The organism is Clostridium sp. HBUAS56010 (genome assembly GCF_007115105.1).
Lineage (GTDB): Bacteria > Bacillota > Clostridia > Lachnospirales > Lachnospiraceae > Lacrimispora.
In genome coordinates this window covers 295931-353601 of record NZ_SULJ01000002.1, presented here as the reverse complement: position 1 = coordinate 353601, position 57671 = coordinate 295931, and the positions used below count along the sequence as shown (strand labels likewise).

At 42.8% G+C, this 57671-nt stretch carries 49 protein-coding genes (2 of these 49 running past the window's edge); 42 read left to right on the top strand and 7 right to left on the bottom strand.

Features of this window, described 5'->3' with window-relative positions:
* From FAY33_RS06295 to FAY33_RS06250, 10 genes are all read left to right on the top strand, one after another.
* Positions 1-1479 carry the 3' portion of an RNA degradosome polyphosphate kinase gene (locus tag FAY33_RS06295; protein WP_143319932.1) on the top strand. Its footprint begins 663 nt before the window's first position, so 1479 of the gene's 2142 nt are visible here — the last part of the coding sequence; its start codon lies off the left edge, out of view; the stop codon is at positions 1477-1479.
* Positions 1480-1627: 148 nt separating this feature from the next.
* Complete coding sequence (locus FAY33_RS06290; protein ID WP_143319931.1) at positions 1628-2335, top strand: response regulator transcription factor; 708 nt, start codon at positions 1628-1630, stop codon at positions 2333-2335.
* Entirely contained in the window at positions 2325-3461 is a 1137-nt protein-coding gene (locus tag FAY33_RS06285; protein WP_143319929.1) for a HAMP domain-containing sensor histidine kinase, read from the top strand. Before FAY33_RS06290 ends, FAY33_RS06285 begins: the two co-directional genes overlap by 11 nt.
* Before the next feature lie 4 nt (positions 3462-3465).
* Positions 3466-5937, top strand: coding sequence for a hypothetical protein (locus FAY33_RS06280; protein WP_143319927.1), 2472 nt, complete (start codon positions 3466-3468; stop codon positions 5935-5937).
* Positions 5937-6899, top strand: a complete 963-nt coding sequence (locus FAY33_RS06275; RefSeq protein ID WP_143319926.1) for an ABC transporter ATP-binding protein — start codon at positions 5937-5939, stop codon at positions 6897-6899. The genes FAY33_RS06280 and FAY33_RS06275 overlap by 1 nt, the downstream gene beginning before the upstream one ends.
* On the top strand, positions 6877-7791 hold the full coding sequence (locus FAY33_RS06270) for an ABC transporter permease subunit (RefSeq protein ID WP_143319924.1): 915 nt from the start codon (positions 6877-6879) through the stop codon (positions 7789-7791). Before FAY33_RS06275 ends, FAY33_RS06270 begins: the two co-directional genes overlap by 23 nt.
* 12 nt (positions 7792-7803) lie before the next feature.
* On the top strand, positions 7804-8631 hold the full coding sequence (locus tag FAY33_RS06265; protein WP_143319923.1) for a deoxyribonuclease IV: 828 nt from the start codon (positions 7804-7806) through the stop codon (positions 8629-8631).
* Positions 8632-8688: 57 nt separating this feature from the next.
* Positions 8689-9855 carry an SPFH domain-containing protein gene (locus FAY33_RS06260; RefSeq protein ID WP_143319922.1) on the top strand — a complete coding sequence of 389 codons (1167 nt, stop codon included), beginning with the start codon at positions 8689-8691 and terminating at the stop codon, positions 9853-9855.
* Positions 9852-10886, top strand: a complete 1035-nt coding sequence (locus tag FAY33_RS06255) for a TFIIB-type zinc ribbon-containing protein (protein ID WP_143319920.1) — start codon at positions 9852-9854, stop codon at positions 10884-10886. Before FAY33_RS06260 ends, FAY33_RS06255 begins: the two co-directional genes overlap by 4 nt.
* On the top strand, positions 10883-11740 hold the full coding sequence (locus FAY33_RS06250) for a TPM domain-containing protein (protein ID WP_143319918.1): 858 nt from the start codon (positions 10883-10885) through the stop codon (positions 11738-11740). The genes FAY33_RS06255 and FAY33_RS06250 overlap by 4 nt, the downstream gene beginning before the upstream one ends.
* 66 nt (positions 11741-11806) lie before the next feature.
* Here the strand turns inward: FAY33_RS06250 and FAY33_RS06245 are convergent, their stop codons facing one another.
* Entirely contained in the window at positions 11807-12580 is a 774-nt protein-coding gene (locus FAY33_RS06245; RefSeq protein ID WP_143319917.1) for a DNA/RNA nuclease SfsA, read from the bottom strand.
* Positions 12581-12777: 197 nt separating this feature from the next.
* On the opposite strand from FAY33_RS06245, the gene thrC reads away from it, so the two are divergent.
* A complete protein-coding gene (gene thrC / locus FAY33_RS06240) occupies positions 12778-14262 on the top strand; it encodes a threonine synthase (RefSeq protein ID WP_143320048.1) in 1485 nt (494 codons plus the stop codon).
* On the opposite strand, the gene FAY33_RS06235 is transcribed toward thrC, so the two are convergent.
* Entirely contained in the window at positions 14259-15620 is a 1362-nt protein-coding gene (locus tag FAY33_RS06235) for an MATE family efflux transporter (protein ID WP_143319915.1), read from the bottom strand. The genes thrC and FAY33_RS06235 overlap by 4 nt on opposite strands.
* A gap of 181 nt (positions 15621-15801) precedes the next feature.
* Here FAY33_RS06235 and fba point away from each other — a divergent pair, with 181 nt between their 5' ends.
* From fba to FAY33_RS06190, 9 genes are all read left to right on the top strand, one after another.
* A complete protein-coding gene (gene fba, locus FAY33_RS06230) occupies positions 15802-16665 on the top strand; it encodes a class II fructose-1,6-bisphosphate aldolase (RefSeq protein WP_143319914.1) in 864 nt (287 codons plus the stop codon).
* A gap of 202 nt (positions 16666-16867) precedes the next feature.
* On the top strand, positions 16868-18985 hold the full coding sequence (locus tag FAY33_RS06225) for a glutamine synthetase III (protein ID WP_143319912.1): 2118 nt from the start codon (positions 16868-16870) through the stop codon (positions 18983-18985).
* A gap of 178 nt (positions 18986-19163) precedes the next feature.
* A complete protein-coding gene (locus FAY33_RS06220; RefSeq protein ID WP_143319911.1) occupies positions 19164-20189 on the top strand; it encodes a M42 family metallopeptidase in 1026 nt (341 codons plus the stop codon).
* 107 nt (positions 20190-20296) lie between these two features.
* Positions 20297-21079 carry a glycosyltransferase family 2 protein gene (locus FAY33_RS06215; RefSeq protein ID WP_143319909.1) on the top strand — a complete coding sequence of 261 codons (783 nt, stop codon included), beginning with the start codon at positions 20297-20299 and terminating at the stop codon, positions 21077-21079.
* A gap of 16 nt (positions 21080-21095) precedes the next feature.
* A complete protein-coding gene (gene rfbF, locus FAY33_RS06210) occupies positions 21096-21872 on the top strand; it encodes a glucose-1-phosphate cytidylyltransferase (protein ID WP_143319908.1) in 777 nt (258 codons plus the stop codon).
* A 1-nt stretch (position 21873) separates the two neighbouring features.
* Entirely contained in the window at positions 21874-22953 is a 1080-nt protein-coding gene (gene rfbG, locus FAY33_RS06205; protein ID WP_143319906.1) for a CDP-glucose 4,6-dehydratase, read from the top strand.
* Positions 22954-22974: 21 nt separating this feature from the next.
* The gene (gene rfbH / locus FAY33_RS06200; RefSeq protein ID WP_143319905.1) at positions 22975-24315 is read left to right on the top strand and encodes a lipopolysaccharide biosynthesis protein RfbH; all 1341 of its coding nucleotides are present in this window, start codon (positions 22975-22977) and stop codon (positions 24313-24315) included.
* Positions 24316-24325: 10 nt separating this feature from the next.
* Complete coding sequence (locus FAY33_RS06195) at positions 24326-25165, top strand: LicD family protein (protein WP_143319904.1); 840 nt, start codon at positions 24326-24328, stop codon at positions 25163-25165.
* Between the two features lie 129 nt (positions 25166-25294).
* The gene (locus FAY33_RS06190) at positions 25295-25882 is read left to right on the top strand and encodes a hypothetical protein (RefSeq protein WP_143319902.1); all 588 of its coding nucleotides are present in this window, start codon (positions 25295-25297) and stop codon (positions 25880-25882) included.
* A 75-nt stretch (positions 25883-25957) separates the two neighbouring features.
* On the opposite strand, the gene FAY33_RS06185 is transcribed toward FAY33_RS06190, so the two are convergent.
* Positions 25958-26941 carry a zinc dependent phospholipase C family protein gene (locus FAY33_RS06185; RefSeq protein ID WP_143319901.1) on the bottom strand — a complete coding sequence of 328 codons (984 nt, stop codon included), beginning with the start codon at positions 26939-26941 and terminating at the stop codon, positions 25958-25960.
* 149 nt (positions 26942-27090) lie between these two features.
* On the opposite strand from FAY33_RS06185, the gene FAY33_RS06180 reads away from it, so the two are divergent.
* The 4 genes from FAY33_RS06180 to FAY33_RS06165 all read left to right on the top strand — a co-directional run bounded on the left by FAY33_RS06180 (position 27091) and on the right by FAY33_RS06165 (position 30983).
* On the top strand, positions 27091-28440 hold the full coding sequence (locus FAY33_RS06180; RefSeq protein WP_143319899.1) for a sodium:alanine symporter family protein: 1350 nt from the start codon (positions 27091-27093) through the stop codon (positions 28438-28440).
* A 53-nt stretch (positions 28441-28493) separates the two neighbouring features.
* Positions 28494-29459, top strand: coding sequence for a choloylglycine hydrolase family protein (locus FAY33_RS06175; RefSeq protein WP_143319898.1), 966 nt, complete (start codon positions 28494-28496; stop codon positions 29457-29459).
* Between the two features lie 251 nt (positions 29460-29710).
* Positions 29711-30229, top strand: coding sequence for a peptidylprolyl isomerase (locus tag FAY33_RS06170; protein ID WP_143319896.1), 519 nt, complete (start codon positions 29711-29713; stop codon positions 30227-30229).
* The gene (locus FAY33_RS06165) at positions 30195-30983 is read left to right on the top strand and encodes a GNAT family N-acetyltransferase (protein WP_185967512.1); all 789 of its coding nucleotides are present in this window, start codon (positions 30195-30197) and stop codon (positions 30981-30983) included. Before FAY33_RS06170 ends, FAY33_RS06165 begins: the two co-directional genes overlap by 35 nt.
* Here the strand turns inward: FAY33_RS06165 and FAY33_RS06160 are convergent.
* Positions 30919-31620 carry a hypothetical protein gene (locus tag FAY33_RS06160; RefSeq protein WP_143319893.1) on the bottom strand — a complete coding sequence of 234 codons (702 nt, stop codon included), beginning with the start codon at positions 31618-31620 and terminating at the stop codon, positions 30919-30921. The genes FAY33_RS06165 and FAY33_RS06160 overlap by 65 nt on opposite strands.
* A 170-nt stretch (positions 31621-31790) precedes the next feature.
* On the opposite strand from FAY33_RS06160, the gene FAY33_RS06155 reads away from it, so the two are divergent.
* The 10 genes from FAY33_RS06155 (at position 31791) to FAY33_RS06110 (ending at position 42656) form a co-directional block, all read left to right on the top strand.
* The gene (locus FAY33_RS06155) at positions 31791-32579 is read left to right on the top strand and encodes a YesL family protein (protein ID WP_143319892.1); all 789 of its coding nucleotides are present in this window, start codon (positions 31791-31793) and stop codon (positions 32577-32579) included.
* Between the two features lie 157 nt (positions 32580-32736).
* Positions 32737-33315, top strand: coding sequence for a (p)ppGpp synthetase (locus FAY33_RS06150; protein WP_143319891.1), 579 nt, complete (start codon positions 32737-32739; stop codon positions 33313-33315).
* Between the two features lie 140 nt (positions 33316-33455).
* Complete coding sequence (ispE, locus tag FAY33_RS06145) at positions 33456-34361, top strand: 4-(cytidine 5'-diphospho)-2-C-methyl-D-erythritol kinase (protein ID WP_143319889.1); 906 nt, start codon at positions 33456-33458, stop codon at positions 34359-34361.
* A complete protein-coding gene (locus tag FAY33_RS06140; RefSeq protein ID WP_143319888.1) occupies positions 34351-35025 on the top strand; it encodes a GntR family transcriptional regulator in 675 nt (224 codons plus the stop codon). The genes ispE and FAY33_RS06140 overlap by 11 nt, the downstream gene beginning before the upstream one ends.
* A 15-nt stretch (positions 35026-35040) precedes the next feature.
* Positions 35041-35232: a hypothetical protein gene (locus FAY33_RS06135; protein ID WP_143319887.1), complete on the top strand. Its 192-nt coding sequence runs from the start codon at positions 35041-35043 to the stop codon at positions 35230-35232.
* A gap of 185 nt (positions 35233-35417) precedes the next feature.
* Positions 35418-36065 (top strand): TetR family transcriptional regulator, encoded by a 648-nt coding sequence (locus FAY33_RS06130; protein WP_143319885.1) that lies wholly within the window; start codon positions 35418-35420, stop codon positions 36063-36065.
* Positions 36062-37213: an efflux RND transporter periplasmic adaptor subunit gene (locus FAY33_RS06125; RefSeq protein WP_143319884.1), complete on the top strand. Its 1152-nt coding sequence runs from the start codon at positions 36062-36064 to the stop codon at positions 37211-37213. The genes FAY33_RS06130 and FAY33_RS06125 overlap by 4 nt, the downstream gene beginning before the upstream one ends.
* A gap of 12 nt (positions 37214-37225) precedes the next feature.
* Entirely contained in the window at positions 37226-40285 is a 3060-nt protein-coding gene (locus FAY33_RS06120) for an efflux RND transporter permease subunit (RefSeq protein ID WP_143319882.1), read from the top strand.
* A gap of 12 nt (positions 40286-40297) precedes the next feature.
* Positions 40298-41446: a TolC family protein gene (locus tag FAY33_RS06115; RefSeq protein WP_143319881.1), complete on the top strand. Its 1149-nt coding sequence runs from the start codon at positions 40298-40300 to the stop codon at positions 41444-41446.
* Positions 41447-41450: 4 nt separating this feature from the next.
* Positions 41451-42656, top strand: coding sequence for a TolC family protein (locus tag FAY33_RS06110; RefSeq protein ID WP_143319879.1), 1206 nt, complete (start codon positions 41451-41453; stop codon positions 42654-42656).
* On the opposite strand, the gene spoIIR is transcribed toward FAY33_RS06110, so the two are convergent.
* A complete protein-coding gene (gene spoIIR, locus FAY33_RS06105) occupies positions 42637-43284 on the bottom strand; it encodes a stage II sporulation protein R (protein ID WP_143319878.1) in 648 nt (215 codons plus the stop codon). The genes FAY33_RS06110 and spoIIR overlap by 20 nt on opposite strands.
* A gap of 96 nt (positions 43285-43380) precedes the next feature.
* Here spoIIR and FAY33_RS06100 point away from each other — a divergent pair, with 96 nt between their 5' ends.
* The 3 genes from FAY33_RS06100 to FAY33_RS06090 are packed head-to-tail and all read left to right on the top strand — an operon-like array spanning position 43381 to position 45732.
* Positions 43381-44445 (top strand): D-alanine--D-alanine ligase family protein, encoded by a 1065-nt coding sequence (locus FAY33_RS06100; protein WP_143319877.1) that lies wholly within the window; start codon positions 43381-43383, stop codon positions 44443-44445.
* Between the two features lie 10 nt (positions 44446-44455).
* Positions 44456-45274 (top strand): glutamate racemase, encoded by an 819-nt coding sequence (murI, locus tag FAY33_RS06095; RefSeq protein WP_143319876.1) that lies wholly within the window; start codon positions 44456-44458, stop codon positions 45272-45274.
* A gap of 11 nt (positions 45275-45285) precedes the next feature.
* Positions 45286-45732 carry a DUF1934 domain-containing protein gene (locus FAY33_RS06090; protein WP_143319875.1) on the top strand — a complete coding sequence of 149 codons (447 nt, stop codon included), beginning with the start codon at positions 45286-45288 and terminating at the stop codon, positions 45730-45732.
* Positions 45733-45788: 56 nt separating this feature from the next.
* Here the strand turns inward: FAY33_RS06090 and FAY33_RS06085 are convergent, their stop codons facing one another.
* Complete coding sequence (locus tag FAY33_RS06085) at positions 45789-46406, bottom strand: superoxide dismutase (protein ID WP_143319874.1); 618 nt, start codon at positions 46404-46406, stop codon at positions 45789-45791.
* A 336-nt stretch (positions 46407-46742) separates the two neighbouring features.
* A complete protein-coding gene (locus tag FAY33_RS06080; protein WP_143319873.1) occupies positions 46743-47192 on the bottom strand; it encodes a hypothetical protein in 450 nt (149 codons plus the stop codon).
* A 207-nt stretch (positions 47193-47399) separates the two neighbouring features.
* Between FAY33_RS06080 and FAY33_RS06075 the strand changes: the two genes are divergently transcribed.
* The 5 genes from FAY33_RS06075 to fusA all read left to right on the top strand — a co-directional run.
* Positions 47400-51260, top strand: a complete 3861-nt coding sequence (locus FAY33_RS06075) for a DNA-directed RNA polymerase subunit beta (protein WP_143319872.1) — start codon at positions 47400-47402, stop codon at positions 51258-51260.
* A gap of 18 nt (positions 51261-51278) precedes the next feature.
* Positions 51279-54938 carry a DNA-directed RNA polymerase subunit beta' gene (gene rpoC, locus FAY33_RS06070; RefSeq protein ID WP_143319871.1) on the top strand — a complete coding sequence of 1220 codons (3660 nt, stop codon included), beginning with the start codon at positions 51279-51281 and terminating at the stop codon, positions 54936-54938.
* 205 nt (positions 54939-55143) lie between these two features.
* Positions 55144-55563 (top strand): 30S ribosomal protein S12, encoded by a 420-nt coding sequence (gene rpsL / locus FAY33_RS06065; protein WP_143319869.1) that lies wholly within the window; start codon positions 55144-55146, stop codon positions 55561-55563.
* Between the two features lie 177 nt (positions 55564-55740).
* The gene (gene rpsG, locus FAY33_RS06060) at positions 55741-56211 is read left to right on the top strand and encodes a 30S ribosomal protein S7 (protein ID WP_143319868.1); all 471 of its coding nucleotides are present in this window, start codon (positions 55741-55743) and stop codon (positions 56209-56211) included.
* A 15-nt stretch (positions 56212-56226) separates the two neighbouring features.
* Positions 56227-57671, top strand: partial view of an elongation factor G gene (fusA, locus tag FAY33_RS06055; RefSeq protein ID WP_143319866.1) — the 5' portion only. 676 nt of this gene lie beyond the right edge of the window; only the first 1445 of its 2121 coding nucleotides appear in the window; the start codon lies at positions 56227-56229; the stop codon falls past the right edge of the window.

Below are 57671 nucleotides of genomic sequence, written 5' to 3'. Positions count from 1 at the left end.
TTTTTAAATTATAACGTCATAGCAGCAGGTCCATTCCGTGTCATGAGAAATGCGGATTTAACGATTGATGAAGAAGAGGCAGTGGATTTACTGGAGGAGATTCAAAAGCAGTTGAAAAAGAGACAGTGGGGAGAAGCGATTCGCCTGGAAGTGGAAGATAAGACGGATAAACGGCTGTTAAAGATTCTCAAACGGGAACTGGACATCAGTTCGGAAGATATCTTTTTAATCAGTGGTCCTCTTGACCTCACTTTTTTAATGAAAATGTATCAGTTTTGCGGGTTCGACCATCTAAAAGCCCTTCCTTTTGTTCCTCAGCAGGTACCGGCTCTTATGAATGAAGATGATATTTTTACCAACATCAGAAAGGGAGATATCTTGCTTCATCATCCTTATGAAACCTTTGATCCTGTGGTAAACTTCGTAAAAGAAGCGGCAAAAGATCCGGAAGTTCTTGCTATCAAACAGACCTTATACCGGGTCAGTGGTAATTCTCCCATCATTGCCGCACTGGCAGAGGCCGCCGATAACCGGAAACAGGTGTCCGTTCTGGTTGAATTAAAGGCTCGTTTTGATGAAGAAAATAATATTAACTGGGCAAAAAAACTGGAGAAAGCAGGCTGCCATGTAATCTATGGTCTGGTAGGATTAAAGACTCATAGCAAGATTACCTTAGTGGTCCGGCGGGAGGAAGACGGAATACGGCGGTATGTACATCTGGGAACAGGAAATTATAATGATTCCACCGCAAAACTTTATACAGATTTTGGTCTTATGACGTGTAATCCCCAGATTGGAGAGGATGCCACGGCTGTATTTAACATGCTTTCTGGATATTCAGAGCCTTTGCAGTGGAATAAACTGGTGGTGGCACCGATCTGGCTCAGACCCCGGTTTTTAAAGATGATCCGAAGAGAAGGGAAACATGCAGCCGCAGGAAAACCGGCGCATATTATTGCAAAGATGAATTCACTTTGTGATAAAGAGATTATTGCCGCTCTTTATGAAGCTTCCTGCATGGGAGTAAAGATTGAACTGATTGTAAGAGGAATCTGCTGCTTAAAGGCATGTGTGACGGGACTGAGCGACAATATAAGCGTTCATTCCATTGTGGGCAATTTCTTAGAACACTCCCGGATTTTTTACTTTGAAAACGATGGAGGTCAGGAACTTTATCTGGGAAGCGCAGACTGGATGCCAAGGAATTTGGATAAACGGGTGGAGGTAATGTTTCCAATAGAAGAAGAGACATTAAAAGATCGGATTCTTTCCATTTTGAAGACTCAGTTAGAGGATAATGTAAAGAGCCATATTTTAAATCCCGATGGAACCTATGAAAAGCCAGATAGAAGAGGGCGTATGAAACGAAACAGCCAGGAGGAATTCTGTGCTGCAGCAGTGGAAGCGGTAAGTGAAGAACTAAAAAAATGGAGTCCAAATACCAGTCGTATTTTCCTTCCGGTGGAGAACCGTAACTAATGGAAGATTCCGTTTGTATTCCCTGTTTATCGCTTTTTTGTAAGAAAATAGTAAAGCAAAGATACCTTTCTTGTGGTAAAATGGATGCAGGCTTTTCTTCTTAAGTATAGAAGAAAAATGCGTACATAACGACAAGGGAGGTATTTTCATGTCCGAAACAATAAGCATCCTGGTTGTGGATGATGAGAAGGAAATTGCAGATCTGGTGGAGATCTATCTGGTCAGCGATGGATATAAAGTATACAAAGCCAATGATGCAGAAGAAGGGCTGCAGATCCTTGAGAAGAACCAGATCCATCTTGTGCTGTTAGACATCATGATGCCTGGAATGGACGGACTTACGATGTGTAAAAAGATCAGGGAAACCAATAACATCCCAATTATTATGCTCAGTGCAAAATCAACCGATCTGGATAAGATACTGGGACTGGGGACAGGAGCAGATGATTATGTGACAAAGCCCTTTAATCCGCTGGAACTGACGGCTCGTGTAAAATCACAGCTTCGCCGTTATACTCAGTTAAACCCCAACAGTTCCGCCAATGAAGCGGCAAAGAATGAGATTGCAATCCGGGGTCTGACCATTAATAAAGACAATCACAAAGTCACTGTCTATGGAGAAGAGATAAAACTGACTCCAATTGAATTTGACATCCTCTATCTTCTTGCTTCCAATCCGGGCAGAGTTTTCAGTACAGACGAAATATTTGAAAAGGTGTGGAATGAAAAGGTATATGAGGCTAATAACACGGTCATGGTACATATCAGGCGTCTGCGTGGAAAGATGAAAGAAGATACCAGACAGAATAAGATTATCACCACTGTCTGGGGGGTAGGATACAAAATTGAGAAGTGATATTAACCGCCGTTTCCATACCCGGGTGGTTGCCAATATTTTTTACAGTGCAGTGGTTACGGTATTAATAGAACTGTTCCTTGTGACCAACATCTCCCTGATCGCTTCTTATATGCGGAGCACGCAGAGAGACAATGCGTTTGTAGAGATGCTTACCACTTTTGATGCAGTCGTGATTTTAATTTATGTCATATTTGGAATTGGTATTTTTACCATTACCTTTCTTCTTTTACAAGAGAAGTCCATGCGGTATATCGCAAGGATTTCTGATGCCATGAGAAGTATTTCCGAAGGAGATTTAAATATTACGGTTGATATTGAAGGGGATGATGAATTCTCCATTATGGCTGCCAGCTTAAATAAGATGGTAGGAGATCTAAAGGAACTGATGGATAAGGAGAGGGAAGCGGAGCGGACAAAGAATGAATTAATTACTAATATTGCTCATGATTTAAGGACGCCTTTGACCTCCATCAATGGTTATCTGGAGCTTCTTTCCGGGGATACAAAGCTTGAACCGGAGATTCAGAAAAAGTACATAGGAATTGCATACGTGAAGACAAAGAGACTGGAAAAACTGATTGAAGATCTGTTTGGTTTTACAAAGTTAAACTACGGAAGAATGTCCATGCACGTCTCAAAGGTTGATGTGGTAAAACTTTTGAGCCAGCTTCTGGAGGAATTTTACCCCAGTTTTGTGGATAAGAATCTTTCCTATGAGCTTCAGAGCAATGTCCCGGTTCAGTTGGTTACGGCAGACGGCAATCTTTTGGCACGTCTGTTTGATAATCTGATTAATAATGCCATTAAATATGGTGCTGACGGGAAGAGGATTCTGGTGAAAGTTCATGGAAACGGGCAGCAGGTGGCTGTTTCGGTGATCAACTACGGCTATGTAATACCAGCCGATGAGCTGCCGCTTATCTTCAATAAGTTTTACCGGGTAGAGCAGTCCAGGTCCACCAATACAGGAGGCACAGGTCTTGGGCTGGCGATTGCAAAGAACATCGTGGATATGCACGGAGGAACCATTGATGTGACCAGTGATTTGTCTGGAACTGTATTTACCGTGAAGCTTCAGGTTGATTTTGATGTGAACAAAGAGAATTTTGGAAAGATAGGATGACAGGATGAAATTCAGAAAGATATCTCTGATTTATGCCATAGCATTCACCATCGCAGGCAGTCTCTCGCTGCCTGTTTTTGGTATGGATGATTCTGGTGCAGACTCTCCCACATATGAGTACAATGACACGTCTGGTACAGGAATGTCCATGGATGTGTCTTACGGATATGATGGAAATGCAAAAAATGGACGTTACATTCCTTTGGATGTAACTTTAAAAAGCCAGAACGGCGAGTCCTTTTCGGGAACGATAAGGATAGAAGCCATGGAAGCAGACTTTGATATTTATCATTATGAATATCCCGTATCCATGGATTCCGGGAAGATAATAGAAAAATCTATGGATATTCCCATTGGAAAGGCAGATGTGCTTTATGTAAAGCTGATTGACAGCAACGGATCAGAACGAATCAGCAAACGCTTAAAGATGAATGTTACTGCTGACACGGCTGAACTTTTTGTGGGAATTTTATCAGATGATCCAAGCCAGCTTTCTTACATGGACGGAGTAGGCGTTAATTACAGTTCCGTACGAATTAAGACGTTTCCATTGAAGACAGAAGACATTCCAGAACATGCAGTTGGTCTGGACCTTTTGGATGTGCTGCTAATTACGGATTATAATACCAGGGACTTCTCAAAAGAACAGATGTCTGCGATATGGGAATGGGTAAAAGGCGGGGGAACTCTTCTTTTTGGTACAGGAGCAAGGGCTGGAGATTCTCTTTACGCATTCCGGTCAGAACTTCTGGAAGAGAATTATGCTCCTCCCACAGAGCGGTCTGTTGACATGGGAGTAGAATATTCTACCAATGGCCCTGGTGATTCTTTCCTTAATCTGGTCTGTGCCGATGTATCGTTAAAAGGGGGAACCGGAGTGCTCTCCAACGACCAGTTTTCTGTTTTATCTTCTGTAGTAAAAGGAAAAGGGATGGTTGGGGTGGCTGCCTATGATTTTGTAGATATTTCCGAGTTCTGCCAATCTCACAGGTCCTATGTGGATAAGCTTTTTACCACACTTTTGGGAGAGACAAGACTGAGTCAGCTATCCTCTTATTTGTATAACGGTAATTCAGGACAGTATTGGTCTGTGCAGAACATGCTTAATACCGGGGATGTAGATAAGCTTCCTGATCTCCCTGTTTATATTGTCTTGATTCTGGGATATATCTTTTTGGCAGGACCCGGGATCTATCTGTATTTAAAAAAGAAGGAGCGGAGAGGGTACTATCGGTCTCTTGTTGTAGCGGTTTCCCTGACATTTACCGCCCTGGTGTATTTAATGGGAATTAAGACAAGATTTAAGGATACTTTTTTTACCTATGCCACTATTATGGATACCACAAAGGATTATGTGGATGAATACACTTATGTCAATATGAGAACACCATACAATAAAGCTTATGCGGTTTCCTTAGACCCTTCTTATGAGATTCAGCCGATAACCAGAAGCAACACCTATGATGCAACACCTGTTCCGAAGTTTACAGGAGCAGAAGAATCCAAGGTGCGGATCACCTATGGAAAAGAAGATACCAGATTTTCCATTCAAAATGTTGCTGCATTTACACCGGAATATTATTCTCTTAGGAAACGGGTTCAAAATAAAGATCATAAAGGCGTAATTGGAGATATCACTCTGTTTGAGGGAAAAGTCTATGGTACAGTTACCAATGAATATCCGTTTCCCGTAGAGAGAATCGGAATTCTGATGTACGGAAAGATGGTGCTTATCGACGGATTAAAGCCGGGAGAGAAGAAGGATCTGGAGGGAGTTTCTGTTGTCAATTATCCTATTAACAGCCCATTTCTTGTATCATCAAGAGTGACGGGAAGTTACTTATATCCAAAGCCGGATATTGATAATCCGGATTATATGCTGGCTCTTTACAGAACCAATATTTTAAACTTTTATCTGGATAAATATTCATCTTTTTATAATCAGGAGGCGAGAATTGTAGCCTTTGGAAAAAATGAATCAGGGAACCAGTTTGTAAAAAATGGCAATTATGAAACTTACGGAATGTCTATGTATACTTCAACCATTGAAGTGAACACCAGGAAAAATGGAAAAACTTCTCACTCAGCTCTGATGAAACCTCCTGCTGTCATAAGCGGACAGTATTATCCTGATGCAAATACAACCTATGCCGTAGATCCTGTGGCTTTGGAGTACTCATTGGGCAATGATCTGGAAGTGGAGAAGCTGATGTTTGAAAATCCCTCCAATGAGTTTATTAATAATGAGGGAATTGCCTACACCAATCTTTTTAAAGGAGATATTTATTTCTATAATCATAACACAGGCAATTATGATGTGATGGATTCCGACAAGATGGTTTATACTGCGAAAGAACTGTCTTCCTATCTTTCCCCTGGCAACACGCTGACTGTAAAATATGTCTGCAATAATGCAGGAGAGAGAAACTGGTATGTGACTCTGCCCATGCTGAGCGTTACAGGGAGGGATAAATAATGCTGGAGATCAAAAATTTATGTAAGAAATTTGGGAAATTCCATGCTTTAAATGGTTTGGATATTCACATTCCCAAAGGTTCCCTTTATGGATTTGTAGGTCCTAACGGGGCAGGTAAGACCACCACCATTAAGATTATGACCGGACTTCTTTTTGCAGACAGCGGCCAGGTATTGATTAACGGAACCGATGTAACCGGAGGAATCAATGATTTAAAACAGAGTATTGGTTATGTACCAGATTTTTTCGGTGTGTACGATAATTTAAGAGTGAATGAATATATGGAATTTTTTGCTTCCTGCTATGGTCTTGACGGGTTGAAGGCGAGAAACCGTTATATGACTCTTTTGGAGCAGGTTGGATTAGAAGACAAAGTGGATTTTTATGTGGATAGTCTGTCCAGAGGTATGAAACAGCGGCTTTGTCTGGCGAGAGCATTGATTCACGATCCCCATCTTTTGGTTCTTGACGAACCGGCTTCTGGTCTGGACCCCAGAACCAGATTTGAATTTAAGGAGATTTTGAAAGAATTAAAAGAGCAGGAGAAAACCATCTTTATCAGTTCCCATGTTCTTTCAGAATTGTCTGAGCTTTGTACGGATATTGGGGTCATAGATCAGGGGAAAATGGTTTTAACAGGAAGTATGGAGGAGATTCTTCGGCGGGTCAATGCCACCAATCCGCTGATTATCTCGGTTCTTGGCAATAAAGAAAGAGCTCTCACTATCTTAAAAGCCCAGCCCTGCGTTCAGACCATTGCAGTTAAGGATCAGGATATCCGGGTTAATTTTATGGGAGATGAACATGATGAAGCAATACTTCTTCAGCAGCTTGTGGATGCAGAAGTGTTAGTTCATGGCTTTTCCAGAGAACCTGGAAGTCTGGAGTCACTGTTTATGCAGATAACGGATCATGAAAAAGGAAAGGCGGTACTTGTACATGAAGTGGAATCCGGTATATAAACGGGAGATAACAGTCAGTTCCAGAAGTTTCCGCCTGGCGCTGATTTTGGTACTTTTTAATTCTATTTTGGCTCTTGTGGTGCTCCTTAATATGTATTCTGTGGTAGAACGGGTTAAGTTAACAGCAGAGATCCAGTATTCTTCCTTTATCAATATTTATGTGTTTGTGGCAGTGGTGGAATTTGTCATGCTTATGTTTATCATGCCGGCTCTGACTGCGGCAAGCATCAGCGGAGAAAGAGAACGCCAGACGCTTGATATTCTTTTAACAACAACCTTACATCCGCGGGATATTATATTGGGAAAGCTGATGTCTTCCTTTGGAACCATGTCCTTGATGGTCATATCCAGTTTTCCTCTTCTTTCCGTATCGTTTGTCTATGGCGGAGTCATGGCGTATGATATTTTCATTTTGTTTTTGTGTTATCTCTCTGTTGCTCTTTTATGTGGAAGTATGGGAATCTGTTTCTCTTCCATATTCAAACGATCCACCATTGCAACGGTTGTAAGTTATGCCGTTCTGGTGCTCATTGCAGCAGGAACTTATGCCATCAATGTATTTGCCCTGTCATTGACCCGTATGAATGTGAGCAATGCCTATGCCTCTTCCGTCAGTGGGGCGGCAGATCAGGCAAGTTCCGGAGGATTCTTATATCTTTTGTTATTAAATCCGGTAGCAACATTTTATGTTATGATTAACAGTCAGACAGGGGATAATCAGGTGATCAAAAGTTTAAATAACTGGTTTGGACCTCACCCATCCAATGTGATCATGGAAAACTGGGTGGTTTTAAGCATCGTCATTCAGCTTTTGCTGGCGGCTGTTTTTCTGGCGGTTGCAGTAAAAGCAGTGAATCCCATAAGACGGACTCGAATCAGAAAAACAAAATAACAGGAGGTTTTTATGCTGACAATCGGCTGCCATCTTTCTTCTTCCAAAGGTTATCTTTCCATGGGAAAAGAAGCGGTGAACATAGATGCCAATACGTTTCAGTTTTTTACCAGAAATCCAAGAGGAACCAAAGCCAAGGCGATGAATCCGGAGGATGTAGCCGCATTTCTTGTTTATGCCAGAGATCACGGCATAAATCAGATTCTTGCTCATGCGCCTTATACGTTAAATGGCTGCTCCAAGGATGAAGGGCTAAGAGAACTGGCGGAAGAAACCATGCGGGATGATTTAAGACGCATGGAATATACCCCGGGAAATTGTTATAATTTTCATCCGGGAAATCATGTGGGGCAGGGAGTGGAGACGGGAATCCAGTATATTTCCCATATGCTTAACCAGATTTTAACCCCGGATATAAGTACGACCGTTCTTTTGGAAACCATGTCAGGTAAGGGCACAGAGGTTGGAAAAGAATTTGAAGAATTAAGAGAAATTCTTGACCGGGTAACCCTTAACGATCAGATGGGAGTCTGTCTTGATACCTGTCATGTATGGGATGCTGGTTATGACATCAGGGATGATCTTGACGGAGTATTAAAACAATTCGACCAGACCGTGGGATTATCCAGATTGAAAGCGATTCACTTAAATGACAGTCTCAACCCGCTGGGTTCCCATAAGGACCGCCATGCAAAGATCGGGGAGGGATTTATAGGTGCGGAGGCACTTAAACGAATCGTCTGCCATCCGGTGTTAAAGGATCTTCCATTTTATTTAGAAACACCTAATGATTTACCTGGATATGCAAAGGAAATCGCAATGATGCGGAATGCAAAATAGCATATTTGCTAATCCTATAGTATAATGAAGTCATCCAAATATTAAGGAGGAAATGACATGGGAATTGTAAAAGCACTTACAACCGCAATAGGCGGTTCACTTGCAGATCAGTGGCTTGAAGTAATAGAAGCAGGAAATATGGGAGATCAGACTGTATTCGCTCCAGGAGTGAAGATCAGGAAGGGGTCCAACACAAAAGGAACAGATAATACGGTATCCGATGGTTCTGTGATTCATGTTTATCCCAACCAGTTTATGATTTTGGTAGATGGAGGAAAGATCATTGATTATACGGCTGAACCTGGATATTTTACCGTGAAGAATTCTTCTATGCCCTCCATGTTTAATGGGCAGTTTGAAGAAGCCTTAAGAGAATCCTTTGACAGAATCCGCTATGGCGGTCAGACACCTGCTTCCCAGAAAGTATATTTTATCAATCTTCAGGAGATTAAGGGGATCAAGTTTGGAACTCCAAGTCCTCTCAATTATTTTGACCAGTTTTATAATGCAGAACTGTTTTTAAGGGCTCATGGTACTTATTCCATTAAGATCACAGATCCCCTTCTGTTTTATTCCGAAGCCATTCCAAAGAATGCTGCTACTGTAGAGATCAACGATATAAATACCCAGTATCTATCTGAATTTTTGGAAGCCCTTCAATCCTCCATCAGCCAGATGTCAGCAGATGGAATCCGCATCTCTTATGTGGCATCCAAAGGAAGAGAGCTGGGGGAATACATGTCTGATGTTCTTGACGGTCAGTGGAGGGCACGCAGAGGAATTGCCATACAATCCGTGGGGATTGCCAGTATCTCCTATGACGAAGACTCCAAAGAGCTGATTCACATGCGCAACCAGGGTGCCATGCTTGGTGATCCTTCTGTAAGAGAAGGCTATGTTCAGGGTGCGGCAGCAAGAGGTCTGGAAGCTGCAGGCAGTAACTCCGGCGGCTCTATGACAGGATTTATGGGTATGGGCATGGGAATGAATGTGGGAGGCGGTATTTTAAATGCTTCTTCCGGCGCCAATCTTCAGCAGATGCAGACGAACAGACAGCAGCAGACACTTAAGGAGCAGGCCTGGACCTGTAGCTGCGGAAGCACCAATACCGGCAATTTCTGTCCGGAATGCGGAAGTAGAAAGCCGTCAGGTCCATGGACCTGCGAATGCGGATCGGTGAATACCGGCAAATTCTGTTCCGATTGCGGAAAACCTAAGTCATGAGTGTGACCATAACCTACCGTTGTCCTAACTGCGGAGGTCCTCTTAAATTTGATCCTAAAAATCAGAATTATGCCTGTGAATACTGTCTGTCAAAATTTTCTCAGGAAGAAGCACAGGATGAACAGTCAAAAGCCAGAGCAAAGGAAGAAAAGCCCGGGGAACCGGTTCTATACATCTGCTCCAGCTGCGGGGCAGAGATTGTGACTGATGAGACAACAGCGGCAACATTCTGCTACTATTGCCATAATCCTGTCATCTTATCCGGACGACTGTCGGGAGAGTATCATCCCGACTATGTGATTCCATTTTCCATTGATAAAATGGGAGCTGAAGATATTTTCAAAAGCTGGATTGAGAAAAAGAAGTTTATTCCAAAAGCTTTTTACGAAGAAGATCAGATTGAAAAAATTTCCGGCGTGTATTTCCCTTATCTGCTCTATAGCTGTAAGGCAGAAGGGGATCTTACTGCCAATGCTGACCGTCTGCGAATATGGGTAAGCGGAAACTATCGGTATACCGAGACCCAGACTTATGAGATCAGACGGGAAGGCACCATGGAAGTACGACTTATACCGCGTAACGCTTTAAAAAAAGCGAGCCGGGAATTGGCAGAGGGAATTCTTCCCTATGAAACCGGGCGGCTGAAACCTTTTTCCATGGGATACTTATCTGGTTTTGTGGCGGAACGCCGGGATATGGAGGAGAGGGATTTTTCCGAAGAGATGAAATCAGAGGTCCGTTCCTTTGCAGAAGATTCCTTAAGAAACAGCATTCAGTCCTACGATACCGTGCGGGTTCAGAACCGGAACGTGGAGCTGACGGATGAAACATGGGAATATGCCCTTCTTCCTGTATGGGCGCTTACTTATCATGATGAAGCAAAGAATAAGATGTATTACTTTACCATTAACGGGCAGACCGGAAAGGTATGCGGAAGGCTTCCGGTGGATAAAGGAAAACTTATGCTTCTCTTTACGGCAGTCTTCTTTCCTGTGCTGTTTGTCATGCTGATTGTGGGGTATTTTCTATGAAAAAGATATGTGCTGGATTGATTTTATTTCTTATGGTATTAATCTCTGTATTTGGTGGAACCAGAGAAACCTTTGGTCAGGAGCAACGTGTATTCGATGATGCAGGATTGTTATCCCAGGAGGAAAAGTCCGCTTTTGAAGACCGGATATCTTCCATGAGAGATGAGATGAACATGGATGTAGTGGTGGTAACCACCGAAGACACAGGCGGAAAGAGCGCCAAAGAATATGCAGAAGCTTATTACATTGATCATAATTATGGAGTAGGATCAGATTACCGTGGAGTATTGTTCTTAATTGATATGGATAACAGGGAGATCTATCTTCTTCCGGTGGGAAAGATGAATCGGTTTTTGACGGATAATCGTTGGAATGCCATACTTGATGCTTCTTATGAGGCTGTGAGCAAGCAGGATTATGCCGGTTCAGTAGATGACTTTTTAGATGGAGTTATAAAGTACTATCATGCCGGGATTCCAGGAGGTCAGTACAATTACGACAAAGATACGGGAACCATTCGTATTTATCGCAGTATCCGCTTGTATGAGGCTTTATTTGCCCTGGGAACGGCACTCTTAATTGCAGGGCTGTCCTGTATGGGAGTCGTTCACAGTTACTCTATGAAAAAGGAAAGAAGTCGTGGAAACAGCTATTTAAAGGCTTACCGGGGAGAAAGCCAGTTTGCCTATTATAACCAGACCGATCACCTGCTTCATAAGACAGTAACCCATATGATAATCCCAAGGAATAATAATAACCAGGGCGGAGGCGGTGGTGGTTTATCTTCTGGGGGCAGAAGTACCACTCATTCCTCTTCCGGACGAACCATGGGCGGAGGCGGACGGAAGTTTTAATAATTACAATACTATAAACCAGAAGCCTGGAGAGGACAAATCCCTTCCAGGCTTTTTTCCAATCTTTTATTCCAATAAGATGGGAACCGGTTGATCCAGAGTCATGGAATCCTCTGTTATGATGCAGTCATAAGCCAGCAGATGGACCCCTTCTTTGTCTGCCCTTAAAAGTGCTTTTGCAAATTCCGGGTGGGTCACAATATTGGGCTTAAAGGCCCGGATTCCTTTCATCTGAATTACAAACATAAGGTAGGATTCATATCCTTCCTTATGGGCACGGATCAGCTCGTCCACATGTTTGATTCCACGTTCTGTAGGAGCATCCGGGAACATGGCAAGTCCCTGTTCCTCTAACGTTACCCCTTTTACTTCCATGAACGCGGAGAATGAGGGATCTGACGCTTTAAAAGCCAGGTCAAACCGGGACTGGTCATAAGTGACTTCTCTTTTTAAGGTTTCTATAGTAAATCCATGCCTTCCGTCTCTGGTTAATCCCCTGTCACAGGGAAGTGGCAGAAAGTTCATATTCTCCGTCAGCCACTCAAACGTTGCCAGGTTAGGTGCCTGGGAATCCATATTAATAAGAAGAGGTCCATCTTCCCGCTCTTTTAACACTCCGATTAGAGAGTACCAGGTTTTTCTTCCAAGGGCAGCGGCTTCTGGATGAAACTGTACCAGCACTGTCACACCTGGAAGTAAGAGTTCTTTGCATCGTCCGGTATTTTTCACATGGCAGACAACGATCTCTTCTTTATCTTCTCCAGCAGAAATGGAAACATGGGCAATGAACCGGTTTGGTCTGCTGACAAAGATTCCCTTCTGCATATTTGTATATTTCATTTATCTTGCATCCTTTCTATATCTAAGTCTATTTTACCATAGATAGGTTTAAAATAACAGTCAGCATGTGTCTTTGTTACGGAAACATATGTCCGCATAAAGAGAACTTTTACTTGCGCCATTCACTAAAATGTGCTACAATGCTGGCAAGGTTTTTCTATTCATACTATGACAAAGCAGGAAAGGAATCAGATACCATGGAATTATCCTATCAAAGTACCCGGGGCGGGGAGGCTGGTGTAACAGCTTCCCAGGCAATTTTAAAAGGACTGGCAGCAGACGGCGGTTTATTTATGCCATCTTTTATTCCAAAACTTGACAAAACCATGAAGGAGTTATCCCTCATGACCTATCAGGAGACGGCATATGAGGTAATGAAACTGTTTCTTACTGATTATTCGGAAAAGGAATTAAAAAGCTGCATTGAGCGTGCTTATGACAGCAAATTTGACACACAAGAGATTGCTCCCCTTACAAAAGCAGATGGTGCTTATTATCTGGAACTTTACCATGGCAGTACCATTGCTTTTAAAGACATGGCACTTTCCATTCTTCCTCATCTGATGACTACGGCTGCGAAAAAGAATCAGGTAAAGAATAAGATCGTGATTTTAACAGCAACCTCCGGTGACACGGGAAAGGCAGCCATGGCAGGTTTTGCGGATGTAGAGGGAACAGAGATAATTGTATTCTATCCAAAAGATGGAGTAAGCCGGGTTCAGGAACTCCAGATGGTGACCCAGAAGGGGAATAATACTCATGTGGCAGCCATTCACGGGAACTTTGATGATGCACAGACCGGAGTGAAAAAGATATTCCGGGATAAGGAATTTGCAGACAGCCTGGACAAAAAAGGCTATCAGCTTTCTTCCGCCAATTCCATCAATATAGGAAGACTGGTTCCTCAGATCGTGTATTATGTCTATGGCTATGCAAGGCTTCTGTCCTCTGGAGAGATATCAGAAGGAGAATCCATTAATGTGACTGTACCCACCGGTAATTTCGGTAACATTCTGGCGGCTTATTTAGCCAAACAAATGGGCGTTCCCATCAAAACACTGATTTGTGCTTCCAATGAGAATAAAGTTCTTTTTGATTTCTTCCAGACTGGAACCTATGACAGAAACCGGGATTTTATTCTCACCAGCTCTCCGTCCATGGACATTCTGATTTCCAGTAATTTAGAGCGTCTGATCTATTTAAGTGCCGGATGTGACTCCTCTGTCAATGAGACACTTATGAAGGAATTGGGAGAAAAGGGAACCTATCACATAACCGAAGAGATGAAAGGGTACTTAAAAGACTTTACTGGTGGATTCGCTTCCGAAGAAGAGAACGGTTTTACCATAAAAGAACTGTTTGAGAACACCGGATATCTGATTGATACCCATACCGGAGTGGCAGCAACCGTATATCACAGCTACCAGAAAGCAACAGGCGATCAGACCAAGACAATCATTGCCTCCACTGCAAGTCCTTATAAGTTCTCCAGAAGCGTTCTGGAAGCCATTGAAGGAGAGCAGAAGACAAAAGACGAGTTTCAGATTATTGATCATCTTGCAGAGATATCAAAGGTTACGATTCCCCAGGCAGTAGAAGAAATCCGCACAGCCCCGGTACGTCATAATACGGAGTGCCATGCGGATCAGATGAAAGAAGCGGTAATTAATTTTCTGAACTAACGGAGTGCCATTCCTGCGAATTTGCGCCATTTTCCACGCAGGACCCGGTTGGAAAAGAAGATGGCACGGACCAGCCAGTCGATGGTCATGGCGATCCAGATGCCCATCAGACCAAGACCGAAATGCAGGCTTAAAACATAAGCCAGGACAATGCGGCAGATCCACATGGAGCAGACCGATACAACCATGGTAAAACGAACATCACCAGCCGCCCGAAGCCCGTTGGTCAGGCAGAAGGCGAGGGGATGGATTAACATGCAGCAGATGCTGTGATACAGCATGAGCTTTACAGCAAGAGCGCTGGTTTCCGGCGACAGCTGGAACAGGTTGGTTATGAGCGTTAAAAATGGAATAATGGAAAGGTTTAAGACAATGAGCCAGATATAGGCGGTCTTTAAAAGCTTTCCCATATATTTCTTTGCCTGATCCAGTTCGCCGGCACCCACACATTGTCCCACAACCGTTACCATGGCAATCCCGATGGCAGTAGCTGGTATGGTTTCCAGCCCGCAGATGGTGCTTGCCACTGCATTGGCGGCGATTGCAATGGTTCCAAAACTGGAGATCAGACTGGAAAGCAGGAGTTTTCCCAATTGGAAGATGCTGTTTTCCACTCCGTTTGGAACGCCTATGTAGAGAATTTTCCTCAGCATACCCTTGTCCATCTTTAAGGTAAAGTCCACAGACAGACCGGCATGCTTATGAAGAAGTATGAGGATAATAACGGCACAGAAAATTCTCGAGATCAGGGTAGAAATTCCTGAACCGGCAACACCCATCTGCAATCCAAAGATAAAGATTACATTTCCTACAATATTAACAATATTGGCAATAAGGGAAACCCGCATGGAGATGCCGGAGTTGCCCACAGAGCGGAACAGTGCAGCGGCACTGTTATAAAATGCAAGGAATGGATAGGAAAGAGAAGAAAGATAAAAGTAAATCCTTGCATTCTTCATTACGTCCTGATTGATATTGCCATAGATCAGGCGCAGAAGAGATTCATTAAAAATCAAAGTTACTGCCATCAAAACGATGGAAAGACCGCCCACAGCCAAAAAGAGCTGACCGGCAGCTTTGGAGACATTCTTATCATCTCTTCGTCCGATGTACTGGGCAGCAACCACAGACCCGCCGGCAGCCATGGCGCCAAACAGACCGATGAGAAGAACATTAATGGTGTCAACGATTGATACACCGGATACAGCGGCTTCTCCCACAGAAGCTACCATAAGGGTATCCGTCATTCCCATGGAAACAGCAAGGAATTGTTCGATGACCAGGGGGAAAATAAGTTTTTTCAGTTGTTTCTTTGTAAATAATTCCCTGGTGTCCAGTTCTGGAGCCACTTGATTCATAATATCTCTCCCATATTGTATTTATTTTTATACTTATTATAAGCCATATCCCTTATGAAAGCAAAATGTAACTTTGTTATAAAAAAAACAATCTTTTGAAATTTATTCTTTCCAAATAGGACAAAATGGTATATAATGATGAAATAAGAGATAAAATTTTAAACAAACGGAGGTTCGTGATATGTTAGTTTCAGCGAAAGAGATGCTTGAAAAGGCAAGAGACGGAAAGTACGCAGTCGGACAGTTCAACATCAACAACCTTGAGTGGACAAAGGCTGTTTTACAGACAGCAGAGGAATTAAAATCTCCAGTAATTCTGGGTGTTTCCGAAGGTGCTGGCAAATACATGACAGGTTTTAAGACAGTGTCCGCCATGGTAAAATCCATGATTGATGAATTAAAGATTTCTGTTCCGGTAGCACTTCATCTTGACCATGGTTCTTATGACGGCTGTTATAAGTGTATTGAAGCGGGTTTTTCCTCTATTATGTTTGACGGTTCCCATTATCCCATTGCTGAGAATGTGGAGAAGACAACAGAACTTGTGAAGGTATGCAGGGAAAAGGGAATGTCTCTGGAAGCTGAGGTAGGTTCCATTGGCGGAGAAGAAGACGGCGTTGTAGGCATGGGGGAATGTGCTGATCCGGATGAATGCAGGCAGGTTGCTGATCTGGGCGTTACCATGCTGGCAGCAGGAATCGGTAATATTCACGGCAAATATCCGGCTAACTGGGCAGGTTTAAGCTTTGACACTCTTGCAGCAATCAAGGATAAGGTGGGCGATATGCCGCTGGTGCTTCATGGAGGTACAGGCATTCCGGAAGATCAGATTAAAAAGGCGATCAGTCTTGGTGTTGCAAAGATCAATGTGAATACAGAGTGCCAGCTTACTTTTGCAGAAGCAACCCGTAAGTACATTGAAGCAGGCAAAGATCTGGAAGGCAAGGGCTTTGATCCAAGAAAACTTCTTGCTCCAGGTACGGAAGCAATCAAAGCAACCGTGAAAGAAAAAATGGAATTATTTGGTTCTGTTGGAAAAGCTTAATTACAGAATATAAATATTTTTTCAAAAAGTACTTGATTTTTTTAGGAAAATGATTTATTTTAGATAGGAACGATGGCGTTCTCCTTATATCAGGAGGGCGCCTTTTCTGATATTTAAGCATAATCAGATAGTAGGAGACTTAAAAAGGGCAAACTGACTTAATATTATTAAGTGGTAATTCATATGAGAGGATGGAAAATGTATGAGTGAAGTTGTGAATGTAGCCGAGGTGTTCGGTAAGAATGTATTTAATGAAGTCGTAATGAGAGAGCGTTTACCAAAATCAGTGTTCAAGAAGTTAAAAAAGACCATTGAGGATGGGGCAGAGTTAGATCCTTCTATTGCGGATGTGGTTGCACATGCAATGAAAGACTGGGCGATTGAGAGAGGTGCTACCCATTACACCCATTGGTTTCAGCCTCTTACCGGAATTACTGCTGAAAAGCATGATTCTTTTATTTCTGCACCAACAGCAGAGGGAAAGGTTATCATGGAGTTCTCTGGAAAGGAACTGGTAAAAGGAGAACCGGATGCATCTTCTTTCCCATCCGGTGGATTAAGAGCAACTTTTGAGGCTAGAGGATATACTGCATGGGATTGTACTTCCCCAGCTTTCTTAAGAGAAGATGCCATTGGTGTAACCCTTTGTATTCCTACCGCTTTCTGTTCTTATACAGGAGAAGCACTTGATAAAAAGACTCCTCTTTTAAGATCTATGGAAGCCGTTGATGAACAGGCATTAAGAATCTTAAGACTGTTTGGCAACACTACAGCAAAGAGAATCACTCCATCCGTTGGACCTGAGCAGGAATATTTCCTGGTTGACCATGAGAAGTATTTACAGAGAAAAGACTTGATTTATGCCGGGCGCACATTATTTGGTGCTATGCCTCCCAAGGGACAGGAACTGGAAGATCATTACTTTGGTTCCATTCGTGAGAGAGTAGCGGCTTACATGAAAGAAGTCAATGAAGAACTCTGGAAGTTAGGAGTTCCGGCAAAGACACAGCATAACGAAGTTGCACCGGCACAGCATGAGCTTGCACCGATTTATGAGCAGGCAAATGTAGCTGTTGATCATAACCAGCTTGTCATGGAGACACTTAAGAAAGTAGCGGGGCGTCATGGATTAAACTGCCTCCTTCATGAGAAGCCATTTGCAGGAGTAAACGGTTCCGGTAAGCACAACAACTGGTCCTTAACTTCTGATGATGGAATTAATTTATTAAATCCAGGAGAGACACCTCATGAGAACATTCAGTTCCTGCTGGTATTATCCTGTATCTTAAAAGCCGTTGACAAACATGCAGATCTTCTTCGTGAGTCAGCAGCAGACGTTGGAAATGATCACAGACTGGGAGCTAACGAAGCCCCCCCTGCAATCATTTCAGTATTCATCGGCGAGCAGTTAGAGGATGTGGTAGATCAGCTTTGCAGTACTGGAGAAGCAACTCACTCAAAGACCGGCGGAACATTAAAGACCGGTGTAAGAACTCTGCCGGATTTATTCAAAGATGCGACAGATCGTAACAGAACCTCTCCGTTTGCATTTACCGGCAATAAGTTTGAATTCCGTATGGTTGGTTCCTCTGATTCCATTTCCTCTCCAAACGTTGTATTAAATACCATTACAGCAGAGGCATTCAAAGAAGCAGCGGATATTCTTGAAAAGGCAGATGATTTTGATACTGCAGTCCATGATCTGATCAAAAAACAGCTTGCAGATCACAGAAGGGTGATCTTCAACGGTAACGGCTATTCTGAGGACTGGGTAGAAGAAGCTCAAAAGAGAGGACTTCCGAACTTAAAATCAATGGTAGAAGCCATTCCATCTCTTACAACAGAAGCTTCCATCAAGATGTTTGAGGAATTTAAGGTATTTACAAAAGCAGAACTGGAATCCCGTGTTGAGATTGAATATGAGGCTTACAGCAAAGCAATCAATATCGAAGCAAGAACCATGATTGACATGGCTGGAAAACAGTTGATTCCGTCCGTTGTAAAATATACTTCTTTACTGGCAGATTCCTTAGGAAAGATCAAATCTGCATGTCCGGAGGCTGATACCAGCGCTCAGGAAGAACTGTTAATCGAAGTAAGTGCATACCTTTCCGATATGAAGGTAGCATTATCCGCATTGAATGAAATCGCTGATAAATGTGCAGCCATTGAAGACAACAAGGATCAGGCAGTCACATATCATGACGAAGTAGTGCCAGCCATGGCAGCCCTTCGTGAGCCGGCTGATAAACTGGAAATGATTGTAGACAAAGATTTATGGCCTCTGCCAAGCTACGGAGATCTGATTTTTGAAGTATAAAAGATAGAGAAGATAAGAGAATGATACGTCTGGAAGAGGACTTTTAAAAGCCCTTTCCGGACGTATTTTTGCGTCAATGGATGCTTTCTTCAATCAGGTAGATATCTGCGGGAAAATCTGCTAGAATAGAGAAGCAGGATTATAAAAGAAATTAATATTGGGAAAAGAGGCCATATTTATGGAGACCATGACATATGTAACGACAATATTGGAAAAGATTATTCATATACCAAGCCCCAGCGGCTATACAAAAGAAGTGTTAAAGGCAGTGGAAGAGGAAGCAGAAACATTTGGTTATTCCTCCGTTTATAACCGCAAAGGCGGACTCATTATAGAAGTTCCCGGACAGACAAAGGAAGTCCTTGGATTATCCGCCCATGTGGATACTCTGGGTGCCATGGTCCGTTCCATAACTCCGCAGGGTATGTTAAACATTGTGTCCGTAGGCGGCTTTATGATGGAAAGCATTGAGGGCATGTACTGTAAGGTCCATACCAGAACTGGTAAGACATACACTGGAACCATACTCACCAAAGAGCCGTCTGTCCACACCTATGACAATGCAAGAACACTGGAGAGAAAAGAAAAGAACATGGAAGTCCGTCTTGATGAGATGGTGGAAAATGCAGAAGATGTAAGCGCCTTGGAGATCTGTGCAGGAGATTATATCAGCTTTGATCCTATGTTTGAATATACAGAAAGTGGTTTTATTAAATCCAGACATTTGGATGACAAAGCTTCTGTGGCTGTGCTTCTGGGTGTATTAAAGGATTTGAAGGAGTCTGGACAGCTTCCGAAGAGAACGTTAAAGATCGTAATCAGCAACTATGAAGAGGTGGGGTTTGGTGCAAGCTGGATTCCAGAGGATATTGAGGAATTTATTGCAGTGGATATGGGTGCCCTTGGAGATGATCTGACAGGTGGAGAACAGAAGGTATCCATCTGTGCCCAGGATTCTTCCGGCCCTTATGATTATGAGATGACAAGCACTCTCATCTCGATTGCAAAAGACCTTAAACTGGATTATGCTGTGGATGTATTCCCTCATTACGGTTCTGATGTGGGAGCAGCAATCCGAGGCGGCAACAACATTCGGGGAGCATTAATCGGACAGGGGGTCCATGCTTCCCATGGAACCGAGCGTACCCACCGAAAGGGAATGGAGCAGACCTTAAAGCTGATTGAGGGTTATGTGAATCGCTAAGGAATGCCTTCCAAATTCTTTCAAAATAATGAATATTGTAGAATGTTGGAAAGCTTTTATGATATAATTACTGCCATATCATAAGAAGTATTATTTGAGGAATAAATATGAAACCACATGTATTTGCAATCTGTGCCTATAAGGATTCTCCTTATTTGGAATCCTGCATCCGTTCCTTAAAGGGACAAACTGTCCCGACGGATATTGTGCTTTGTACCTCCACACCCAGTCCTTATATTACCAGTCTGGGAGAAAAATACGGAATAGCCGTATGGATAAGAAAGGGAAAGAGCAGCATCAGGGAAGATTGGAACTTCGCCTATCACAAGGCAGATGCCCGTTTTGTTACCATAGCGCACCAGGATGACCGGTACCATAAGGATTATGTAAAGACGCTTTTGGAATGTTATAAAAAGTATCCGGATATGACCTTATTTACCAGTGGATATGCGGTAGTAAGGGAAGATAAGCTAGCAGGATTTGAACCAGTGGAATTTGTTAAGAGGATACTGCGTGCTCCTCTTCGCCTGCGCAGTTGCAGCCATTATTCCATAATTAAGAAAAGTGTGCTTATATTTGGTAATTCTATCTGCTGTCCGGCATGTACCTATAATAAAGAGCTGTTGGGAGAACCTCTCTTTACTTCTCCGTATCAGTTTGCCCTGGACTGGGACACCCTTTATAAACTCGCCATGCGGCAGGGACGATTCATCTGTGCAGAGCGTCCCCTTTTGTTTTACAGAGTTCATGAAGAGGCAACCACCAAAGCCTGTATTGCGGATAACAGCCGCGAACGGGAAGAGACCCAGATGTTTTTAAAGATGTGGCCGCGCCCGGTTGTAAACGTGCTTATGTATTTTTACCGGAACGCTTATAAAGAGTATGAATAGATTGGAGAATGAGAAAATGAAAGTTGTATTACTAGCGGGAGGGCTTGGCACCCGGATCAGTGAAGAGAGCCATTTAAAGCCAAAGCCCATGATTGAGATTGGAGAAAGACCCATTCTCTGGCATATTATGAAATATTATTCCCAGTATGGATTTCATGATTTTGTAATCTGTCTTGGATATAAACAATATGTGGTAAAGGAGTTTTTTGCGGATTATTTCCTTCACACCTCAGACGTGACCTTTGACCTTGCCAACAACAGCATGGAAGTACATAATAACTATTCTGAGCCATGGAAAGTGACTCTGGTGGACACTGGCTTAAACACCATGACCGGAGGGCGTATTAAGAGAATTGAACCGTATATCGGCAAGGAGCCTTTTATGCTCACCTATGGTGACGGTGTCTGTGATGTTGATTTAGACGGACTGCTTCAGTTCCATCGGAGCCATGGAAAGATTGCAACCATGACTACCGTGAACATTGCCCAGTTAAAGGGTGTCCTGGATATTGATGAGGGAGATGTGGTCCGTTCCTTCCGGGAAAAGGCAGAAGCGGATGCCAGTCTGATCAATGGAGGATTTATGGTTATGAATCCTGAGATTTTTTCCTATTTAAAGGATGACACTACAGTGCTGGAACAGGAACCTCTTCAGAATCTTGCAAAAGAAGGCCAGCTCATGAGTTTCCATCACACTGGTTTCTGGCAGTGTATGGATACCCAGCGTGAGATGAAGAAACTGGAAGAACTGTGGCAGTCCGGCAAGGCACCCTGGAAGATTTGGGAGAATTAATATGACGAATTGGACAAGTGAAACGTGGAAAGAATGTTTGGGATTTTATAAAGGGAAAAAGGTTCTGGTCACCGGACACACTGGTTTTAAAGGGTCCTGGCTCTGCCGCCTTCTTATGAATGCAGGTGCAGAGGTCACCGGATATTCTTTAACCCCTCCGACTGACCCGAATCTGTTTGATGTAACCGGGCTTTCAGATGTTATGAACTCCATAACCGGAGATGTGAGAGATCTGGACCATTTAAAAAAGGTATTTGAGGAGAGAAAGCCGGAGATTGTATTTCATCTGGCAGCCCAGCCCATTGTCCGTGATTCCTATAAAGATCCGGTGTACACATATGAAACCAATGTGATGGGTACGGTTCATATGCTGGAATGTGTCCGCCTTACCTCTTCCGTAAAGTCATTTCTAAATGTTACTACTGATAAGGTATATGAGAACCGGGAATGGGAGTATGGTTACAGGGAGAATGATCCCCTCGACGGGTATGATCCTTACTCTAACAGCAAGTCCTGCTCTGAGCTGGTAACCCACAGCTATGCCAGATCGTTCTTTTTGGATGGGCAGACCGCAATCTCCACCTCCAGGGCGGGAAATGTAATCGGAGGTGGAGACTTTGCCAATGACCGCATTATTCCAGACTGCATCCGTGCAGTTCAGAAAAAGCAGGAGATCATTGTCAGAAATCCTCATTCCACAAGGCCGTATCAGCATGTACTGGAACCTCTTTCTATTTATATGACCATTGCCATGAAACAGTATGAAGACCGTACGTTCCAGGGATACTATAACGTAGGTCCGGATGACCGGGATTGTGTGACAACTGGGGAACTAGCCAGTCTTTTTTGTGAATTATGGGGAGACGGCATTACCTGGGCAGACCGTTTTGAAGGTGGTCCTCATGAAGCTAATTTCCTGAAACTGGATTGCTCAAAGATAAAACGTGTATTCCACTGGACCCCAAGATACAGTGTAAAAGAAGCAGTAGAAAAAACCATTCAGTGGACAAAAGCTTATCTGGATGGTGCGGATATGCTTGAAGTTATGGATCAGCAGATCGCAGAATTTTTTAGTTCCTAGAACCGAGAGGAGGAGATCGTTATGTTTGAACACAAATCAGAACAAGAAGCAAGAGAAGAGATTCTTGAACTTGTAAAAGAATATTGTGATACGTTTCACAATCAGAAGAAGCCCTATGAGGAGGGAGACCGAATTTCCTATGCTTCCCGAGTGTATGATCACGAAGAGATGGTGAACCTGGTGGACAGTTCTCTGGAATTTTGGCTGACTTCTGGCCGCTACACCAATGAGTTTGAAAAGAAATTTGCAAAATACTTAAATGTCCGGTTTTGCTCCCTTGTCAATTCCGGTTCTTCTGCCAATCTTCTGGCATTTATGACACTTACTTCTCCGCTTTTAAAAGAGCGTCAGATCAGGCGGGGAGATGAAGTAATTACTGTGGCAGCAGGATTTCCAACTACAGTCAATCCCATGATCCAGTACGGGGCAGTCCCGGTATTTGTAGATGTAACCATTCCCCAGTATAATATTGATGTAACCATGCTGGAGGCAGCACGTTCTGAAAAGACGAAAGCAGTCATGATTGCCCATACTTTAGGGAATCCATATGATCTTTCCAGTGTAAAAGCCTTCTGTGATAAATACAATCTGTGGCTGGTGGAAGACAACTGCGATGCTCTTGGAACAAAGTACACCATTGACGGCGAAGAACGCTTTACCGGAACTATCGGAGATATTGGAACTTCCAGTTTCTATCCCCCTCATCACATGACCATGGGAGAAGGAGGAGCAGTTTACACCAGTAATTCCCTGCTCAACAAGATCATTCGCTCTCTACGTGACTGGGGACGGGATTGTGTATGCCCGTCAGGAACAGACAATCTGTGCGGACACCGGTTTGACCGCCAGTATGGACAGCTTCCGGTAGGCTATGACCACAAATATGTGTATTCCCACTTTGGCTATAATCTAAAGACTACAGATATGCAGGCATCCATCGGCTGTGCCCAGCTTGATAAGTTCCCTTCTTTCGTGGAACGCAGACGTCATAACTTTGACCGTCTTTCTAAAGGGCTTTCAGAGGTTTCTGATAAACTGATTCTGCCAGAGGCATGTCCTAATTCTAAGCCAAGCTGGTTTGGTTTTCTTCTTACCTGCAAGGAAGGAGTGGACCGAAATCAGGTAGTGTCCTATGTGGAATCCAAAGGAGTACAGACCAGAATGCTGTTTGCCGGAAATCTAACAAAGCATCCCTGTTTTGATCAGATGCGGGAAGCGGGAGAAGGGTTCCGTATTGTTGGTGAATTAAAGAATACAGACCGGATTATGGAAGATACGTTTTGGGTTGGTGTTTATCCGGGAATGTCAGATGAGATGATTGATTATATGGCAAAGGTGATAAAAGAAGCTGTCAGACAGTAATGGGGGAGATATGGAAGAATACGATTTAACAAAAGTCCATCAGGCTAATCTTGCCATATTAAAGGAGATTGACCGGATCTGCCGCACATACCGGATCAAGTATCTTCTGGATGCAGGGACACTGTTAGGAGCTGTCCGTCATAAAGGATTTATTCCCTGGGATGACGATGCGGATGTGGCATTTACCCGTCCCAACTATGAGGCATTTTTAAAGGTGGTAAGGAGAGAACTTCCTGATACTATGGAACTGTTAGAGCCAAAAGACTTAAAAGGCGGAAAAGCGTTCTATGATTTTACTGCCCGGATTCTCTATAAGAACAGCAGAACTCATGAAGATTCAAAAGAGATGGAATACTATGAAGGAAAGTTAAATCATTTGTGGGTGGATCTATTTACCATTGATGAATTGCCGGAGAGAAAGTTTTCTTCCACTCTGACCCTGTTTCTTCACACCATAATCTATGGAATGGCAATGGGACACCGGTATAAGCTGGATTTAAAAAAATACAGTCTGACCAATAAAATCGGTGTAGGTGTTCTGGCGCTGATTGGAAAGCTGATACCTATGAAGGTGCTGAGAAAGTTTCAGTATCAGATAGCGGTGAAAGACCGAAAAGGGAAAAGCAGGCTTCGCTATTACAGTAACTATCAGCCGGACTATCTATATGTGACTCTTAAAAAAGAATGGTGTGAGGAGACGGTGGATTTAGAATTTGAAGACACCAGACTGATGGCACCAAAGGGCTGGCATGAAGTCTTGACCTGGATTTACGGGGATTATAAGGAACTGCCTCCCAAAGAGATGCGTGTGCCGACCCACTCCAGTACGGAGATTCAGATTTACGATTGATAATCAGGATTAAATGAAAGCAGTGCAAGGTCTGACACATTTGTGAAGATTTTCTGACTTTTTTCCGAAAGCACTACAAAAAAGGAGATACATCCTATATAATGTTACATGTTCATTAAGGAGGAAATTATGATGAAGAACAAAGCGTTCATGATATGTGCTGTGTCAGTGCTGTTATTATCAGGCTGTACAAAAAGCACCATCCTTTCTTCAGGCGGTCCGGCAGAGCCGGTTTTTGAGACTCAGCAGGGAATTGTTTTAGACTGGTCTCAGATTGGGAACGATATGGATGAAGAATTTGTTAACAATGACCAGTATCCGATGGCATTGAGTGTTAATTACAGCATGGAACCGAAGACAAAAAGTATGGATTTAACATTAATTGTGAGACAGGGGACAACCTCAGAAGAGGCAGTGGAGTTTGCCAATGCAGCCGTAAGGTTCTTAAATGATGAAGCAGCCATTCAGGATTTCTCCTTTGAGAGATCAAGTGAAACCTCTTATGGAGGATTCTTTAAGGAATACGATCTGCATGTGATGGTTATTCCGGACAATACCATGGCTCAGGAAGAGTATTGGCTTGTGGATCAGGAGATTCCAAAGGGATCGGATCAGGCAATTGAACCAAAGGCTGATGCGGTTATTATGGAAACGACAGCACCAGAAGATGAGGAAGATGCCGAAGAGGAAGAAGCATCCTCTGCAGCATCCAAATGAGAATGATAAAAAAACATGGATGAAGAGTGACTTAAGGTCAGTTCTTCATCCATGTTTTTTTGTAACGATTATTGGTTAATCAGAATCCACTGCCAGTCCGCTGTGATAGGAGTAATTCCCCAGTTCTTTTAACAGCCGGTTGTGATCCAGGCTTTTTAAGGGAATGGAAGAAGAAAGTTCTTCGTTTAACAGGAAAAAAATATCGTTACACTTAATCATGGTATGGTGGAAAAGTTCTGGAAAGGATGCTTTGGAAGCAAGTCTGGGATTCCAGGGATTGCACCAGGTTTCATGATTTAAGTTCAGCGTTTCCACCGGATCTGGAACAATATCTGTAACCAGCTTTTTCGATGCGATTGGGTTACGCAAAAACAGGGATTCTATAAACTCAATGCTGTTTTTCTTCCTGCTTTTCGGGTCTGCAAGGGTTCGGCAGCCAAGCCGCAGGGCAATGATGGACCGGGATACCATTCTGGGAGTTACCTGAAAGTTATTCTTATAGTTTAAAGGATAATAGGTTTCATTAATACAGCTCGATAAAAATCTGGAAAGAAACTGCATCTCCTGGCCGTTTAAACAGATGGTAGCCGCCTGATTAAACTGGGAAGGCTTTTTTTTCTTATATTTCATAAGAAGCAGAGCATCAATGTCATTTTCCAGCGTGGCATGAAGTCCGTGGTGGTAATTGCTGGAATTTTTTACATTATACTCAATTCTTCCGTAGACATAGGGGTGGCAGATGGAGTCTCCGATATAATGACAGAAAAATCCACTCATATAGGAGATTGCTTGTTCCCGCTGTTGTCTTGATTCAATTTGGGACAATCGGTTTAAGCAGGTAACAAAAAAGTCATGGACATGATTCTCGTGCATATAAGAACCGACATTGCGGTAATCTCTGTGACGCAGAATGGGAATATTGTAAAAAAACATATCCGGACCCTGAAGACCAAGCTGATAAAGCCAGCGGTATTTTGATATGATTCGTTTTAAAGAATTATTATCCATATCATTATAAACCTTGACTCCCATCAGGTAGTGGGTTGTAAAACCGGGCATATTGTTCACCTCACATTTTTATTAAGTACAAGAAAGTATAGCTTGATTATACCATAGGTTCCTTTTTTTTGTATGAAAATCACTGGAAATTTTCATACTATGCGGTTTTCCAGAATATGTGTTAAGGAAAGCACTGGGGAGATGATTCCATGATACATCACATACATGAACTGGTCTGGGGACCATGGCTTCTGATTCTATTCCTTGGGATAGGAATTGTATACACGATAAAAACAGGATTTTTTCAAATCAGGAAGCTCTCTTACTGGTGGATGCAGACCATTGGAAGCATTCGGGAAGAGGAGGATGACAAAACAGGAGGTGTAACCAAATTTCAGACAGCCTGTACAGCTCTTGCAGCCACCATTGGTACCGGCAACATTGTGGGTGTTGCCACTGCTCTTACAGCAGGAGGACCAGGCGCCATATTCTGGATGTGGGTATCAGCAGCCATTGGCATGATGACGGGTTATGCAGAAACCATGTTGGGAATCCGTTACCGTTACAGAGATCAGAATGGTGCATGGATCTGCGGTCCCATGGTATATCTGGAGCGAGGGCTTAAAAAACCTGTTCTTGGCATGATATACAGCTTTTTGTGCATCATGGTATCCCTTGGAATGGGAAGTATGGTTCAGTCCAATTCCATTGCAGAAACCATGGAATATTCTTTTGGCATTGCTCCTGCCTCCATTGGCGTTCTTTTAACAGGAGTGGTTTTTTTAGTTATTCTTGGCGGAATCAGCAGGATTGCAGTAGTATCTGAACGGCTGATCCCCATATCAGCAGGAATCTATATGTTATTTTCTATGGTGGTTATTATGTCCTGTTTTGACAAAATACCATATATTTTTCAATGTATTTTTAAAGATGCGTTTCAGCCGGTTGCGGTTTTTTCCGGTGCGGCTGGATATGGGATCAGTAAAAGTCTTCAATATGGCATTTCAAGAGGAGTATTTTCCAATGAGGCTGGACTGGGAAGCATGGCAGTGCTTCATGGAGCGGCTGAAGATACAACTCCTCAGCAGCAGGGCATGTGGGCAATGTTTGAAGTGTTTTTTGATACGATATTAATCTGCACCATGACTGCCATGGTAATTCTCTGTATGACGGATGGAGATGCGGCAGGTTCCGGTTATGACGGGGCAGCTCTTACTGCATACAGCTTTTCAAAGCGTCTTGGACCAATGGGTCAGTATGTAGTGTCAGGAGCCATGCTTGTCTTTGCGTTTGCAACCATTATTGCATGGTATTATCTTGGGCGCCAGGCAGCCGTTTACCTGGCAGAGAGTTTGAAGAAACGGAACATTCTCTATTTTGTTCAGCGGATTTTAAGAGGTAAAGTGTATACATTTCTTTACCTTGGAGCCGTTTTTTTAGGCTGTCTTGCAAAGCTTGAGACTGTATGGGAATTTTCTGACATCTGGAATGGTCTTATGGCAATTCCCAATATGATTGCGCTTATTTTCCTCATAAAAGAGGTAACGGTTCCAGAATAAAGATTGCATCTATTTCAATAAACTTATCCATACATAAACAGGAGGTATATCAAATGTGTACTGCTCTTACGCTCCAGTCTAAACAGGGAGAAACTATTTTTGGAAGAAACATGGACTTTTCTTATGATATTGAACCCCATCTTTATATTGTTCCGTCCGGATACCAATGGAGAAACAGCTTCAACGGAAGCCGTATTACGAATCGTTACCGGTTCATTGGCATTGGACAGCAGATTGATAGCCTTTTGGGATTTTTTGATGGGGTCAATGAGATGGGATTTGCAGCAGCAGCACTTTATTTTGCGGGTTATGCAAATTATGGCAGTACTCCGGGAGCGGACCAGAATAATGCCATTGCCTCCTTTGATTTTCTCCATTATATCTTAGGAAACTGTGCAAATGTTGAAGATTTAAAGAGAGTAATAAAACAAATAAGAATTGTAGGTGTTGAAGATCCTGTAACAAAGACTGTGGCACCTCTTCACTGGATTGCAGTGGACCGAAGCGGAAACTGTGTGGTAGTGGAACAGACGGACAGGGGAATGGAGATCTTTCATAATCCTGTGGGAGTCCTGGCAAACAGTCCTGATTTTACATGGCATCTGACAAATCTAAGAAATTATATGGAAGCAAGTCCTTATCAGGAAGAGGAAGTGTTCTGGGGAAATTACCGGCTGACTCCGTTCGGACAGGCGGGAGGAACTCAGGTCCTTCCCGGTGGTTATACCTCTCCGGAAAGATTTGTGCGGACGTCTTATCTGAAATCCTTTATACCGGTTCCAGAAACCGCGAATCAGGCAGTGGTCTCCTGTTTTCATATAATGGAAAGTGTGATGGTGCCGAAAGGGGCTGTTATAACGAACAGAAATGAATACGATTATACTCGGTATACGGCATTTATTAATACGGCTACCTGTGAATATTTCTTTAAAACTTATGACAATATACAGGTAGGAACTGCCGGGCTTTTTGAGAATGAGAAACCAGATGTCAGACTGGTTAACTTGGGAGCGATTTAAGATTCAGCCAGAAAGCTGTTTAAAAAGGGAGGAGGGCTGGTAAATGCTTACCAGCCCGTATTATGAAAAAAATATTATAATTAATTTTCTTTACACCATTAGTATATCCAGCAATCATGAAGAAATCATGTTATTGATGTAAAAGGTTTTTGAATGAACTTTAAACAAAATATGAACAACTGGACAAACTCTGGCTGATTTGATAAAATACAAACATATGCGAGCGTAACAGCGAGAAAGGAATAACAATTATGACGAATCCGGTAATAACAATTACAATGGAAAACGGCGATGTAATCAAAGCCGAGCTTTACCCAGAGGTTGCACCAAACACAGTGAACAACTTTATCAGTCTTGTTAAAAAAGGTTTTTACGATGGTTTAATTTTTCACAGAGTCATCAATGGTTTTATGATTCAGGGAGGTTGTCCTGACGGCAACGGCACTGGTGGTCCTGGTTATTCCATTAAAGGAGAATTCAGCCAGAACGGCGTGACGAATTCATTTAAGCATTCCGAAGGCGTGCTTTCCATGGCAAGAGCTATGCATCCAGATTCAGCAGGATCACAGTTCTTTATTATGCACAAAGATGCACCTCATCTTGATGGCGCTTATGCCGCATTTGGCAAAGTAACAGAAGGAATGGATATTGTGAATAAGATTGCCGATGTTAAGACGGATTATAATGACCGTCCGTTGACTGAGCAGAAGATTAAGTCCATGACCGCAGATACATTTGGGGAAGAATATCCAGAACCAGAGACCTGCTAATATGATGATGGTGGAACGGGAAATTATAATAGAAGGAAGCAAGTTTAAGATTACCGTCTCCGATGATCAGAAGGCCCTGCGGTCTGCTTATGCAGAAGGCAGGGCTGTTATTGGTTTATGGGATCAAAGATGCGGTGGACAAAGTCTTTCTCCTGCTTCTTATGTGGTGGAATCCATAGAAGATATCAATGAAGAGTTATTAGAAAGAGTGGTAAGAAGAAGGGTTGGACTACCCTGGCATATTAAAAGAACCAGCCGGCTTACCATAAGGGAATTTGTGAAGGAAGACTGGATTTCTATACCAAGGGAACCCGATGGAGGAAAAAGCGGTAAGATCTTTCTTAATCAGGATTTGCTGGGAGAGTACATCAGATGCCAATATGGTTTTTATGAGTATGGTATCTGGGCAGTTATTGATAACGAGACTGGAAGCGTAATAGGAAAAGCAGGAATTGTGCCTATGGATCCACAGGAGTGCGATCCGTTTTTTCGGATAATAGAAAAAAATGATACCCCCGTGGAACTGGGATATCATATCTTTTCAGCGTGGAGAAACAAAGGCTATGCCAAAGAAGCATGTCAGGCAATCTTAGCTTATGCAGGAGAACGGATCTCCCGTAAGGTCTATGCAAGAATAGAAGAATCTAATATTCCTTCGGTCAATCTTGCAAAAGATCTTGGATTTGTGCTTATAGACCGAACATGTAGCGGATTAAGCCAGCCGCTGTGTCTTTATGAGTGGAATTGGTCATAACGGAAAGAATAGGACCATCAATCAAAAGTCCTGTATTCTCCTGAAAACTGTCCCCATCCACCCGGATCCCTGCGGGTACTTTTTCTCCCGTTTCCGAAACAGTCACGAAGTAGATCCGGTCTTTCACCTTTTCGTATTCTTCAGGAGTCAAAAGCTGTGTTAAATCCGTAAAGCCGCCCATCTGGCCAAAATGGTCAATGGAATCCTTTCTTCCAATGATTACATCGAGTTCCTTGCTGGTTATCATGGCAGACAGCTTCGCCAGTTCTGCATAGGTAAAATCGCTCATGGCAGATTCTTCAAAGGTAAGTGACATGGAGTGATTGGCTTCAATCTTCACATCGTCGGAAAAGTTCATATACTGGCGGAAGCCTTTGTCAAAATAATCATCCGGAGAAGTGTCCGCTGTGGTTAACTGACTGTTTAACAGGACACAGTTCAGTACCGTTTCAAAACGGTTATTATATACCGTGCTTCCAATAGAGATAACAAGGAACAGAGCAGTAATTGAACCAATAATGGGAAATTTATAATATTCCCAGATATACCACAGTTTGTCCTTCAGGCTCATGTCCTTTAATTTCTGTCTCTCCGTTCGGAGGACGCTTTTCATGGTTTTGTCTTCGTAAGGGGTCATTATCTGCTCCTCTTTCTTTTTTATTCCAGATTCTTTTCTGATTATAACACAGAAAAGAAAAATAGAGAAAAAATAAATATAAATTTTTCATGAAATAAACGAGAAGGTTTGCTTTTTATTAGTAAATCCGCTATAATATCTTTGACGCTATAAGAGAAGGGGAATGACATATGTTATCTGGTTTTTTTAATTATGATAATCCGGTGTGGCGCTTTATCGGCAAATTCGGAGACTTGATACTTTTAAATATTCTGTGGGTGATATGCAGTATTCCGATCTTTACCATAGGAGCCTCTACCACAGCCGTCTATTATGTGACATTAAAGCTTGCAAGAGATGATGACGGTTACACCATAAAGTCCTTCTTTAAATCCTTTAAAGAGAACTTTAAGCAGGCAACGGTGATCTGGCTGCTCCTTTTGGTGGCAGGAGCCATTCTTGGAGTGGATCTGTATTTCTTTGCCAGAATTTATGTTGGGAATGGAACAGTAAAGACGGTGATGCTTACCGTATTTCTGGCCCTGCTGATTGTATATACAGCTATTTTTATGTATATATTCCCATTGCAGTCCAGATTTTATAATGGTGTAAAACGTACAATTTTCAATGCGTTCTTTATGTCAATCCGGCATTTATTCCGGACCATTGGCATGATCGCGATTAACGGCGCATTGCTGGCTGCCGGATTTTACTTTATGATCCCGCCCATCCTTATGATCTTTATGTTATTTGGATTCCCGCTTCTTGCATTTATAAATTCTTACATTCTGGCTCCGGTCTTTGAATTGTACATGCCAAAGACCAAACAGACGGATGACGAGCTGCGTCCTCTTTTTGGAGATGGGGAAGAACCCATAAGCAGCATTCTTATGGCAAAAGGAGATGAGAACTCTCTGGCAGATAAGAATTCTTCCATAGAAGAAGACGGTGACGAGGACATGCCGGAGAAACAGAACTAAGTCCTTTGAGAACGCTGTTGAGTATTTGTGCCATGGCATGATACGGACAGCGTTTTTTTGCTGCACTTCCATGGGTTTAATTCATACTTTGGACACGCTATGGACACAAAAAAAGGTTATACTTATGTTCCATGATGAATTGCCAGGGAGGTGGAATATGACCGAAGAAGAGTATCTCTGCTTTGTTCAGCCTTACGAGGATGCCCTTAAGAATATTCGTGTCAGAGTGGACGTACTGAATCAGGATTACAGGAGAAAGAATCAGAATTATCCGATTCATCATATTCAGCACAGGATCAAACAGAAGGAGAGTATTGAGAACAAACTTCTTCATAATGGATATGAAGTCAGTACGGATTCTGCCAGGAACTATTTGACGGATATTGCAGGAATCCGGGTTATTTGTTTTTTTGTCAGAGATATTTATGCCATCGTCAGCCTGTTAAAAAAGCAGACGGATATTGTAATCATAAAAGAGTGCGACTATATTGCTGCACCGAAGTCCAACGGATACCGGAGCTATCACATTGTGTTTGGTGTTCCCGTCTACCATACAGACGGGATGGAATACTATCCGGTTGAAATTCAGTTAAGAACCATGTCCATGGATTTGTGGGCGAGTATGGAGCATCGGATCTGTTACAAAGGAAAACAGGACAACGGTGCCAGGGAAGCATTTAAGGCATATGCAGAAACTCTACGAGACATGGAAGAGGGAATGGAAGCGTTATTATAACTCCGGCATAACGATTGCCGGAGTTTTCGCGTTAAAAGAATAACGCTTGTATTTTTATATGATTGAGTATATAATAAATACTGTATACAAAAAAATGAAAAAATACAATTTTATTTACAAAAAGTGAGGGCTGTTTGCCTATGATAAGACATCTGGGATTAAAAGCATATGGGAAAATTAATCTGGGGCTTGATGTTTTGGGAAAACGGGAAGACGGATACCACGATGTGCGCATGATCATGCAGACTGTGGGCCTTTATGATAAGATCGATATATACCTGAAGGAGACACCGGGGATTGAGATCGTAACGAATCTATATTATCTGCCTGTAAATGAGAACAATCTGGTGTATAAGGCAGCACGGCTGCTCATGGATGAATTCCATGTTGCCCATGGCATACGGATTCATTTAAAAAAGTTCATCCCTGTTTCTGCCGGAATGGCAGGAGGAAGCAGTGATGCAGCAGCCGTTTTGTTCGGAGTTAATAAGATGTTTCAGCTTGGTCTTACAAGAGAGGAACTGATGGAACGGGGCTTAAAGATTGGTGCGGATGTTCCGTACTGTGTGATGAGGGGAACGGTTCTGTCCGAGGGAATCGGAGAGATTCTGACGCCTCTTCCTGATATGCCCCAGTGTCAGGTGCTGATTGCAAAGCCGGCGGTAAGTGTGTCTACGAAGTTTGTTTATGAACATCTTGACGCGGCAGGATTAAGACCAGAAGATCATCCCGATATTGATGGAATGATTGGGGCAATTAAGAGCCACAGCATCCATCAGGTGGCAAGGCGCCTGGGGAATGTTCTTGAGACAGTTACGATTCCTGAATATCCAGTCATTGCACAGATCAAGGACCGAATGAAGGAATTGGGAGCGGTGAACGCATTGATGAGCGGAAGCGGACCTACTGTTTTTGGTATTTTTGTTAATCCAAAAGCAGCGGAAAACGCCTATGAGGAACTGCGTTACGGTGAGAGCCAGAATCTGGCAAAGCAAGTATACTTAACTAATTTTTACAACACCAAGGAGGTTACTAATGAGCAATGATCTAAAGGTTGATATGAATGAATATCTGCCGCTTCGTGATGTGGTCTTCAACACCCTGCGACAGGCAATATTAAAAGGAGAGCTGGCACCAGGAGAGCGTCTGATGGAGATTCAGCTTGCGGAACGCCTTGGCGTGAGCCGGACTCCTATCCGGGAAGCGATCCGGAAGCTGGAACTTGAAGGACTGGTTCTCATGATTCCAAGAAAGGGTGCGGAAGTTGCGAAGATTTCTGAGAAGAGTTTAAGGGATGTGTTAGAGGTCCGCAGATCCTTAGAAGAACTTGCCATTGAGCTGGCGTGTCAGCGTATGCTTCCTGACGAGGTAGAAGAACTGTATAAGAGACAGGAAGAGTTTAAGAATGCGCTGTTAAGTGGAAGTGCCATGGAGATTGCGGAGACAGATGAAGCCTACCATGATGTGATATATAAAAGCACCTGCAACGACAGGCTGGTCCAGATGATTAATAATTTAAGAGAGCAGATGTACCGCTATCGTCTGGAATACATCAAAGATGAAGAAAAACGTCAGGTTTTATTGCTGGAACATAACAATATATTAGATGCAGTTTCAAACCGCCGGGTAGAAGATGCAAAGCTTGCGATGAGAGAACATATTGATAATCAGGAGATCACTGTTTTAAGAAATATCAAGGAAAATGAATAGGATAAGGAGTTTTTCATGACATTTAAAGAAAAATATCTGGCTGGTGAGATCCAGTTCGAAGAGATTGATGATTATATTGAAGAATGGAATAAAAACACAACTTCCCAGACTCTTGCCGGTTTTTTAGGGCTTAATGGAGAGGAAGAAGATATATGGATTGAGGACAGTGACGAAGCATTAAAGGAGTATCTGGACAAAGAAAAATAAAGTATTGAGAAAAATTCTAAAATAACTATAACCGTTCTTGACAAGGTGACAACGTGTCATTATAATAAATGACATGTTGTCACCTTTGCGTTTTTTTGGGGTATTTTATCGGGGCTGTAATGCAAATCCTCAAACAGGCAGTTTTTAGATACGCACCAGGGGAAAAAGAAAGAGAGGTGAAAATAGTGCCTACGGAACGATTTTATAACCTTCCGGATGAAAAAAAGAAGGCCATACGGGATGCTGCCATGGAGGAATTTATCTGTGCCCCATTTGAAAAAGCTTCTATTAATAAAATTATAAAAAGTGCTGGAATCTCAAGGGGCAGTTTTTATACATATTTTGAGGATAAACATGATGTACTATCCTATATTTTTGAAGATGCAGCAGAGAACTTTGAGAAATTGTGGGCGGAGAATGTAAAAAGGAATCACGGAAACCTGTGGAAGACCATGCTGTCGTTTATGGATGAAAGTGTATTTAAGACAAAAGAAAAATTTGTACAGCTTGCAAAGAATATTGTGGACAGTGTACAGGTGTACGGGGTGACAAATGGCCTGTCAACAAGTGTCTCACCAAGGCAGTATTCTCTGCTGTTGGCAATGTATGATTCCATTGACAAATCTGATTTTAAAGATCAGACCATAGAGACCTTTGGAATGATCCTATATATGATATTTTTTGAAATTGGAAAAGGTCTGGAGTGGTATTATTCCCATCCGGAAGATAAGGAAAAAATTAAGAAAATTTTAGCGAAAAAATTAGATATTCTACAATGTGGAATTTGTAAACAGGAAGTAGAATTAGAATGTGATAAAAGGAGTGCACTATGACAAAGAAAAATATCATAAAGATTGCAGGTTCCGTTGTTGTGATCGTTGCAGTGGCGGGACTGATTCTCTTTCGGGTTCTGGGCGGAGATAAGGAACAGATTGTGGCAGAAGCGCCGCCTGTTATAACCGTAGTGAAGCCCGAAAACCGTACCATAGAAGTGAGCAGCGACCTGATTGGAACCATTGAGCCGGACAGCATTGTTTATGTAACACCTCTTGGTTCCGGTGAGATCACAGCCGTGAATGTCCAGACCGGAGATATGGTGAGTGCCGGACAACTGCTTTGTGTGATTGATACCAAACAGGTAGAGAGTTCCAGGATCACTGCTGAGACAGCAAGGATCAGCTATGAAGATGCCAGAAAGAATCTGGACCGTTATACCGTTCTCTATCAGGCGGGTGATGTGGCTGAGGCAGATTATCAGTCCCTGGTTGACAAAGTAGAGCTTGCAAAGCTTCAATATGAGAATGCAAAGATCGCTTATAACATTCAGATGGAAAGCAGTCAGGTTACAGCTCCCATTGCAGGACGGGTAGAAAGCTTAAATGTCAAGGTTCATGACATGGTTTCTGCTCAGACCAATCTTTGTGTCATCTCAGGAGAAGGCGGAAAAGCAGTCACTTTTTATGTCCCTGAACGAATTGTGAATGGCATAAAGACAGGGGATACCATTAAAATTGAGAAAAATGGCACAGATCATGTTGCAGCCATCACAGAAGTCAGCTCCATGATTGATCAGACCAGCGGTTTATTTAAAGTAAAAGCGTCTGTTCCAGATGGCAATTCACTGGCAACCGGAACCTCTGTGAAGCTTTCTGTTGTCTCTCAAAAGGCAGATAATGTGTTATCCGTACCGGTAGACAGCATTTACTATGAAGGCGGCAATCCTTTTGTTTATACATACATTGATGGAAAACTCAAGAAGAATCCTGTTGCATTAGGCATTACAGACAGTAGTTTTGCTGAGGTGAAAGAAGGAGTCAGCGAACAGGATCAGGTGGTTGCGACATGGACCAGTGAATTATATGATGGTTCAGTTGTAAATCTTGCAGCAGACAGCAGCGGACAGGAAGCAGGAAAAGAGACACCAGAGAGTAAGGCTGAGACGGAAGAGACTGCATCAGAGACTTCCGGAGCAGTTCAGTAAGGGGGCGTAGATATGGGAATAACCAAACTTGCCTTAAAACGCCCTATAACCATAATCTTAGGAGTGCTGTGTCTGATCGTTTTTGGTTTATCTTCTGTCTTATCTTCAAAATTAGAGTTGATTCCAGAGATGAACTATCCAATCCTGATTGTCAGCAGTATTTATCAGGGAGCCAGTCCAAACGATGTGAATGATCTGGTATCAAAACCAATTGAAGACGAGGTTGGAACGCTTTCCGGAATTAAGCATGTGCAGTCTACTTCCAGAGAGAATGTTTCCATCGTTATGCTTCAATATGAATACGGCACCAATATGGATAAAGCCTATTCTGATTTGAAAAAGAAGATTGATAATATAAAGCTTCCTGATGATGTAAAAACACCAGGTATTATGGAGGTTGATATCAATGCCAGACCGGTAATGACTCTGGCTGTAAACGATCCGACCCAGGAGAATCTTTATAATTATGTAAAGAATGATATTATTCCTGATTTTGAGAAGATCAGTTCGGTTGCCAGTATTGCCACCAGCGGCGGGCAGGAAGGGTATGTCAGAGTCCGGATTAGCCCTGAAAAGCTGAATCAGTACCATTTAACCATGGATTCTATCACCCAGTCCATTCAGTCGGCTGACTTTATATATCCTTCTGGCTCCACAGGAGTGGGAAATCGGAAACTGGCTGTCAGCACTTCGGTAGAAGTTAATAATGTAGATCAATTAAAGAAAGTTCCGATTGTAGCCGGAAAAGGGAAAACGATTTACTTAGAGGATATTGCAGACATTGAGTCAACTGTTAAGAAGCAGGAAGCAATCGGGCGCTATAATGGAAAGGATACGATTACCTTATCCGTGAATAAGCAGCAGAAAAACAGTGCCATCGAAGTATCCAAAGAAGTAAATAAAACCATACAGACCTTAAAGCAGGATCATAAGAATCTGGATGTGGTTGTTATTGAAGATACCAGTAATAATATCAAAGATTCCCTTTACAGCGTTATGGAAACCATGATTCTGGCAGTTGTTATATCTATGGTCATTATCTTCCTGTTCTTCGGTGATATTAAGGCATCTTTGATTGTAGGAAGCTCCATTCCTGTTTCCATTCTGGTGGCGCTGATTCTGATGTCAGTCATGGGATTTTCCATGAACATGATCACCATGAGTGCAATTGTACTGGGCGTGGGAATGATGGTAGATGACTCCATCGTTGTGCTGGAAAGTTGTTTCAGGTCACAGAGCGGTACGGATTTTGAAGGTTCCGCAATCCAGGGAACGAAAACCGTACTCCAGTCCATTCTGGGCGGTACGATTACCAAGTGTGTTGTATTCATTCCGCTGGTATTCCTTGCAGGTATGACAGGGCAGATCTTTAAGCCATTGGGATATACGATTATATTCTGTATGATGGCATCCCTGATCTCTTCCATGACCATCGTTCCCCTTTGCTATACCAGATACCGTCCGTTAGAGAAACATAATTCACCCCTTGGAAAGGTGGTAACTGCACTTCAGCACGGTTATCGTACGCTGATTGGGAAGCTGCTTGACAGAAAGGCAATGGTAATTCTTGTTTCGGTTCTGCTTCTGGTTGTTTCCTTTGTTTTGGCAGGCAAGTTGGGGCTGGAGCTGATGCCGGAGACAGACCAGGGAACCATAACGGTTACAACCAAAGTCAAACCAGGTCTTAAAATAGAAGAGGTTGATAAGATTTTACAAAAGGTAGAAGCAATTGCCGCTGGTGAAAAGGACTTGGAATCCTATACACTTACCTATGGCGGCGATGCAGTGTCACTGGAAAGTACAACCGATGCAACGCTGACCGCATATTTAAAACCAGACAGATCACTTTCCACCAGACAGGTGGTGAATAAATGGAAAAAAGAGATGGGGCAGCTTCCGGATGGCAATATCAGTGTTCGTTCTTCATCTGGTATGTCCATGTCTCAGAGCAGCAATGATTTTGAAGTGATTTTAAAAGGTCCCCAGCTTGAGGGATTAAAGCATACAGCAGATCAGCTTGTATCAGAACTGACCAGCCGTCCAGAACTGATTAAAGTTCATTCCGATCTTGAAAATGCAGCCCCTGTTATTAAAGTAAAAGTTGACCCCATTAAAGCAGCGGCAGAAGGAATCGCTCCGGTGTCTGTAGGTGGTATGTTAAACCGCATGCTCAGTGGAGTGGAAGCAACCAAATTTGATCAGGATGGACAGGAGATTACAGTAAAAGTAGAATATCCTGATGATTCCTATGATACCCTTGATAAAGTAGAAGGAATTATGATCCCCAGTACTACCGGAGGTTCTGTATCCATTACAGACATTGCCTCCATTGGTTATGAAGACAGCCCTTCGACAATTACAAGAAAAAACAAACAGTTTCAGGTTACTGTAACCGGATCTTTTACTGATAAAGTAAAGACGGAAAAGGAGAAACAGGCAGCGATCAAGGATATGAATGACCATGTGGTAAGCAAATATCTAAATGATACCATTACCAGAGGTTTGAACAGTGAAGCAGAATCCATGAATGAAGAACTTGGCGGTTTATTTCTTGCAATTGCAACAGCCATTTTCCTTGTATTTGTAGTTTTGGCAGCTCAGTTTGAGTCTCCGGTGTTCTCTCTTATGGTTATGGTTACAATTCCGTTTAGTTTTATCGGAGCCTTTGGACTAATGCTTATTACCAATGTCAGCATTAGTATGACGTCCATGCTGGGATTTCTTGTATTAATCGGAACAGTTTTGAACTCAGGTATTTTGTATGTAGACTGCGCCAATCAGTTCCATGAAACCATGGACGTGCGGAGTGCAGTAATCGAAGCGGGATTTACCCGGCTCAGACCAATTCTTATGACAGCCCTCATTGCCATTCTTTCCTTGATTCCTCTTGCAAGAGGAGCGGGAGAAAATGGAGAGATTATGCAGGGGCTGGCGTTGGTTAATATTGGAGGTCTTGCGTCCTCCACACTCCTGTCTCTTTTGGTGCTTCCGGTTCTTTATTCTATTATGAGCCGGAAAAAAGAGAAGAAAGCAACTGTTAATGAAGAATCATCGGTAGAAACCGTCCAGTAAGGAGGATGAAAGATGAGAAAATGGAAACAGATCAGTGCGTGCTGCCTCGCGGCAGTGCTGGCTGCTTCGGCACCGGCATCTACAGTGTGGGCAGTTAGTCCTGAGTTTGCCAGAACCCCTGAGGAATGGGCAAGGCTCAAAGATAATGTGATGGAATATGAAGAATTAAGCGATCTGATTCATGAATATAACACAACGGTTCAAAAAAACCAGTTGGATATTAATGACAAGAAAAAAGACAACAAGATTACCAGTGATCAGTATGCCCAGTATTACCGGGATGCAGCAAGTGATGCCAGAAGTGCCATGACAGGGGATAGCCCTATATCTGATGCCCAAAGTGCAGTTGCAGCAGATCAGGCAGATCAGGCGGCAGACCGGAATGTAGAGGATTTAATGGTTCACCAGCTTACCTATGACCAGCAGGAGGCAAACCTGGTGGCATCGGCACAGTCCTCTATGGTATCTTATTTCCAGCAAACGTATGAACTGGATGCGGCCAGAGCCAATCTTGAATTTTTAGAAGCTCAGTACCAGTCAGCTTTGGTAAAGCAGAGTGCAGGAATGGCAACCCAGTCTGATGTTCTGGCGGCAAAAGAAAGTGTCCAGAGTGCCCAGGCTTCCATTGAAAAGTTAACTGGTTCCATAGAAGAAACGAGACAGAAGTTATGTATTATGCTTGGCTGGAAATATAATGACAGCCCCGAGATTAAAGATATTCCTTCCATTGATATGGAACGGCTTGCATCATTAAATCCGGAAGCAGACAGAGAAGAAGCGCTTGCCAATAACTATACATTGAAGATTAACAAGAGAAAACTGCAAAATGCCACCGCTGAGATCACCAAAAGCACATTAAACCGCACGATCTCCAGCAATGAACAGAATATTAATTCGGATTTGACCAAGAACTATCAGGCGGTTCTGCAGGCAAAGGCATCTTATGACCAGTCCATGGCTGACTTTGAACTGGAAAGTAAAAATATGGACACGGCTGAGCGGAAATTACAGATCGGCACTTTAAGCAGACTGGATTATTTAAAACAGAAGAATGCGTTTCATTCGAAAGATTTTTCTGTAAAAAAGGCACAACTGGATTTATTTCAGGCAGTTCAGAACTATTACAACGCAGTAAAAGGGCTGGCTTCGGCAGGAGGCTGATGATATGAGAAATAAAAATATTTTACCTGTTTTTATGGCAGCATTACTGACTGTGGCAGCACCCCTGTCCGTTTATGGAGACGTCGGTCCCGGTCAGGCACAGAATACCATACCAGAAGGGGTGACCCAGGAACAGTGGGACCGGTTAAATGACCAGACCATTGAATTTGAGGAGCTTTCTGATTTGGTGAGATACTTTAATCCGGATTATCAGAATACGGCGGCATCTCTCATTGTGAATGTAGATAATATAGAATATATATATAAGGAAATGAGAGGCTATATCAAGGATCTGGAGGATGATGCCCAGGCTCTTAAAGACTCTGATGAAATTAATACAAAAGATGGAATTGAGAAATATATGATGCTTAGTGGAACTGCAAAAGGATTGAAATCACAGGCGGAGAAAACACAAAGATCATTAAAACAGATAAAACAGTCCAATTCCAGCATTAATTTTAATCTGACTCATATATCCAGGCAGTTTGAATACTATGCAGATCAGGTTATGATCGGTTACAATAGTGCGGCTGCAAATCAGGCGCTGCTTCAAAAAGTAGTAGAATTAAGCAATGCGGCATACGAAGCCCAGGAGCTGGGAAAAAGGATTGGTACAGCAACAGAGGGCGATGTCCTTTCCGCAAAGAAAGAATTGCTGTCAGCCCAGTCCTCTCTTTTGAGTCTGACTCATACGGTTGATGGATTACAGCGTTCTCTGGGACTTATGACTGGCTATTCCGCAGATTCAAAACCAGTGATTGGAGGACTTCCTCAACTGGATATGCAGGAAGTAAGTTCCCTTGATCTGGAAGGTGACACGGCAAAAGCAATAAACAACAATTACAATGTCATTGACCTGCGCCGTGGTTCCTCTGGCAAGACTACCAAAGGAATGGAGAATAAGCAGACCAGTGTCTCTGAAGCGGAACAGGGAGTAGCAATCTCCATGCAGTCATTCTATCAGCAGATAAAGCAGGCAAAGACCGCATATGATGCGGCATGTACATCTTATGAGAAGGCGACTCTGGACAAAGGAAAAGCAGAGCGGGCATTCCAGATGGGCATGTTAAGCAAGATTGCCTATCTGCAGTCCCAAATGGCATATTTACAGGCAGAGGGAGAGAAGCAAAGCGCTTATAACACTCTTTTTCAGGCATATGATGCTTATCAGTGGGCAATAAAAGGAATCATTATGGATTCTGAACAATAGGCTTTTTATTCTTTACCAGCAGATCAGCCACTTTCAGGCGAATATGGATCTTTGGACTTTCTTTTATGAGTTTATTATAATCTGCTGAATCAATGGATTCCCGAAGAATCTCTTTGGAGGTATCCGGAACAACTGCATAAGAAGAATCCACAAAACAGAGCGGAGGATAAAGGACACACCACCAGTTGCGGCCTTTGCCTTCGCCTATTTTTACCCGGACAGCTTCGTATGTTCCGCAGGGGAATACCATATCGCCATAGGTTTTGGTAGGAAAATAGGTGTTGGACAGTTCCATATGTGCGGGATAGTCATATCCCAGGGTTTTCATGTACATTTCTGCGTCCTGCTCCAGTTCCTCTTTGTGCAGCCGGATGTATTTTTTTGTCTCTTCTAACGAAGCATTTTCTCCCATCTCTTCATATATTGTGTTTAAGAGCATGGTGCGTACTTTTAATTTTAAATTCTGATCTTCTGTGGTGTCACTGTTTGCCAGAACATGAAAACGAAGAATTTCCGGTGCGATGCGTGCTGCTAAAGCTTCATCGTCATTCCTTCCTTCAGCCATGGAAAACAAAAGTGCAAGCAATAAGCATGTAATACATAAGAATAAATCACGTTTCTGTTTCATAGGGGTTCTCCTTTTTTTTGGAATCTATTTGTAATTGTAACCATATGTGCTATAATATAAACGCTGTAAAATCAAGAAATTGGTGAGGAGAAAGAAATGGACAAAAAAAGTGCGGTTGTTTTGTTCGGCGGACAGTCATCGGAGCATATTGTTTCCTGCATGTCTGTACTCAATGTCATTAACCATATCAATAAAGAAAAATATGATTTACTTCTGATCGGGATCACAGAGGAAGGCCGCTGGATCAAGACCAATTCTATAGAAGAGATTGAAGACGGTACATGGAAAGGGGGCAGTGTTTCAGCCATATTATCTCCGGATGCGACCATGAAAGGGGTAATCCTTTTAGAAGGAACCAGGGCAGAACTGGTGCATGCTGATGTGGTATTTCCCGTTCTTCACGGACTGTTTGGAGAAGACGGAACCATTCAGGGTCTGCTGGACCTGGCAGGTATCCCTTATGTGGGCTGCGGAGTCCTGGCATCCGCCGTATCCATGGATAAATTATATACAAAGATTATTGTAGATGATCTGGGTGTGAAGCAGGCAGATTATGTGGCTGTTATGCGCCATGAATTAGGTGATTTAGACCCTGTGGCAGATAAGGTGGAGAAAAAGTTTTCTTATCCCGTATTTGTAAAGCCTTCCAATGCAGGCTCTTCCAAAGGGGTCAGCAGAGCCAATGACAGAAAAGAGCTGAAGAATGCTCTTTTATTGGCAGGAGAGCATGACCGCAAGATTCTGGTGGAAGAGATGATTGTAGGACGCGAGATCGAATGTGCTGTATTTGGAGAAGGGAACAATCTTCCGGAGGCATCTGGAGTTGGCGAGATCCTTGCAGCAGCAGAATTTTATGATTTTGACGCCAAATACTATAATTCTGATTCCAAGACGGTGGTAAATCCTGAACTTCCGGGTGGAGCTGCCGAAAAGGTAAGAGAAGCTGCAAAAGCTGTCTTTCAGGCAGTTGACGGTTATGGTCTTGCAAGAGTGGATTTTTTCGTAAAAGCAGACGGAACCGTTATATTTAACGAAATCAATACCATGCCAGGCTTCACTGCAATCAGCATGTATCCCATGCTGTGGGAAGCGGCAGGTGTAACAAAAGGGGAACTGGTTGACCGGTTAATGGAATCTGCTATGAACCGCTGCCAGCAATAAAGGAGATAAGATGGCAGATAGAAATTCACCCATTGGAGTCTTTGACTCTGGTGTAGGAGGACTTACCGTAGCCAGGGAGATTATGAGGCAGATTCCTGATGAAAGAATTATCTATTTTGGGGATACAGCCAGACTTCCATATGGAAGCAAATCAAGTGACACCATTATCCGCTATACCAGGCAGAACATCCGTTTTTTGCTGGACCAGGATGTAAAGGCAATTGTCATTGCCTGCAATACGGCGACTGCGTTTGCTCTGGAGACTGTGGAGAAAGAGTTGGATATTCCCATTATCGGTGTTATTCATGCAGGTGCAAAGACTGCCATAGAGTCCACACGGAATGGCAAGATTGGAATAATCGGAACAGAAGGAACCATACGAAGCGGTGTGTATACCAGAGTTATGAAGAAAATGAAGGATGATATAGAAGTGATCGGCAAAGCATGTCCTCTTTTTGTTCCTCTGGTAGAAGAAGGATTGCTTCACGATTCCGTCACCGACGAGATCGCTTCCCGGTATTTAAGCGAACTAAAAGGAAAGTTTATTGATACCCTGGTACTTGGCTGTACCCATTATCCCTTGCTTCGTTCCACTGTTGGAAGGCTTATGGGACCGGAGGTAAAACTTGTAAACCCGGCTTATGAGACTGCTTTGGAGTTAAAGCAGATTTTAGGGGAAGCAGAGCTGTTCTGTGACAGAAAAGAGGAGTTTCAGGAACGGTACAGCTTTTATGTCAGTGATCTGGCAGAGAAGTTTACCGATTTTGCAGCTTCCATTCTTCCGGGACAGGTAAAAGAGACGAAACAGATAAATATCGAACAGTTCTAAAGGAGCTTACTATGACAAGAGATGTACTAATCAGCATAAGCGGAATGCAGATTGTGTCAGAAGATAATCATACGGTTGAGATGATTACCTCAGGAGATTATTTTCTGAAGAATGGCAATCACTACATTCTTTATGATGAGATACAAGAGGGCGAGGAAGGTGTTATAAAAAATACCATCAAGATCACCCCTTCCGGTCTCGATATCATAAAACGGGGAAGTTCCAGTGTTCATATGACTTTTGAGCAGGATAAAAAGAACATTGCCTGTTATGCAACTCCCTATGGGGAACTTATGATAGGAATTCATACCAATAAGATTGAACTTGTTGAGGAGGAAGACCGGTTAAAAGTTCATGTGGCTTATTCCCTGGATATTAATTACCAGCACGTTTCTGAATGTGATATTGACCTTGATATTCATTCCAGGGCGTCGGCTGAGATTGACCTGCTAAATTAAAAAAAGCTGCATGGCGACGAATCATCGTTGCCATGCAGCTTTTTTAATTTAAGAGATTATCCAATTATCTTATTATAGTTATCAGCAACTGCTTTCCAGTCAACAACACTGAAAAATGCTTTAATATAATCCGCTCTTAAGTTCTTATATTTTAAATAATAAGCATGTTCCCATACATCAATGCCTAAGATCGGAACGTATCCCTTGCCTTCCATCAGAGGGTTGTCCTGATTGGCGCTGGAAGAAAGAATTAAATCCCCTTCCTTATTGGCTGACAACCAGCCCCAGCCAGAACCAAACTGTCCGGCGGCCAGACCGCTTAATTTTGATTGGAAATCAGAAAAGCTGCCGAATGCCTTTGTTAGTTTGCTGCCAAGTTCTCCTTGGGGTTCTCCGCCGCCATCAGGGCTCATTGTGGAGAAATAAAGATTGTGGTTATAAAACCCACCTCCGTTGTTACGAATTGCCTTTCGCAGAGCCTCGTCGGAGATGCTGTCAAGGGAAGAGAGAAGAGCAGTGATTTCTTTGTCTTCAATTCCTGCCTTTGAAACGGCATCATTTAGATTCTTTGTATAAGCTGCATGATGCTTGGAGTAATGTGTCTCCATTGTGAGAGCATCAATATGGGGTTCTAAAGCGTCATATGCGTATGGAAGTTTGATTTGATTATACATAATTAAGTTCTCCTTTCGTACTATCTAAAGTTCATTATTTCTTTAAGTTTATATTTTTAAGTTTGTATAAAAGACTGGTTAGTTAAAACTAACTTATCTATGACTTGATTATATCATGAGATTATAAAATGTCAAGTATATTTTAAATAATTTTACTTGAAGTCTGAATAGGTATAATATAACAGATAATTTTTTATCTATTATAGATATATATCCTTATAAGTATATAATATAAGAAGAGAGAACCTCTGATCTTATGGTTCTCCGCATAAATAAAAGAATGCCGAAGTGCACCCACAATGGCACTCCGGCATTCTTTTAAGAATTAATTATATTTTATTTTTCAGCTTTTTTAAACCTGTCCATAAATTTTTTCTTTTTTGGTGCTGGAGGAACTGCTTTTCCTCGAAGGCTCTTGATTTCGGTTATGTAAATTCCGCTTATCACAACCTTAGCTTCCGTTTTAACTGGAAGTACTTCAAATACTTTTGCGTCAGCAATTAATGTCATAACCTTTGGACCGATCTTGGCTTTTACAATCGGTACCTTTGTCCTGCGCATGTACTTGGGTGTCTGCTCATACACGATCTTGGGAAGTCCTGCATCTTTTAGTTTTATCTTTTTCTTATCAATGACCAGCATGGACACGGTCTGTGCAGCCGCTTCCAGTGCCTGCTGCTGTTCCACCTGGCGTTTTTCCAGCTTCTTGCCGAGAAAATAAAGGACAGCCAGAGCCACAACCACGATCAAAAGAATCGCAATTAATACGTTTAATAATGTGCTCAACGGGAATACCTCCAATAGTTCATTTTATAAATTGGGTCTATCCATAGTAGTGTATCACATTTTATTGGGAAAGACAAGCAAAAAATGCTTGACACCTTGACAATGCTATGATATTATGGAATGTGCACTATTGTGGCTATGTGTGCCTTTAGGGACATTTATGCCCAAAACAGAAACGATTAGAAAGAAAACAGGGGTGAAACGTCAATGGAGAAAAGCAGAATGCGTCCGGTCCCAGCCGGTAAGAGCCTGAGAATGAGTTTCTCAAGACAAAAAGAAGTGCTTGAGATGCCAAACCTGATCGAGATTCAAAAGAATTCCTATCAGTTGTTCCTTGAGGAAGGATTGAAGGAAGTTTTTGATGATATCTCTCCTATTGCAGACTTTGCGGGACACTTAAGTCTTGAGTTTGTTGACTTTACATTATGCAAAGATGACATCAAGTACACAATAGAAGAATGCAAGGAAAGAGATGCAACTTATGCGGCGCCTTTGAAGGTAAAGGTAAGGCTCTGCAATAAAGATAAAGATGAAATTAATGAACATGAGATTTTCATGGGTGATCTTCCGCTTATGACAGACACAGGCTCCTTTGTGATTAACGGTGCTGAACGTGTCATCGTCAGCCAGTTGGTGCGTTCCCCAGGTATCTATTATGGCATTGATCACGACAAGGTAGGTAAGGAACTGTATACTTGTACCGTTATTCCTAACCGTGGTGCGTGGCTGGAGTATGAAACAGACTCTAACGACATCTTCTATGTACGTGTCGACAGAACCAGAAAAGTTCCGGTGACCGTACTGATTCGAGCCCTTGGTTATGGTACGAATGCAGAGATTCTTGAACTGTTTGGTGAAGAACCAAAATTATTAGCCAGCTTTGGTAAGGATACATCAGACAATTACCAGGATGGCTTATTAGAGTTATATAAGAAGATCCGCCCAGGTGAACCTTTATCTGTTGATAGTGCTGAAAGTTTGTTAAATAGTATGTTTTTCGATTCCAGAAGATATGATCTGGCAAAAGTCGGAAGATATAAATTCAATAAAAAGCTTCATTTTAAAAACCGAATCACAGGTCACGTTCTGGCTGAAGATGTAGTGGATACCACAACTGGTGAGATTCTCGCTCAGGCTGGAACTACAGTAGACAAGCAGCTTGCTGTTGCCATCCAGGATGCAGCGGTTCCTTTCGTGTGGCTGGAAGGTGTGGAGCACAAACAGAAAGTTCTCTCCAACTTAATGGTTGATCTTGCAGCACATGTAAGTTTTGATCCGAAGGAAGCGGGTGTTACGGAGTTAGTATTCTACCCTGCCCTGGAAAAAATTCTGTCAGAAGTTGGAAGCGAAGATCCTGAGGCTGTTAAAAAGGCAATTCATAGAAATATGAATGAACTGGTACCGAAACATGTTACAAAAGAAGATATTCTTGCTTCTATTAACTATAATATGCACCTGGAAGAACAAGTGGGTGCAGCAGATGATATCGACCATCTGGGAAATCGTAGAATCCGTGCGGTCGGAGAACTTTTACAGAACCAGTACCGTATTGGTCTTTCCAGAATGGAGAGAGTGGTTCGTGAAAGAATGACAACACAGGATATGGATGGCATTACTCCCCAGTCCTTGATTAATATCAAACCAGTAACTGCTGCAGTTAAGGAATTCTTCGGAAGTTCCCAGTTATCCCAGTTCATGGATCAGAATAACCCTCTTGCAGAACTGACTCATAAGAGACGTTTATCTGCACTGGGTCCTGGCGGTCTGTCCAGAGACCGTGCCGGATTTGAGGTTCGTGACGTTCACTATACTCATTACGGCCGTATGTGCCCGATTGAGACACCAGAAGGTCCTAATATCGGTCTGATCAACTCCCTTGCAACCTATGCAAGAGTGAACCAGTATGGCTTTGTTGAGGCACCATATCGTCTGCTGGATAAGGCAGATGTGAATAATCCCATTGTTACAGATCAGGTCGTTTATCTCACTGCTGATGAAGAAGATAATTTCGTTGTTGCACAGGCGAATGAACCTCTTGATGATGATGGTCATTTTGTCCACAAGAATATTTCAGGACGTTTCAGGGAAGAGACTTCCGAGTTCCAGAGAAAGAATATTGATCTGATGGATGTTTCTCCGAAGATGGTATTCTCCGTTGCGACTGCAATGATTCCTTTCCTTGAGAATGATGATGCGAACCGTGCTCTTATGGGATCAAACATGCAGCGTCAGGCTGTACCGCTTTTAACTACCGATGCTCCTGTTGTAGGAACTGGTATGGAAGCAAAGGCTGCCGTTGACTCTGGTGTTTGTGTTGTTGCAAAAAACAGCGGTGTGGTAGAGCGGTCTGCTTCGAATGAGATCGTTATCAGAAGAGATTCTGACGGCGGAAAAGATGTTTACCGTCTTACCAAATTCACAAGAAGTAACCAGTCCAACTGTTATAACCAGAAGCCGATTGTATTTAAGAATAATCACGTGACAAAAGGCGATGTTATCGCTGACGGTCCTTCTACACAAAACGGCGAGATTGCCCTTGGTAAGAATCCATTAATCGGATTCATGACATGGGAAGGTTATAACTATGAAGATGCGGTTCTTTTAAGCGAAAGACTGGTGCAGGAAGATGTTTATACTTCCGTTCATATTGAAGAATATGAAGCAGAAGCCCGTGATACCAAGTTAGGACCGGAAGAGATTACCCGTGATGTGCCTGGTGTCGGTGAAGACTCCTTAAAGGATCTTGATGAAAGAGGAATTATCCGCATTGGTGCTGAAGTTCGTGCAGGAGATATTCTGGTTGGAAAAGTAACTCCAAAGGGAGAGACAGAACTGACCGCAGAAGAGAGACTGCTTCGTGCGATCTTCGGTGAGAAAGCGAGAGAAGTCCGTGATACTTCATTAAAAGTACCTCATGGTGCATACGGCATTATTGTTGACGCAAAAGTATTTACAAGAGAAAACGGTGATGAACTTTCTCCTGGAGTGAATGAGACAGTCCGTATTTATATCGCTCAGAAGAGAAAGATCTCTGTTGGTGATAAGATGGCTGGCCGTCATGGTAACAAGGGTGTTGTTTCCCGTGTGCTCCCAGTAGAGGATATGCCGTTCCTTCCAAATGGCCGTCCCCTTGATATCGTGCTGAACCCTCTTGGCGTTCCTTCCCGTATGAACATTGGTCAGGTTTTGGAGATTCATTTAAGTCTTGCAGCAAGAGCGCTGGGCTTTAATGTATCAACTCCGGTATTCGACGGTGCAAACGAGATTGATATTATGGATACCCTGGATGTGGCAAATGATTATGTAAATCTTAGCTGGTCTGATTTCCAGGATAAATATAAAGACACATTAAAACCTGAGGTGATTGATTACCTTGGAGAACATTTAGACCACAGAGAATTGTGGAAAGGTGTTCCGATTAACCGTGACGGTAAAGTGCGCCTTCGTGACGGACGTACCGGCGAATACTTTGACAGTGCAGTAACCATTGGTCACATGCACTACCTAAAACTCCACCATCTGGTTGATGATAAGATTCATGCCCGTTCCACAGGACCATATTCTCTGGTTACCCAGCAGCCGCTGGGTGGTAAAGCGCAGTTCGGCGGACAGCGTTTCGGAGAGATGGAAGTATGGGCCCTCGAGGCTTATGGCGCTTCCTATACGCTCCAGGAGATCATGACAGTGAAATCCGATGACGTTGTAGGACGTGTGAAGACTTATGAGGCAATTATCAAGGGTGAGAATATCCCTGAACCAGGTATTCCGGAATCTTTCAAGGTACTGTTAAAAGAACTTCAGTCACTGGCTTTGGATGTAAGAGTGATGCGTGATGATAATACAGAAGTTCAGATTGCTGAGAGCACTGAATACGAAGAGACTGATTTACGTTCCATTATTGAAGGTGACAGACGTTACCGGGAGGAAGAGTCCTTTGGTGAATATGGCTATCAGAAACAGGAATTTAAGAATCAGGAACTGGTGGCTGTCAGTGAAAATGAGGCGGAAGAAGACGATTCTTCAGAGGATTATGTAGAGCCGGATATTGACGATTCAGACGAAGAATAATAGGAGGGAGAATTGCTCATGCCTGAGAATAATGAAACTTACCATCCAATGACATTTGATGCCATAAAGATTGGTCTGGCATCTCCGGAGAAGATTCTGGATTGGTCTCATGGGGAAGTAAAAAAACCAGAGACAATTAACTACAGAACCTTAAAACCGGAAAAAGACGGTCTGTTCTGCGAACGGATCTTTGGACCGAGCAAAGACTGGGAATGTCATTGTGGAAAATATAAAAAGATTCGCTATAAAGGCGTTATCTGCGACCGCTGTGGTGTTGAAGTAACAAAGGCAAGTGTCCGCAGGGAACGTATGGGTCATATTCAGCTTGCTGCCCCTGTTTCCCATATCTGGTATTTTAAAGGAATTCCCAGCCGTATGGGTCTGATCCTTGACATTTCTCCAAGAACCCTGGAAAAGGTGCTTTACTTTGCATCTTATGTTGTACTGGATGCCGGTGATACCGGACTTCAGTACAAACAGGTGTTATCTGAGAAAGAGTATAGAGAAGAGACAGAAAAGTACGGACACGGTGCATTCCGTGTGGGAATGGGAGCAGAAGCAGTTCTGGAACTTTTACGGGCAATTAATCTTGAGAAAGAGTCCGAAGAGTTAAAGAAAGGGCTGAAAGATTCTACAGGCCAGAAGCGTGCAAGAATCATTAAGAGACTGGAAGTAGTCGAAGCATTCCGTAATTCCGGCAATCTGCCTGAGTGGATGATTATGACTGTTGTTCCGGTTATTCCTCCGGATATCCGTCCTATGGTACAGCTTGACGGCGGACGTTTTGCAACCTCTGACTTAAATGATTTATATAGAAGAATTATTAACCGTAACAACCGTCTTGCCCGTCTGTTAGAACTTGGCGCACCTGATATTATTGTGCGTAATGAAAAACGTATGCTTCAGGAAGCAGTTGATGCTTTGATTGATAACGGAAGACGTGGAAGACCTGTAACAGGACCTGGTAACCGTGCACTGAAATCCCTTTCTGATATGTTAAAGGGTAAGCAGGGACGTTTCCGTCAGAACCTGTTAGGAAAACGTGTGGATTATTCCGGACGTTCCGTTATTGTTGTAGGACCAGAACTTAAGATTTATCAGTGTGGTCTTCCAAAAGAGATGGCAATTGAGTTATTTAAGCCATTCGTTATGAAAGAACTGGTTTCCAATGGAACCGCTCATAATATTAAGAATGCAAAGAAGATGGTGGAACGTCTTCAGACAGAAGTATGGGATGTGTTGGAAGAAGTAATTAAGGAGCATCCGGTTATGTTAAACCGTGCACCTACCCTTCACAGACTTGGAATTCAGGCATTTGAGCCGATTCTGGTTGAAGGTAAGGCAATTAAACTTCACCCTCTGGTATGTACTGCGTTCAATGCCGATTTCGATGGAGATCAGATGGCGGTTCATCTGCCTCTTTCCGTAGAAGCTCAGGCAGAGTGCCGTTTCCTGCTCTTGTCTCCGAACAACTTGCTGAAACCTTCTGATGGTGGTCCTGTGGCTGTTCCATCCCAGGATATGGTTCTTGGTATTTACTATCTGACTCAGGAGCGTCCTGGTGCAAAGGGAGAGGGCATGGTATTTAAGAGCGTGAATGAAGCAATTCTCGCTTATGAGAACCAGGCAGTAACCCTTCATTCCAGAATTAAGGCAAGAGTAACAAAGAGAATGCCTGATGGTAGCATGAAGAACGGAGTGGTAGAATCAACGGTTGGACGTTTCATCTTCAACGAGATTGTTCCTCAGGATTTAGGTTTTGTAGACCGTTCCATTCCAGGCAATGAACTTATGCTGGAAGTTGATTTCCATGTAGGTAAAAAGCAGTGTAAGCAGATTCTTGAAAAAGTTATCAATGTTCATGGAGCTGTTCAGACGGCAGAGACTCTTGATGATATAAAGGCCATTGGATATAAGTATTCTACCAAAGCAGCCATGACCGTTTCCATTTCTGATATGACTGTGCCTGAGAGCAAACCAAAGCTGATTGCAGATGCGCAGGCAACGGTTGACCAGATTGCAAAGAACTTCCGCCGTGGTCTTATTACAGAGGAAGAGCGTTATAAAGAAGTTATTGACACATGGAAAGTTACGGATGATCAGTTGACTCATGATCTGCTTACAGGTCTTGATAAATACAACAACATCTATATGATGGCGGATTCCGGAGCCCGAGGTTCTGATAAACAGATCAAACAGCTTGCAGGTATGCGTGGACTTATGGCAGATACGACTGGTCACACCATCGAACTTCCTATCAAATCAAACTTCCGTGAAGGTCTTGATGTATTGGAGTACTTTATCTCCGCTCATGGTGCCCGTAAAGGACTTTCCGATACGGCACTGCGTACAGCCGATTCCGGTTATCTGACCCGTCGTCTGGTTGACGTTTCTCAGGATATGATTATCCGGGAGATTGACTGTTGTGAAGGCAAAGATATTCCATTTATGGAGATCAAGGCATTTACCGATGGTCAGGAAACCATTGAAGGATTGGAAGAACGTATTACCGGTCGTTTTATTGCAGAGACAATTACTGATCCGGATACTGGTGAAGTGATTGTGAAGGCAAATCATATGTGTACACCGAAGCGTGCTGCCAGAGTCATGAAAGTACTTGAAAAAACGGGCCGCGACTCCATTAAGATCCGTAATGTCCTGACCTGCAAGTCCCATATGGGTGTCTGCGCAAAATGTTACGGTGCCAACATGGCAACGGGTCAGCCGGTTCAGGTAGGTGAGGCAGTTGGTATTATTGCAGCTCAGTCTATCGGAGAGCCTGGAACCCAGCTTACCATGCGTACGTTCCATACCGGCGGTGTTGCCGGTGGCGATATCACACAGGGTCTTCCCCGTGTCGAGGAGCTTTTTGAGGCTCGTAAACCAAAGGGTCTTGCAATCATTGCAGAATTCGGCGGCGTCGTAGCCATGAAGGATACAAAGAAAAAACGTGAGATTATTATCACTGATAACGAGACTGGCAATTCCAAGACTTATCTGATTCCTTATGGTTCCAGAATCAAAGTCCAGGATGGTCAGGTGCTGGAAGCCGGCGATGAGCTGACAGAAGGTAGTATCAATCCTCACGACATTTTAAAGATCAAGGGTGTTCGTGCGGTTCAGGATTATATGATTCAGGAAGTACAGAGAGTTTACCGTTTGCAAGGTGTTGAGATCAATGATAAGCATGTTGAGATGATTGTAAGACAGATGCTTAAGAAGATTAAAATTGAAGAGAGCGGAGACAGTGAAGTTCTTCCGGGAACCTCTATGGACGTTCTTGACTATAATGATCTGAATGAAGCGCTTCTTGCAGAAGGAAAAGAGCCGGCGATCGGCAATCAGGTTATGCTTGGTATTACAAAGGCATCTCTTGCTACAGATTCTTTCTTGTCTGCAGCATCATTCCAGGAGACCACAAAGGTACTGACCGAAGCTGCAATTAATGGTAAAGTGGATCACCTTATTGGTCTGAAAGAAAATGTTATCATCGGAAAACCGATCCCTGCTGGTACAGGTATGAAACGGTATCGTACCGTTAATTTAAGTACTGACGCTTCCTGTGAGGAAGATGATGAGATCTTATTATCCGATGACGATGAGATTTTATTGTCTGATGACCAGTTTGAAGAAGCAGAAGAAGTTTTATCAATCGTTGAAGACGGAATAGAAGAATAAATACAGGAAAGACCCCGGCGGATGTATCTGCCAGGGTCTTCCAATTTTACAGGAATTTGTATAAAAACTGTAAAAAAAGAAATCCTTGACAAAAAAAAACAATATGTATATAATAATTAGGCGTGCATAAACGCGTCATGTTTTTGTGCATAAATTAAGCTGAAGATGACAGCAACCACAGACAATATCACAGGAGGTGAATGGAATGCCAACATTTAACCAGTTAGTAAGAAAGGGTAGACAGACAAGTGCTAAGAAGTCTCAGGCACCAGCTCTTCAGAAGGGGTATAACTCTTTACAGAAGAAGGCTACTGATATTTCCGCTCCACAGAAGAGAGGCGTTTGTACTGCAGTTAAGACTGCTACACCTAAAAAACCTAACTCTGCTCTTAGAAAGATCGCCAGAGTTCGTCTTTCTAACGGAATTGAAGTAACAAGCTACATCCCAGGTGAGGGACATAACTTACAGGAGCATAGCGTTGTTTTAATCCGTGGCGGAAGAGTAAAGGATTTACCAGGTACCAGATATCATATCGTTAGAGGTACTTTGGATACTGCAGGCGTAGCTAACAGAAAACAGGCTCGTTCCAAGTACGGTGCTAAAAAACCGAAAGACAAAAAATAATTAGAACCACACATTTAATTTTCTAGTGCCGGACTTTTGATATTGAACCTGTAGGTTGCAGGATTATATATAGAAACCGAGCGCGAACGCAACTTGAATGTTTGTGAGTACCTAGGATCTAATGAATAGCTGGACAATCCATTTTGGAATGCCAGCCATATTAAGGAGGGAAGTAACGTGCCACGTAAAGGACATACTCAAAAAAGAGACGTATTAGCAGATCCATTATACAATAATAAGGTTGTTACAAAGTTAATTAATAACCTTATGTATGATGGTAAAAGAGGAGTTGCTCAAAAAATCGTATACGGTGCATTTACCCGTGTAGAAGAAAAGACAGGCAAACCAGCTGTTGAAGTATTCGAAGAAGCAATGAACAACATTATGCCTGTACTTGAAGTAAAGGCAAAACGTATCGGTGGTGCTACCTATCAGGTACCGATCGAGGTTAGACCAGACAGAAGACAGGCATTAGCCCTGAGATGGCTTACACTGTACTCTCGTAAGAGAGGCGAGAAGACTCAGGAGGAAAGACTGGCAAATGAGCTTTTAGATGCCGCTAATAATACTGGTGCAGCCGTTAAGAAGAAAGAAGATATGCACAAGATGGCTGACGCAAACAAGGCATTTGCTCATTACAGATTCTAATAGGAGGAAAAAGCTTTGGCTGGAAGAGAATATCCATTGGAAACTACCAGAAATATTGGTATCATGGCCCACATTGATGCAGGTAAGACTACATTAACTGAGCGAATCCTCTATTATACTGGAGTAAATTACAAAATTGGTGATACCCATGAAGGTACCGCTACTATGGACTGGATGGAGCAGGAGCAGGAAAGAGGTATTACAATCACCTCTGCTGCAACTACATGCCACTGGACCATGCATGAAAATAACAAAGTAAAGCCAGGTGCACCTGAGCACAGAATCAATATTATTGATACTCCAGGACACGTTGACTTTACAGTAGAAGTAGAACGTTCCCTGCGTGTACTTGACGGCGCTGTCGGCGTATTTTGCGCAAAGGGCGGTGTTGAACCACAGTCTGAGAATGTATGGCGTCAGGCAGACACTTATAATGTACCTCGTATGGCATTCATCAACAAGATGGATATCATGGGTGCAAACTTCTATGGTGCAGTTGATCAGATCAAGAATCGTCTTGGTAAGAACACAATCTGCATTCAGCTTCCTATCGGAGCAGAAGATGAATTCAAGGGAATCATCGACTTATTCGAGATGAAAGCATATATCTATAACGATGACAAGGGTGACAGCGTTGATATCATTGATATCCCAGAGGATATGAAAGATGATGCAGAGCTTTACCGTGCAGAGTTAATAGAGAAGATCTGTGAGTTAGATGATGACTTAATGATGGCATACCTGGAAGGGGAAGAGCCATCCACAGAAGATTTAAAGAAAGTATTAAGAAGAGCAACCTGTGAGTGTACTGCTATTCCTGTATGCTGCGGAAGCGCATATAGAAATAAGGGTGTACAGAAGCTCCTCGATGCAATTCTTGAGTATATGCCATCCCCAATTGATATCCCTTCTATTAAGGGTGTTGATTTAGACGGCAATGAAGTAGAGAGACATTCTTCTGATGAAGAACCATTTTCAGCTCTTGCTTTCAAGATTATGACAGACCCATTCGTTGGTAAACTGGCATTCTTCCGTGTTTATTCCGGTGTTATGAACTCCGGTTCCTACGTGCTGAATGCTACAAAGGGCAAAAAGGAACGTGTTGGCCGTATTCTTCAGATGCATGCCAATAAGAGATCTGAGCTTGATAGAGTCTATTCCGGTGATATTGCATCTGCAGTTGGTTTTAAATTCACCACAACAGGTGATACTATCTGTGATGAACAGAATCCGGTTATTCTGGAGTCCATGGAATTCCCAGAGCCAGTTATTGATATCGCGATTGAGCCAAAGACCAAAGCAGGTCAGGGCAAGATGGGCGAGGCTTTAGCAAAACTTGCAGAAGAAGATCCTACATTCCGTGCAAAGACCAATCAGGAAACTGGTCAGGTTATTATTTCCGGTATGGGTGAGCTTCATCTGGAGATCATCGTAGATCGTCTTCTTCGTGAATTCAATGT

What these genes read in the sequence shown, in the direction of transcription:
- FAY33_RS06290 (WP_143319931.1), top strand. Translation starts at nt 1,628, where the DNA reads ATGTCCGAAACAATAAGCATCCTGGTTGTGGATGATGAGAAGGAAATT.
- murI (WP_143319876.1), top strand. Translation starts at nt 44,456, where the DNA reads ATGGCAGATAGAAATTCACCCATTGGAGTCTTTGACTCTGGTGTAGGA.
- FAY33_RS06085 (WP_143319874.1), bottom strand. Translation starts at nt 46,406, where the DNA reads ATGTATAATCAAATCAAACTTCCATACGCATATGACGCTTTAGAACCC.
- FAY33_RS06225 (WP_143319912.1), top strand. Translation starts at nt 16,868, where the DNA reads ATGAGTGAAGTTGTGAATGTAGCCGAGGTGTTCGGTAAGAATGTATTT.
- FAY33_RS06235 (WP_143319915.1), bottom strand. Translation starts at nt 15,620, where the DNA reads ATGAATCAAGTGGCTCCAGAACTGGACACCAGGGAATTATTTACAAAG.
- FAY33_RS06150 (WP_143319891.1), top strand. Translation starts at nt 32,737, where the DNA reads ATGACCGAAGAAGAGTATCTCTGCTTTGTTCAGCCTTACGAGGATGCC.
- FAY33_RS06090 (WP_143319875.1), top strand. Translation starts at nt 45,286, where the DNA reads ATGACAAGAGATGTACTAATCAGCATAAGCGGAATGCAGATTGTGTCA.
- spoIIR (WP_143319878.1), bottom strand. Translation starts at nt 43,284, where the DNA reads ATGAAACAGAAACGTGATTTATTCTTATGTATTACATGCTTATTGCTT.
- FAY33_RS06175 (WP_143319898.1), top strand. Translation starts at nt 28,494, where the DNA reads ATGTGTACTGCTCTTACGCTCCAGTCTAAACAGGGAGAAACTATTTTT.
- rfbH (WP_143319905.1), top strand. Translation starts at nt 22,975, where the DNA reads ATGTTTGAACACAAATCAGAACAAGAAGCAAGAGAAGAGATTCTTGAA.
- FAY33_RS06185 (WP_143319901.1), bottom strand. Translation starts at nt 26,941, where the DNA reads ATGCCCGGTTTTACAACCCACTACCTGATGGGAGTCAAGGTTTATAAT.
- FAY33_RS06270 (WP_143319924.1), top strand. Translation starts at nt 6,877, where the DNA reads ATGAAGTGGAATCCGGTATATAAACGGGAGATAACAGTCAGTTCCAGA.
- FAY33_RS06280 (WP_143319927.1), top strand. Translation starts at nt 3,466, where the DNA reads ATGAAATTCAGAAAGATATCTCTGATTTATGCCATAGCATTCACCATC.
- FAY33_RS06220 (WP_143319911.1), top strand. Translation starts at nt 19,164, where the DNA reads ATGGAGACCATGACATATGTAACGACAATATTGGAAAAGATTATTCAT.
- FAY33_RS06260 (WP_143319922.1), top strand. Translation starts at nt 8,689, where the DNA reads ATGGGAATTGTAAAAGCACTTACAACCGCAATAGGCGGTTCACTTGCA.
- FAY33_RS06195 (WP_143319904.1), top strand. Translation starts at nt 24,326, where the DNA reads ATGGAAGAATACGATTTAACAAAAGTCCATCAGGCTAATCTTGCCATA.
- rpsL (WP_143319869.1), top strand. Translation starts at nt 55,144, where the DNA reads ATGCCAACATTTAACCAGTTAGTAAGAAAGGGTAGACAGACAAGTGCT.
- FAY33_RS06110 (WP_143319879.1), top strand. Translation starts at nt 41,451, where the DNA reads ATGAGAAATAAAAATATTTTACCTGTTTTTATGGCAGCATTACTGACT.
- FAY33_RS06140 (WP_143319888.1), top strand. Translation starts at nt 34,351, where the DNA reads ATGAGCAATGATCTAAAGGTTGATATGAATGAATATCTGCCGCTTCGT.
- rpoC (WP_143319871.1), top strand. Translation starts at nt 51,279, where the DNA reads ATGCCTGAGAATAATGAAACTTACCATCCAATGACATTTGATGCCATA.
- FAY33_RS06250 (WP_143319918.1), top strand. Translation starts at nt 10,883, where the DNA reads ATGAAAAAGATATGTGCTGGATTGATTTTATTTCTTATGGTATTAATC.
- FAY33_RS06100 (WP_143319877.1), top strand. Translation starts at nt 43,381, where the DNA reads ATGGACAAAAAAAGTGCGGTTGTTTTGTTCGGCGGACAGTCATCGGAG.
- thrC (WP_143320048.1), top strand. Translation starts at nt 12,778, where the DNA reads ATGGAATTATCCTATCAAAGTACCCGGGGCGGGGAGGCTGGTGTAACA.
- FAY33_RS06120 (WP_143319882.1), top strand. Translation starts at nt 37,226, where the DNA reads ATGGGAATAACCAAACTTGCCTTAAAACGCCCTATAACCATAATCTTA.
- FAY33_RS06135 (WP_143319887.1), top strand. Translation starts at nt 35,041, where the DNA reads ATGACATTTAAAGAAAAATATCTGGCTGGTGAGATCCAGTTCGAAGAG.
- FAY33_RS06245 (WP_143319917.1), bottom strand. Translation starts at nt 12,580, where the DNA reads ATGAAATATACAAATATGCAGAAGGGAATCTTTGTCAGCAGACCAAAC.
- ispE (WP_143319889.1), top strand. Translation starts at nt 33,456, where the DNA reads ATGATAAGACATCTGGGATTAAAAGCATATGGGAAAATTAATCTGGGG.
- FAY33_RS06215 (WP_143319909.1), top strand. Translation starts at nt 20,297, where the DNA reads ATGAAACCACATGTATTTGCAATCTGTGCCTATAAGGATTCTCCTTAT.
- FAY33_RS06075 (WP_143319872.1), top strand. Translation starts at nt 47,400, where the DNA reads ATGGAGAAAAGCAGAATGCGTCCGGTCCCAGCCGGTAAGAGCCTGAGA.
- FAY33_RS06170 (WP_143319896.1), top strand. Translation starts at nt 29,711, where the DNA reads ATGACGAATCCGGTAATAACAATTACAATGGAAAACGGCGATGTAATC.
- FAY33_RS06115 (WP_143319881.1), top strand. Translation starts at nt 40,298, where the DNA reads ATGAGAAAATGGAAACAGATCAGTGCGTGCTGCCTCGCGGCAGTGCTG.
- FAY33_RS06255 (WP_143319920.1), top strand. Translation starts at nt 9,852, where the DNA reads ATGAGTGTGACCATAACCTACCGTTGTCCTAACTGCGGAGGTCCTCTT.
- rfbG (WP_143319906.1), top strand. Translation starts at nt 21,874, where the DNA reads ATGACGAATTGGACAAGTGAAACGTGGAAAGAATGTTTGGGATTTTAT.
- FAY33_RS06190 (WP_143319902.1), top strand. Translation starts at nt 25,295, where the DNA reads ATGATGAAGAACAAAGCGTTCATGATATGTGCTGTGTCAGTGCTGTTA.
- FAY33_RS06125 (WP_143319884.1), top strand. Translation starts at nt 36,062, where the DNA reads ATGACAAAGAAAAATATCATAAAGATTGCAGGTTCCGTTGTTGTGATC.
- fba (WP_143319914.1), top strand. Translation starts at nt 15,802, where the DNA reads ATGTTAGTTTCAGCGAAAGAGATGCTTGAAAAGGCAAGAGACGGAAAG.
- FAY33_RS06155 (WP_143319892.1), top strand. Translation starts at nt 31,791, where the DNA reads ATGTTATCTGGTTTTTTTAATTATGATAATCCGGTGTGGCGCTTTATC.
- FAY33_RS06160 (WP_143319893.1), bottom strand. Translation starts at nt 31,620, where the DNA reads ATGACCCCTTACGAAGACAAAACCATGAAAAGCGTCCTCCGAACGGAG.
- FAY33_RS06265 (WP_143319923.1), top strand. Translation starts at nt 7,804, where the DNA reads ATGCTGACAATCGGCTGCCATCTTTCTTCTTCCAAAGGTTATCTTTCC.
- FAY33_RS06180 (WP_143319899.1), top strand. Translation starts at nt 27,091, where the DNA reads ATGATACATCACATACATGAACTGGTCTGGGGACCATGGCTTCTGATT.
- FAY33_RS06275 (WP_143319926.1), top strand. Translation starts at nt 5,937, where the DNA reads ATGCTGGAGATCAAAAATTTATGTAAGAAATTTGGGAAATTCCATGCT.
- rfbF (WP_143319908.1), top strand. Translation starts at nt 21,096, where the DNA reads ATGAAAGTTGTATTACTAGCGGGAGGGCTTGGCACCCGGATCAGTGAA.